The sequence below is a fragment of the Bradyrhizobium sp. UFLA05-112 genome, assembly GCF_053572325.1.
Genome location: NZ_JBANBK010000003.1, coordinates 55,975 through 112,371 on the forward strand (window position 1 = coordinate 55,975; position 56,397 = coordinate 112,371).

55 protein-coding genes, 1 tRNA gene and 2 pseudogenes (2 of these 58 cut by a window edge) are annotated in these 56,397 nt (G+C 62.9%); 17 read left to right on the forward strand and 41 right to left on the reverse strand.

Annotated elements, in window-relative coordinates; all coding sequences use genetic code 11:
- The 9 genes from rpoB to SO180_RS02765 all read right to left on the reverse strand — a co-directional run.
- Positions 1-2,550: the 5' portion of a DNA-directed RNA polymerase subunit beta gene (gene rpoB, locus SO180_RS02725; RefSeq protein WP_449377287.1), read on the reverse strand. The gene continues 1,569 nt to the left of window position 1, outside the view; the window shows 2,550 of its 4,119 coding nt (coding positions 1-2,550); its start codon is at positions 2,548-2,550; the stop codon falls past the left edge of the window.
- A gap of 505 nt (positions 2,551-3,055) precedes the next feature.
- Positions 3,056-3,433, reverse strand: coding sequence for a 50S ribosomal protein L7/L12 (gene rplL, locus SO180_RS02730; protein WP_027520973.1), 378 nt, complete (start codon positions 3,431-3,433; stop codon positions 3,056-3,058).
- A 54-nt stretch (positions 3,434-3,487) separates the two neighbouring features.
- Positions 3,488-4,006 carry a 50S ribosomal protein L10 gene (gene rplJ / locus SO180_RS02735; RefSeq protein WP_283036052.1) on the reverse strand — a complete coding sequence of 173 codons (519 nt, stop codon included), beginning with the start codon at positions 4,004-4,006 and terminating at the stop codon, positions 3,488-3,490.
- A 581-nt stretch (positions 4,007-4,587) separates the two neighbouring features.
- Complete coding sequence (locus tag SO180_RS02740) at positions 4,588-5,541, reverse strand: 2-hydroxyacid dehydrogenase (protein ID WP_449377288.1); 954 nt, start codon at positions 5,539-5,541, stop codon at positions 4,588-4,590.
- Between the two features lie 93 nt (positions 5,542-5,634).
- Positions 5,635-6,327 carry a 50S ribosomal protein L1 gene (gene rplA / locus SO180_RS02745; protein ID WP_449377289.1) on the reverse strand — a complete coding sequence of 231 codons (693 nt, stop codon included), beginning with the start codon at positions 6,325-6,327 and terminating at the stop codon, positions 5,635-5,637.
- A gap of 6 nt (positions 6,328-6,333) precedes the next feature.
- Positions 6,334-6,762 (reverse strand): 50S ribosomal protein L11, encoded by a 429-nt coding sequence (gene rplK / locus SO180_RS02750; protein WP_027554142.1) that lies wholly within the window; start codon positions 6,760-6,762, stop codon positions 6,334-6,336.
- 133 nt (positions 6,763-6,895) lie between these two features.
- Positions 6,896-7,453, reverse strand: a complete 558-nt coding sequence (gene nusG / locus SO180_RS02755; protein ID WP_027520977.1) for a transcription termination/antitermination protein NusG — start codon at positions 7,451-7,453, stop codon at positions 6,896-6,898.
- Positions 7,453-7,644: a preprotein translocase subunit SecE gene (secE, locus tag SO180_RS02760; protein ID WP_027520978.1), complete on the reverse strand. Its 192-nt coding sequence runs from the start codon at positions 7,642-7,644 to the stop codon at positions 7,453-7,455. Before secE ends, nusG begins: the two co-directional genes overlap by 1 nt.
- A 370-nt stretch (positions 7,645-8,014) precedes the next feature.
- Positions 8,015-8,090, reverse strand: a tRNA-Trp gene (locus SO180_RS02765).
- Between the two features lie 147 nt (positions 8,091-8,237).
- Here SO180_RS02765 and SO180_RS02770 point away from each other — a divergent pair.
- Positions 8,238-9,461: a serine hydrolase domain-containing protein gene (locus SO180_RS02770; protein ID WP_449377290.1), complete on the forward strand. Its 1,224-nt coding sequence runs from the start codon at positions 8,238-8,240 to the stop codon at positions 9,459-9,461.
- A gap of 178 nt (positions 9,462-9,639) precedes the next feature.
- Here the strand turns inward: SO180_RS02770 and SO180_RS02775 are convergent, their stop codons facing one another.
- Together SO180_RS02775 and SO180_RS02780 are read right to left on the reverse strand one after the other, a co-directional pair.
- Positions 9,640-10,407 (reverse strand): SDR family NAD(P)-dependent oxidoreductase, encoded by a 768-nt coding sequence (locus SO180_RS02775; RefSeq protein ID WP_449377291.1) that lies wholly within the window; start codon positions 10,405-10,407, stop codon positions 9,640-9,642.
- A 67-nt stretch (positions 10,408-10,474) separates the two neighbouring features.
- Positions 10,475-11,173, reverse strand: a complete 699-nt coding sequence (locus SO180_RS02780) for a histidine phosphatase family protein (RefSeq protein WP_449377416.1) — start codon at positions 11,171-11,173, stop codon at positions 10,475-10,477.
- Between the two features lie 137 nt (positions 11,174-11,310).
- Here SO180_RS02780 and SO180_RS02785 point away from each other — a divergent pair, with 137 nt between their 5' ends.
- Together SO180_RS02785 and argE are read left to right on the forward strand one after the other, a co-directional pair.
- On the forward strand, positions 11,311-12,096 hold the full coding sequence (locus SO180_RS02785) for an SDR family NAD(P)-dependent oxidoreductase (RefSeq protein ID WP_449377292.1): 786 nt from the start codon (positions 11,311-11,313) through the stop codon (positions 12,094-12,096).
- A 337-nt stretch (positions 12,097-12,433) separates the two neighbouring features.
- Positions 12,434-13,612, forward strand: a complete 1,179-nt coding sequence (gene argE / locus SO180_RS02790) for an acetylornithine deacetylase (RefSeq protein WP_449377293.1) — start codon at positions 12,434-12,436, stop codon at positions 13,610-13,612.
- Positions 13,613-13,708: 96 nt separating this feature from the next.
- Here the strand turns inward: argE and SO180_RS02795 are convergent, their stop codons facing one another.
- The 3 genes from SO180_RS02795 to SO180_RS02805 form a co-directional block, all read right to left on the reverse strand.
- Positions 13,709-14,050 carry an NIPSNAP family protein gene (locus tag SO180_RS02795; RefSeq protein ID WP_449377294.1) on the reverse strand — a complete coding sequence of 114 codons (342 nt, stop codon included), beginning with the start codon at positions 14,048-14,050 and terminating at the stop codon, positions 13,709-13,711.
- Positions 14,051-14,485: 435 nt separating this feature from the next.
- Positions 14,486-15,544, reverse strand: a complete 1,059-nt coding sequence (locus tag SO180_RS02800; protein ID WP_449377295.1) for a phosphotransferase family protein — start codon at positions 15,542-15,544, stop codon at positions 14,486-14,488.
- A gap of 59 nt (positions 15,545-15,603) precedes the next feature.
- On the reverse strand, positions 15,604-16,842 hold the full coding sequence (locus SO180_RS02805; protein ID WP_449377296.1) for an acyl-CoA dehydrogenase family protein: 1,239 nt from the start codon (positions 16,840-16,842) through the stop codon (positions 15,604-15,606).
- A gap of 320 nt (positions 16,843-17,162) precedes the next feature.
- On the opposite strand from SO180_RS02805, the gene SO180_RS02810 reads away from it, so the two are divergent.
- Entirely contained in the window at positions 17,163-17,825 is a 663-nt protein-coding gene (locus SO180_RS02810; protein ID WP_449377417.1) for a TetR/AcrR family transcriptional regulator, read from the forward strand.
- Positions 17,826-17,831: 6 nt separating this feature from the next.
- Here SO180_RS02810 and SO180_RS02815 read toward each other — a convergent pair whose 3' ends face one another.
- From SO180_RS02815 to SO180_RS02835, 5 genes are all read right to left on the reverse strand, one after another.
- Positions 17,832-18,224, reverse strand: a complete 393-nt coding sequence (locus tag SO180_RS02815) for a Rid family hydrolase (protein ID WP_449377297.1) — start codon at positions 18,222-18,224, stop codon at positions 17,832-17,834.
- Between the two features lie 103 nt (positions 18,225-18,327).
- Positions 18,328-18,543, reverse strand: a complete 216-nt coding sequence (locus tag SO180_RS02820; protein ID WP_449377298.1) for a hypothetical protein — start codon at positions 18,541-18,543, stop codon at positions 18,328-18,330.
- A gap of 318 nt (positions 18,544-18,861) precedes the next feature.
- Positions 18,862-19,740: a beta-keto acid cleavage family enzyme gene (locus SO180_RS02825; RefSeq protein WP_449377299.1), complete on the reverse strand. Its 879-nt coding sequence runs from the start codon at positions 19,738-19,740 to the stop codon at positions 18,862-18,864.
- Between the two features lie 221 nt (positions 19,741-19,961).
- Entirely contained in the window at positions 19,962-21,191 is a 1,230-nt protein-coding gene (locus tag SO180_RS02830; protein WP_449377300.1) for a CaiB/BaiF CoA transferase family protein, read from the reverse strand.
- Positions 21,192-21,320: 129 nt separating this feature from the next.
- Positions 21,321-22,526, reverse strand: coding sequence for an MFS transporter (locus SO180_RS02835; RefSeq protein WP_449377301.1), 1,206 nt, complete (start codon positions 22,524-22,526; stop codon positions 21,321-21,323).
- A 186-nt stretch (positions 22,527-22,712) separates the two neighbouring features.
- Between SO180_RS02835 and SO180_RS02840 the strand changes: the two genes are divergently transcribed.
- Positions 22,713-23,939: a hypothetical protein gene (locus SO180_RS02840; RefSeq protein ID WP_449377302.1), complete on the forward strand. Its 1,227-nt coding sequence runs from the start codon at positions 22,713-22,715 to the stop codon at positions 23,937-23,939.
- Between the two features lie 6 nt (positions 23,940-23,945).
- On the opposite strand, the gene SO180_RS02845 is transcribed toward SO180_RS02840, so the two are convergent.
- A complete protein-coding gene (locus SO180_RS02845) occupies positions 23,946-24,680 on the reverse strand; it encodes an NUDIX hydrolase (protein WP_449377303.1) in 735 nt (244 codons plus the stop codon).
- 92 nt (positions 24,681-24,772) lie between these two features.
- On the opposite strand from SO180_RS02845, the gene SO180_RS02850 reads away from it, so the two are divergent.
- A complete protein-coding gene (locus SO180_RS02850; protein ID WP_449377304.1) occupies positions 24,773-25,819 on the forward strand; it encodes an SPFH domain-containing protein in 1,047 nt (348 codons plus the stop codon).
- Entirely contained in the window at positions 25,803-26,738 is a 936-nt protein-coding gene (locus SO180_RS02855) for a diacylglycerol kinase catalytic domain-containing protein (RefSeq protein WP_449377305.1), read from the forward strand. The genes SO180_RS02850 and SO180_RS02855 overlap by 17 nt, the downstream gene beginning before the upstream one ends.
- 1 nt (position 26,739) lies before the next feature.
- Here the strand turns inward: SO180_RS02855 and SO180_RS02860 are convergent, their stop codons facing one another.
- The 8 genes and pseudogenes from SO180_RS02860 to SO180_RS02895 form a co-directional block, all read right to left on the reverse strand.
- Positions 26,740-27,567 carry a 3-oxoadipate:acetyl-CoA acetyltransferase gene (locus tag SO180_RS02860; RefSeq protein WP_449377306.1) on the reverse strand — a complete coding sequence of 276 codons (828 nt, stop codon included), beginning with the start codon at positions 27,565-27,567 and terminating at the stop codon, positions 26,740-26,742.
- A gap of 202 nt (positions 27,568-27,769) precedes the next feature.
- Positions 27,770-29,167: an MFS transporter gene (locus SO180_RS02865; RefSeq protein WP_449377307.1), complete on the reverse strand. Its 1,398-nt coding sequence runs from the start codon at positions 29,165-29,167 to the stop codon at positions 27,770-27,772.
- A gap of 409 nt (positions 29,168-29,576) precedes the next feature.
- Entirely contained in the window at positions 29,577-30,038 is a 462-nt protein-coding gene (locus tag SO180_RS02870; RefSeq protein ID WP_449377308.1) for a lipid-binding SYLF domain-containing protein, read from the reverse strand.
- Entirely contained in the window at positions 30,022-30,936 is a 915-nt protein-coding gene (locus tag SO180_RS02875) for a DUF2950 domain-containing protein (protein ID WP_449377309.1), read from the reverse strand. Before SO180_RS02875 ends, SO180_RS02870 begins: the two co-directional genes overlap by 17 nt.
- Positions 30,933-32,560 (reverse strand): annotated as a pseudogene (locus tag SO180_RS02880) (DUF3300 domain-containing protein). Before SO180_RS02880 ends, SO180_RS02875 begins: the two are co-directional and overlap by 4 nt.
- A 126-nt stretch (positions 32,561-32,686) precedes the next feature.
- Positions 32,687-34,579 (reverse strand): sensor histidine kinase, encoded by a 1,893-nt coding sequence (locus SO180_RS02885; protein ID WP_449377310.1) that lies wholly within the window; start codon positions 34,577-34,579, stop codon positions 32,687-32,689.
- Positions 34,580-34,673: 94 nt separating this feature from the next.
- Positions 34,674-35,906, reverse strand: a complete 1,233-nt coding sequence (locus tag SO180_RS02890; RefSeq protein WP_449377311.1) for an HlyD family secretion protein — start codon at positions 35,904-35,906, stop codon at positions 34,674-34,676.
- Positions 35,899-36,303: a hypothetical protein gene (locus tag SO180_RS02895; protein WP_449377418.1), complete on the reverse strand. Its 405-nt coding sequence runs from the start codon at positions 36,301-36,303 to the stop codon at positions 35,899-35,901. Before SO180_RS02895 ends, SO180_RS02890 begins: the two co-directional genes overlap by 8 nt.
- Before the next feature lie 181 nt (positions 36,304-36,484).
- On the opposite strand from SO180_RS02895, the gene SO180_RS02900 reads away from it, so the two are divergent.
- On the forward strand, positions 36,485-36,940 hold the full coding sequence (locus SO180_RS02900) for a hypothetical protein (protein ID WP_449377312.1): 456 nt from the start codon (positions 36,485-36,487) through the stop codon (positions 36,938-36,940).
- A 44-nt stretch (positions 36,941-36,984) separates the two neighbouring features.
- Positions 36,985-37,788: a polyphosphate kinase 2 gene (gene ppk2 / locus SO180_RS02905; protein ID WP_449377313.1), complete on the forward strand. Its 804-nt coding sequence runs from the start codon at positions 36,985-36,987 to the stop codon at positions 37,786-37,788.
- A 42-nt stretch (positions 37,789-37,830) separates the two neighbouring features.
- Here ppk2 and SO180_RS02910 read toward each other — a convergent pair whose 3' ends face one another.
- The 6 genes and pseudogenes from SO180_RS02910 to SO180_RS02935 all read right to left on the reverse strand — a co-directional run bounded on the left by SO180_RS02910 (position 37,831) and on the right by SO180_RS02935 (position 44,056).
- Positions 37,831-38,328: a hypothetical protein gene (locus SO180_RS02910; RefSeq protein ID WP_449377314.1), complete on the reverse strand. Its 498-nt coding sequence runs from the start codon at positions 38,326-38,328 to the stop codon at positions 37,831-37,833.
- 189 nt (positions 38,329-38,517) lie between these two features.
- Positions 38,518-38,952 (reverse strand): hypothetical protein, encoded by a 435-nt coding sequence (locus SO180_RS02915; RefSeq protein ID WP_449377419.1) that lies wholly within the window; start codon positions 38,950-38,952, stop codon positions 38,518-38,520.
- A gap of 109 nt (positions 38,953-39,061) precedes the next feature.
- Entirely contained in the window at positions 39,062-41,815 is a 2,754-nt protein-coding gene (locus tag SO180_RS02920; RefSeq protein WP_449377315.1) for a decarboxylase, read from the reverse strand.
- A gap of 173 nt (positions 41,816-41,988) precedes the next feature.
- Positions 41,989-43,698, reverse strand: coding sequence for a SulP family inorganic anion transporter (locus tag SO180_RS02925; RefSeq protein WP_449377316.1), 1,710 nt, complete (start codon positions 43,696-43,698; stop codon positions 41,989-41,991).
- Positions 43,695-43,811 (reverse strand): annotated as a pseudogene (locus SO180_RS02930) (DUF1275 domain-containing protein); the annotation flags it as partial. The gene SO180_RS02925 and the pseudogene SO180_RS02930, both read right to left, overlap by 4 nt.
- Positions 43,754-44,056, reverse strand: a complete 303-nt coding sequence (locus tag SO180_RS02935; protein ID WP_449377317.1) for a hypothetical protein — start codon at positions 44,054-44,056, stop codon at positions 43,754-43,756. The gene SO180_RS02935 and the pseudogene SO180_RS02930, both read right to left, overlap by 58 nt.
- Between SO180_RS02935 and SO180_RS02940 the strand changes: the two genes are divergently transcribed.
- The gene (locus tag SO180_RS02940) at positions 44,055-44,936 is read left to right on the forward strand and encodes an alpha/beta hydrolase family protein (protein ID WP_449377318.1); all 882 of its coding nucleotides are present in this window, start codon (positions 44,055-44,057) and stop codon (positions 44,934-44,936) included. The genes SO180_RS02935 and SO180_RS02940 overlap by 2 nt on opposite strands.
- 30 nt (positions 44,937-44,966) lie before the next feature.
- The gene (locus SO180_RS02945; RefSeq protein ID WP_449377319.1) at positions 44,967-45,551 is read left to right on the forward strand and encodes an invasion associated locus B family protein; all 585 of its coding nucleotides are present in this window, start codon (positions 44,967-44,969) and stop codon (positions 45,549-45,551) included.
- Positions 45,552-45,696: 145 nt separating this feature from the next.
- Here SO180_RS02945 and SO180_RS02950 read toward each other — a convergent pair whose 3' ends face one another.
- Both SO180_RS02950 and SO180_RS02955 read right to left on the reverse strand, forming a co-directional pair.
- A complete protein-coding gene (locus tag SO180_RS02950; protein ID WP_449377320.1) occupies positions 45,697-46,071 on the reverse strand; it encodes a response regulator in 375 nt (124 codons plus the stop codon).
- Between the two features lie 135 nt (positions 46,072-46,206).
- Positions 46,207-46,839, reverse strand: coding sequence for a response regulator transcription factor (locus tag SO180_RS02955; protein ID WP_449377321.1), 633 nt, complete (start codon positions 46,837-46,839; stop codon positions 46,207-46,209).
- A 335-nt stretch (positions 46,840-47,174) separates the two neighbouring features.
- Between SO180_RS02955 and SO180_RS02960 the strand changes: the two genes are divergently transcribed.
- Complete coding sequence (locus SO180_RS02960; RefSeq protein WP_449377322.1) at positions 47,175-47,858, forward strand: helix-turn-helix domain-containing protein; 684 nt, start codon at positions 47,175-47,177, stop codon at positions 47,856-47,858.
- Here the strand turns inward: SO180_RS02960 and SO180_RS02965 are convergent.
- From SO180_RS02965 to SO180_RS02980, 4 genes are read right to left on the reverse strand one after another with little or no spacing between them, the layout of a single operon-like run.
- Complete coding sequence (locus SO180_RS02965; RefSeq protein WP_449377420.1) at positions 47,836-48,294, reverse strand: potassium channel family protein; 459 nt, start codon at positions 48,292-48,294, stop codon at positions 47,836-47,838. The genes SO180_RS02960 and SO180_RS02965 overlap by 23 nt on opposite strands.
- Before the next feature lie 55 nt (positions 48,295-48,349).
- Positions 48,350-48,700, reverse strand: a complete 351-nt coding sequence (locus SO180_RS02970) for a phasin (RefSeq protein WP_449377323.1) — start codon at positions 48,698-48,700, stop codon at positions 48,350-48,352.
- 18 nt (positions 48,701-48,718) lie between these two features.
- Positions 48,719-49,582 (reverse strand): alpha/beta fold hydrolase, encoded by an 864-nt coding sequence (locus SO180_RS02975; RefSeq protein WP_449377324.1) that lies wholly within the window; start codon positions 49,580-49,582, stop codon positions 48,719-48,721.
- A gap of 8 nt (positions 49,583-49,590) precedes the next feature.
- Positions 49,591-52,098 carry an alpha/beta hydrolase gene (locus tag SO180_RS02980; RefSeq protein WP_449377325.1) on the reverse strand — a complete coding sequence of 836 codons (2,508 nt, stop codon included), beginning with the start codon at positions 52,096-52,098 and terminating at the stop codon, positions 49,591-49,593.
- 132 nt (positions 52,099-52,230) lie between these two features.
- Here SO180_RS02980 and SO180_RS02985 point away from each other — a divergent pair, with 132 nt between their 5' ends.
- The 5 genes from SO180_RS02985 (at position 52,231) to SO180_RS03005 (ending at position 55,619) form a co-directional block, all read left to right on the forward strand.
- Entirely contained in the window at positions 52,231-53,157 is a 927-nt protein-coding gene (locus tag SO180_RS02985) for an alpha/beta fold hydrolase (RefSeq protein WP_449377326.1), read from the forward strand.
- Complete coding sequence (locus SO180_RS02990; RefSeq protein ID WP_449377327.1) at positions 53,154-53,768, forward strand: hypothetical protein; 615 nt, start codon at positions 53,154-53,156, stop codon at positions 53,766-53,768. The genes SO180_RS02985 and SO180_RS02990 overlap by 4 nt, the downstream gene beginning before the upstream one ends.
- 78 nt (positions 53,769-53,846) lie before the next feature.
- Positions 53,847-54,494 carry a CoA transferase subunit A gene (locus SO180_RS02995; protein ID WP_449377328.1) on the forward strand — a complete coding sequence of 216 codons (648 nt, stop codon included), beginning with the start codon at positions 53,847-53,849 and terminating at the stop codon, positions 54,492-54,494.
- A 4-nt stretch (positions 54,495-54,498) separates the two neighbouring features.
- On the forward strand, positions 54,499-55,149 hold the full coding sequence (locus SO180_RS03000; protein ID WP_449377329.1) for a 3-oxoacid CoA-transferase subunit B: 651 nt from the start codon (positions 54,499-54,501) through the stop codon (positions 55,147-55,149).
- 11 nt (positions 55,150-55,160) lie between these two features.
- Positions 55,161-55,619: a MaoC family dehydratase gene (locus SO180_RS03005; RefSeq protein ID WP_449377330.1), complete on the forward strand. Its 459-nt coding sequence runs from the start codon at positions 55,161-55,163 to the stop codon at positions 55,617-55,619.
- 181 nt (positions 55,620-55,800) lie between these two features.
- Here SO180_RS03005 and fabI read toward each other — a convergent pair whose 3' ends face one another.
- Positions 55,801-56,397, reverse strand: partial view of an enoyl-ACP reductase FabI gene (fabI, locus tag SO180_RS03010; RefSeq protein ID WP_449377331.1) — the 3' portion only. 192 nt of this gene lie beyond the right edge of the window; only the last 597 of its 789 coding nucleotides appear in the window; the start codon falls outside the window, past its right edge; the stop codon is at positions 55,801-55,803.

Below are 56,397 nucleotides of genomic sequence, written 5' to 3' on the forward strand. Positions count from 1 at the left end.
GTCGCGGGCCATCACCTCGAATTCCTCGATATGAATCGAGGTAAACACGTCGTCCTTCACGATCCGCTCGGAGAGCAGGATCGAGTCTTCGAAGTTGTAGCCGTTCCACGGCATGAACGCGACCAGCACGTTGCGGCCCAGCGCGAGCTCGCCGAGATCGGTCGACGGACCGTCAGCGATGATGTCGCCCTTCTTGACGATGTCGCCGACCTTCACCAGCGGACGCTGGTTGATGCAGGTCGACTGGTTGGAGCGCTGGTACTTCATCAGACGGTAGATATCGACGCCCGACTTGGTCGGATCGAGATCTTCCGTCGCGCGGATGACGACGCGGGTCGCGTCGATCTGGTCGATCACGCCCGAGCGGCGCGCCGCGATCGCAGCACCCGAGTCACGCGCAACCACGCCTTCCATGCCGGTGCCGACGAACGGCGCCTCGGCACGAACCAGCGGCACCGCCTGGCGCTGCATGTTCGAACCCATCAGCGCGCGGTTGGCGTCGTCGTTCTCGAGGAACGGGATCAGGGCCGCGGCGACCGAAACGAGCTGCTTCGGCGACACGTCCATGTAGTCGACCTTGTCCGGCGTCACCGGCAGAACTTCGCCGGCGTGACGGCAGACCACGAGGTCCTCGGTGAAGCGGCCCTTGGCGTCGAGCGGCACGTTGGCCTGCGCGACCGTGTAGCGGCCCTCCTCCATCGCCGAGAGGTACACGACCTCGTCGGTGACACGACCGTCCTTCACCTTGCGATAAGGCGTCTCGACGAAGCCGTACTTGTTGACGCGCGCGAAGGTCGCGAGCGAGTTGATCAGGCCGATGTTCGGACCTTCCGGCGTCTCGATCGGGCAGATGCGGCCGTAATGCGTCGGATGCACGTCGCGCACCTCGAAGCCGGCGCGCTCGCGGGTCAGACCGCCCGGTCCAAGCGCCGAGAGACGGCGCTTGTGGGTGATCTCCGACAGCGGGTTGGTCTGGTCCATGAACTGCGAGAGCTGCGAGGAGCCGAAGAACTCGCGCACGGCGGCGGCCGCCGGCTTGGCGTTGATCAGGTCCTGCGGCATGACCGTGTCGATGTCGACCGAGGACATGCGCTCCTTGATCGCGCGCTCCATGCGGAGCAGACCGATGCGGTACTGGTTCTCCATGAGCTCGCCGACCGAGCGCACACGGCGGTTGCCGAGGTGGTCGATGTCGTCGATCTCGCCCTTGCCGTCGCGCAGGTCCACCAGCGTCTTGATGACGGAGAGGATGTCTTCCTTGCGCAGCGTGCGCTGGGTGTCGGGCGCATCGAGGTCGAGACGCATGTTCATCTTGACACGGCCGACCGCCGAGAGGTCGTAGCGCTCGGCGTCGAAGAACAACGACTGGAACATGGCCTGCGCCGAATCCAGCGTCGGCGGCTCACCCGGACGCATCACGCGGTAGATGTCGAACAGCGCGTCCTCGCGCGTCATGTTCTTGTCGGCCGAAAGCGTGTTGCGGATGTAGGCGCCAACATTGACGTGGTCGATGTCGAGCAGCGGCAACTCCTTGTAGCCCTGCTCGTTGAGGGCCTTCATCAGCTTGTCGGTGATTTCCTCACCGGCTTCCGCATGGATCTCGCCCGTCTTCGGATTGACGAGGTCCTCGGCAAGGTAATTGCCGACCAGCTCCTCATCGGACATGCGCAGCGCCTTCAGCCCCTTCTCCTGGAGCTGGCGGGCGGCGCGCACGGTGAGCTTCTTGCCGGCCTCGAGCACGACCTTGCCGGTGTCGGCATCGATCAGGTCGGAGGTCGTGGAATAGCCGCGGAAGCGGTTGGCGTCGAACGGAACGCGCCAGCCTTCCTTGGTCCGCTTGTAGAGGATGCGCTTGTAGAAGGTGTTGAGGATCTCCTCGCCGTCGAGCCCGAGCGCGAACATCAGCGACGTCACCGGAATCTTGCGGCGACGGTCGATACGCGCATAGACGATGTCCTTGGCGTCGAACTCGATGTCGAGCCAGGAGCCGCGATACGGGATCACGCGGGCGGCGAACAGCAGCTTGCCCGAGGAGTGGGTCTTGCCCTTGTCGTGGTCGAAGAACACACCGGGCGAACGGTGCATCTGGGAGACGATGACGCGCTCGGTGCCGTTGACGATGAAGGTGCCGTTCATCGTCATGAGCGGGATGTCGCCCATGTAGACGTCCTGCTCCTTGATGTCCTTGACCGACTTCGCGCCGGTTTCCTCGTCGATATCGAACACGATGAGGCGCAGCGTCACCTTGAGAGGTGCAGCGAAGGTCATGCCGCGCTGGCGGCACTCGTCGACGTCATACTTCGGCGGCTCGAACTCGTAGCGGACGAATTCCAGCATCGAGGTACCGGAGAAGTCCGAGATCGGGAACACCGAGCGGAACACCGCCTGCAAGCCCTCATCCGGCCGCCCGCCCGTGGGTTCGTCGACCATCAGGAACTGGTCATACGATGCCTTCTGAACCTCGATGAGGTTCGGCATCTCGGCGACTTCCTTGATGTGTCCGAAAAATTTGCGAACGCGTTTGCGACCGGTGAATGTCTGCTGCGCCATCGTGGCCTCTCATTTCGGCGCCCGCCCTGGGCGCGCCTTCCGGGCCACGGCTGCCACCGCTCCCCGGGTTGAATTTTTCGAACCCGTTTTGAGGATCGGAAACTCAGTCTCGGACCGCCAAAGTCCTGAACCGTTCTTCAGACCTTCAAAACGCAAAACGACGCGCGGGGCGCGGAGGCGCACCCGCCCGTCACAACGATCGTCTTCACGGACTGCAAAAGCCCGAAATAGCCTGCTCTCCCAACGGCTTGCGGGAAACTCCGCCTTCCACGCCCACCGTGCTTTCGTGCTGTCGACCCGATATGGGGCGACAATAGTGGAGATTCGAGGGGTAAGCCCTCAAATCCCCACACTTTTTCGTGTTCGGCCTGCGTCGGAACGTCCCGTCGCACGCCTTTTGCATCCAGCCCGCCTGCCGAGGCCGGAAACCCGACCACCGACCTTGCGGGCCAAGATCCCGGGTCTCGCTGTCGCTCGCCCGGGATCTCGCTCAAATAAGCTTCGCTTACTTGAGCTCGACCTTCGCGCCAGCCTTCTCGAGCTGGGCCTTGATCTTGTCGGCTTCTTCCTTGTTCACGCCCTCCTTGACCGGCTTCGGGGCGCCCTCGACGAGATCCTTCGCCTCCTTCAGGCCCAGGCCGGTGATGGCGCGGACTTCCTTGATGACCTCGATCTTCTTGTCGCCGGAGGCAGCGAGAACGACCGTGAACTCGGTCTTCTCTTCAGCCGGAGCGGCGGCAGCGCCACCGGCAGCCGGGCCAGCCACCGCGACGGCGGCAGCAGCGGACACGCCCCACTTCTCTTCGAGGAGCTTGGCGAGTTCAGCGGCTTCGAGCACGGTGAGGCTCGAGAGGTCGTCAACGATCTTCTGCAAGTCAGCCATTGTATTGTTTCCTTAAGTGTAAGTCTGGTTCGGGTTTGAGTTTTGCGAAGGGCGTCAGGCCGCTTCGCCCTTTGAGGCATGAGCCTGAATGACGCGTGCGAGCTTGCCCGCCGGCGCGTTCGCGAGCTGGGCGAGCTTGGTCGCCGGAGCCACGATGAGGCCGACGATCTTGCCGCGCAGTTCGTCAAGCGACGGCAGCGAGGCAAGCGCCTTCACACCATCGACATTCAGGACGGTCTTACCCATCGAGCCGCCAATGATGACGAACTTTTCGTTCGCCTTGGCGAAATCGATGGCGACCTTCGGCGCCGCTACCGGATCGTTCGAAGTTGCGATCACGGTCGGCCCCTTCAACATGGGGCCGATGGCAACGACGTCAGTGCCTTCAAGAGCAATTTTGGCGAGACGGTTCTTCGAGACCTTCACCGAGGCACCCGCCTGCTTCATCTGCTGGCGCAGCTTCTGCATCTGGGCAACGGTGAGGCCGGAATATTGAGCAACGACCGCGACGCTCGTGGTCTTGAAGACCTCATTGAGCTGTTCGACCGCTTCCTTTTTTGCCGCTCGTTCCACAGCAAGCTCTCTCCGGTTGGCGGTCATCGCGCGAAAGGCGGGACCGCCGGGTTGCACCCGTCGTCCCACCCAAACCTGAACCTCTGGGCCAAAACCCCAAGGACACGCCGGGCAAGACGACAATTCAAAGCCTGCCCTCCCGGAACCCTTGAGGGGCCCACGGGGTGTCGAGGTCCGAACCAAACCCATTTCGAGCCGCCCAGAGGTGGCTGCGAAGTGAAATCCGGTCTTCACCCGTCTATGCAGGCCATGCGATTAAGCCATTGGAAAATCTAGATTTCCCGCTGGCGCCTGCAGTCTTGGACAGGACGAGGCCAGCCGGCATGCCGGTTGACCTCTGCCCGCATTCCACCAACTTGATGAGGTCGCTTCCTTTTCGGACAAATCCTTGCGGACGTCCTGAGAAGGAATGATCTCCTATCGTGTCGGGTTTTCGGAATGCGTGCACAGACACGCCAGCAACTCGCCAGCACGTCCGGAGGCGGTTCTTTAACCGCTCTTGACGGCCTTGCCAAGAGCAAAATTCACACCAGTTCCAATCGATTGGCGCGGACACTTGGCGTGGCAGCGAACTGGCCGATTCAGACCAGTTTGACCGCGTAAGGCAGCGGCCGCCCCTCAAAGAACGCGGTCAGGTTCGCCAGTACGCAGTCCCGCATCGCGATGTGGGAGTCCAGGGTGTGGCCGCCGATATGCGGGGCGAGCACCACATTGGGCAGCACCGTCAGTGCGTCCGGCGCGTGCGGCTCCTTCGTATAGACGTCGAGGCCGGCGCCGGCGATGGTCTTGTCGGAGAGCGCCGCCACGAGTGCTTTCTCATCAATGACCGAGCCGCGGGAGATATTGACGACATAGCCGTCCTCGCCCAACCGCTTGAGGATGTCGCCATTGACGGCGTGATGCGTCTCGGCGCCGGCGCGCACCGCAATCATGAGCACGCTGCACCAATCGGCGAGCGCCTCCAGCGACGAGAAATATTGGTAGGGCACGTCGTGGCAGGAGCGGCTGAAATAACCGACCTCGCTTTCGAACGCCGTGCAGCGCGCTGCGATCTTGCGGCCGATCTCGCCCATGCCGTAGACGCCGATGCGGCGACTGGGCATGCCGGCCTGCGGCCGCATCATCAGTGAAGGTCTTGACGCGGCCCAATCGCCGCTGCGGACGTATTGATCCGCAACCAGGATCCGGCGGGTGGCGGCGAGCATCAAGGTCATCGCGATATCGGCGACCGAGGCCGCATTGGCGCCAGGGCTGTGGCCGACCGCGATGTTGCGCGCGGCAGCCGCCTTCAGGTCGATGCCGTCATAACCGGTGCCGTAGCAGACGATCGCCCCAAGATTCGGCAAGACGTCCATTGCCGCCGCGCCGAGCGGCGTGGCGCCTCCGGCCAGCAGCGCACGGACGCCACCTAGCGCATCGCTTGAAAACACCTCTTGCGCCGGCTTGCCAGCGGTGTCGAGCAATTCAAATCGCTCGGCGAAGGGCGCCGTCATCGTCTTCGGGAAGCGCGAGTAGATCAGGACCTTGTCAGCCATTGTTATCGCTTCCCGCGAACGACGCCTCACAAATGGCAGGGGCGGAATCGGTTGCCCAATTCCGCCCCTGTCCGCATTTCCAGATCTATTGCCTTAGCCGAGGATCGTGCCCGGCTCGACCTTCACACCCGGGCCCATGGTCGAGGACACCGCGACGCGCTGGATGTAGGTGCCCTTGGAGCCGGCCGGCTTCGCCTTGGAGACCGCGTCCGCGAGTGCCTTGACGTTCTCGACCAGCTTCTCCTCGGAGAACGAGGCCTTGCCGACGCCGGCCTGCACGATGCCAGCCTTCTCGACGCGGAACTCGACCGAGCCGCCCTTGGCGCCCTTCACGGCGCTGGTGACGTCCATGGTCACGGTGCCAATCTTCGGGTTCGGCATCAGGCCGCGCGGGCCGAGCACCTTACCGAGGCGGCCGACCAGCGGCATCATGTCGGGAGTCGCAATACAACGGTCGAAGTCGATGGTGCCGTTCTGCACCTTCTCGACCAGGTCCTCGGCGCCGACCACGTCGGCACCGGCGGCCTTGGCTTCGTCCGCCTTGGCGCCGCGGGCGAACACGCCCACGCGCAGGGTGCGGCCTGTGCCGTTCGGCAGGTTCACGACGCCGCGGACCATCTGGTCGGCGTGACGGGGATCAACGCCGAGATTGATCGCGATCTCGATCGTCTCGTCGAACTTCGACTTGGCGCGCTCCCTGACCATCTTGATGGCTTCCGCGAGCGGGTAAAGCTTCTCGCGATCAACGCCCTCACGGGCCTTTTTCAAACGCTTTCCGATTGCCATGGCCCGTTACCCCGCAACTTCCAGACCCATCGAACGGGCGGAGCCCTCGACCATCTTCATGGCCGATTCAATGGTGTCGCAATTCAGGTCCTTCATCTTCTTCTCGGCGATCTCGCGCACCTGCGCCTTGGTCACCTTGCCGGCCTTGTCACGGCCCGGCGCCTTCGAACCGGACTGGATTTTTGCAGCCTGCTTGAGGAAGAAGGACATCGGCGGCGTCTTCATCTCGAAGGTGAAGGAACGGTCCGCATAGATGGTGATGATCACCGGGATCGGGGTGTTCTTCTCTTCCTTCTGGGTCTGGGCGTTGAACGCCTTGCAGAACTCCATGATGTTGAGACCGCGCTGACCAAGCGCGGGACCGATCGGGGGCGAAGGATTCGCCGCACCGGCCGGGACCTGAAGCTTCAGGTATCCGGTCACTTTCTTTGCCATGTATCACTCCTGTTGTGCCGGCCTTTCGGCCAGCGGTTTCAGGTTCGTGGTCGGGATCAGTTGCGGCTGGCGACCGCCCCTCTCCTCCCACGGCCCATTTTCGCGCCAAGCTTTCGCTTCGCGCGTAGTTCGGTCAGACCTTCTCGACCTGACCGAATTCCAGTTCGACCGGCGTTGCGCGGCCGAAGATCGACACCGCGACCTTCACGCGCGAGCGCGCCTCGTCGATTTCCTCGACGACACCTGAGAACGATGCGAACGGACCATCGGCCACGCGCACGTTCTCGCCGATCTCGAACGACACCGACGCCTTCGGCCGCTCCACGCCCTCCTGCACCTGGTGCAGGATGCGCATCGCCTCGGCTTCCGAGATCGGCATCGGCTTGTTTTCCGCGCCAAGGAAGCCCGTGACCTTCGGCGTGTTCTTGATCAGATGAAACGCCTCGTCGGTCAGCTTCATCTTCACCAGCACATAGCCCGGGAAGAACTTGCGCTCGGCGTCGATCTTGCGGCCGCGGCGCACTTCCGTGACCTTCTCGGTCGGCACCAGCACCTGCTCGAAGAGTTCCTCGAGGTTGCGCTGCTTGGCCTGCTCACGGATCGATTCGGCGACCTTCTTCTCGAAGTTCGAGTACGCGTGAACGATGTACCAGCGCTTGTCGGACGATTGAGTTGCTGCGGCTGTTGCCATCAGTGAATGCCCAAAAGAAGGGTGACGAGATAACGGATGATCTGGTCGGCGGCGAAGAAGAAGATCGACGCCAGGGCAACCATGACGAACACCATGATCGTGGTGATCGTCGTCTCGCGACGGGTCGGCCAGGTGACCTTCGCGGTCTCCGAGCGCACTTCCTGCAAGAACTTGAACGGGCTGACTGCCATCGTTGATGTCCAACGTCCGTCGTGAGACGAGAAAAGATTTAAAGGGATCCGAACAGCCGCCGTCTGCCCAACCCTCTTCGCTTGAAGGATGAGCCGGAAACCGGGCTCGATTGTTCGGGGATTTCAAGGCCGCGCCGGAGATCCGCGTCTAACGGGCCGGCTGCAGGTGGCGGGTATCTACTGCGGATGGGGGCAAAGGTCAAGGTGCGGGCAAGCCTTCCCGTCAGGCCCTACTCTCGGGCAGCCATACGAGAGCCGATCAGGATCAAGGACTTATCGGGCCACGATGAAGCTTCGTCGCAGCTTCATGGCTGGGCTTGCCCTGCGTCACCGGTGATCGATGCTGTCGGATTTGGCTGGCTGACTTGGCTGGCAGGAGTGGCAGGGCTCGAACCTGCGACCCCCGGTTTTGGAGACCGGTGCTCTACCAATTGAGCTACACTCCTACGGACCTGCGTCACCACGGGTCAGGCCGCTTTCAAGCACAGGGGGCGGCCGGTTTGCAAGGGAGAAGCGCAAGCGAGGCGCTTGTTCACACCGCGCCTTCCGGGTCACAGTTCATCCTGAACCAGAACAACAACCCGGACGTGACAATGAGCGCTCAAACCGCCTCGAAGCCGAAGATCGCCGTTCAAACCCCGCCTTTGCCGGAGGCGAGGCCCGAAACGCTAGGTCTGTCGCGCCCCCGCCTCCAGGCGATGTCGGATGCCTTCAGGCGCGAGATCGACAAGGGAACCGTTCCCGGCGCGACCGTGCTGGTGGCCCGCCGTGGCCAGGTCGGCTGGTTCGAGGCGCTCGGCCGACAGACTCCTGCCGCCACAGTGCCGATGGCGCGTGATTCGATCTTCCGCATCTTCTCGATGACGAAGCCGATCGTGTCGGTCGGCATCATGACGCTGGTCGAGGACGGCCATGTCCTGCTCGGCGATCCCCTCGCCAAGTACATCCCCGAATTCGCCAACCCGCAGGTCGGCGTCGTCAGCGGTGGCAAGCTCGAGCTGGTTCCGGCCCACCGGCCGATCACGGTCCAGGATCTGCTCCGCCACACCTCCGGCATCACCTACGAGCACCAGGGCGACGGCCCAGTGCACAAGCTCTATCAGGAGTCCCGTGTCCGAAGCCGCAAGATCTCCAACGCCGAGCACGCCGCCCTGGTCGCGAGCTTCCCGCTGGTCTGCCAGCCCGGCGCGGAGTTCAACTACAGCCGCTCGACCGACATTCTTGGTCGCATCATCGAGGTCGTCAGCGGCAAGTCACTTGGCGCCTTCCTGGGCGAACGTATCCTCGGCCCCCTTCAGTTGACCGAGACCGGTTTCTCGACCGGCGAGGCCAACGCAGCCCGCCTCGCCGAGCCCTTCCCCGCTGATCCCTGGACCGGCGACAAGATCGTCCTCTTCAACATGCTGGAGCGGCCGGCGATGGAGTCCGGCGGCGGCGGTCTGGTCTCGACCGCAATGGACTACGCCCGCTTCGCGATGATGCTGCGCAACGGCGGCACACTGGACGGCGCGCGCATCATCGGCCCCAAGACGCTGGAGCTGATGGCCTCCGATCACCTCGGTGCAAGCGTGAAGGTCAATGGTACACTGCTCGCACCCGGTCACGGTTTCGGCCTCGGCTTCGCCGTACGCAGGGACGCCGGCATCGCGCCCTTCCCTGGCAGCGTCGGTCAGTTCTTCTGGAGCGGCATCGCCGGCACCTTGTTCTGGATCGACCCGAAGGAGGATTTGATCGCAGTGTTCATGACGCAGGGCCCGGGCCAGCGCGACTACACGCGGACGTTGGTGCGAAATCTCGTGTATGCGGCGGTGGAGTGAGCCGACGCTGCCGCAACATCCTCGGTGTCATGCCCCGCGAAGGCGGGGCATCCAGTACTCCGCGGCTGGAGTTGGTTTACCCAACCACCGCCGCGGAGTACTGGATCGTCCGCCTTCGCGGACGATGACTGAGTGAGGGCGGCTTGCTTGCCTTTTCCCACTTCCGCACGCGAACGCGTCAACTAATCGTCGCGCCGCCGTCGATGACCATGGTCTGGCCGGTCATGAAGTCGCCGGCCTTCGATCCAAGGAACACGGCAGCGCCCGCGATCTCGTCGGGGATGCCGATGCGCAGGAGCGGCGAGCGCGAGGTCGAGGCCTTCAGGTTCTCCGGATTGTCCCACAGTGCCTTGGCGAAATCGGTCTTGATCAGGCCGGGCGCGATGCAGTTCACGCGGATGTTGTGCTTGCCGTATTCGCAGGCCAGATTGCGCGCGAGCTGCATGTCGGCAGCCTTGGAGATCGCGTAGGCGCCGAGAATGGTCGACCCTTTGAGGCCGCCGATCGAGGAGACGATGATGACCGAACCGTCTTTGCGCTCGATCATCTGCGGCACCACCATCGAGATCAGCCAGTTATTGGCGACGATGTTGTTGTCGAGGATCTTTCGGAACTGATCGTCGGAGATGCCGGCGAGCGGACCGTAATAAGGGTTCGAGGCGGCGTTGCAGACCAGCACGTCGATCTTGCCGAAGGCGCGGTTGCTCTCGTCGACGAGGTTTTGCAGATTTTCCTTCGAGGAGATGTTGGCCGCGATCGCTACCGCGGTCCCCTTGCCGAACCTGTCGTCTATTCCCTTCGCGACCTCCTCGCAGACGTCGGCCTTGCGCGAGGAGATCACGACCTTAGCGCCGTGCTCGGCCATACGCTCCGCGATCGCAAGCCCGATGCCGCGCGTCGATCCCGTGATGACGGCGACTTTTCCCTTCATGTCGAACAAGGTCATGTTTTTCTCCCAGAATTGACGACGTTGGTTTGATGCGTGAGCCGCGGCCGCGCTCGGCGGCAATGGCTCACGCGAGCTTCTTGACTTCCGGCCCTGCAGGCTGGTGCATCGCGTTGTGCCTGTCGTCCGCGATCCACGGCTGCTGGTTCACCATCGGCAGGCGCCAGACGACGCGCTCTGCTGTTGCGAAACGATCGAGCCGCGTCACCGAGACATTATCGATATCGAAGGAGAGCCCCTTCTCAGGCTCGCCGCCGAGCGCAAGCCCCAGCGCCGCCTTGATCGTGCCGCCATGCGTAACCGCGATCACGTCCTGCCCCGCCCGCTCGCGATTGATCCGTTCGATCGTGCGGCAAGTGCGGTTGTAGAGATCCATGAAACTCTCGCCTCCTGGCGCGGGCTCGTTGATGTCGGCGAACCAGCTAGTGCCCGCGGGGCGGCTCGCGACGAAGGCTGCACGATTCATGCCCTGCCAGTCGCCGAGATTCTGCTCGGCGAAATCCGCTTCCCACGTCATGCTGGCTGGCTTCGGAAAGCCGGCCGCCCAGATCGCCTCCGCCGTCTGATGCGTGCGCATCAGATTGCTCGAGTACCAGACTGCATTGCGCGGCAGGATCTTTGCGACCGCCTCGAACACCTCCAGGTCGCTGGTGTCGCAGGCGAGATCCTTCTGACCATAGATGTTGCCGCCGTCATTGCGCACCGGCGCATGACGGACCCACCACCACCGCGTGGTGACGACTTTGGACCTGTCGGAATCGGACATCATCGAAACCCTTCCATCCCGTTTGATGTCGCTGTACGTGAGTAGCGAACGTGTCTCAAGACACTTTGCCGTTTGAAATTCTGTTTGAAATTCCGCCGCGCGGCAAGCGTCGCGTGAAAGCTACAAGGGAGAAACGCATGGGCCGTCTGCAAGGCAAATCCGTCATCATCACCGGCGCGGGCAGCGGCATCGGCCGCGCGGCCTCGCTGCTATTCACGAAAGAAGGCGCAAGACTGATCGCGGTCGATCGCACCGAGGGCGTGAAGGAGACGGTCGAGGAGATCAAGCGCGCCGGCGGCACCGCTGAGGCCGTGATGGCTGATGCGGGTTCCGAGACGGACGTCATGGCCGTCATCGACAAGGCGGTGAGGACGCATGGCCGGCTCGACGTGATCTGGGCCAATGCCGGCGTCTCCGGCGGGCTCGTGCCGCTCGCCGAGCAGACGGTCGAGCATTGGCAGGAGGTTCTGCGCGTCAACCTGATTGGTCCCTTCCTCGCGGTGAAGTATGCGATGCCGCACATGGTGCAGCAGCAGTCGGGCGCGATCGTGCTGACGGCATCGGTCGCGGGTCTCAAGGCTGGTGCGAGCGGTCATCCCTATGCCGCGAGCAAGGCCGGCGTGATCAGCCTGGTGCAGACCACAGCCTATTCGCTCTCCGGCACCGGTGTGCGCATCAACGCGGTGTGCCCCGGACTCATCGAAACCGGAATGACAAAGCCGATCTTTGACCGTGCGAAGGAGCGCGGTACCGCCGACAAGATCGGCCAGCTCAATCCGCTCAAGCGCCCCGGCCAACCGCACGAGCTCGCGGCGATGGGCTTGTTCCTGGCAAGCGACGAGGCGTCGTATGTCAACGGCCAGGCTTTCCCCGTCGACGGTGGCCTCACGGCCTCGATGCCGTATACGGGCAAGCCGGTTTAGCTTTCTCGTGCCCCGGACGCTGCGCGACAGCGATGCGCTGTTGAGCCGGCCCATGCTTCCGACGACACGGCCGGAGCGTGTAGGGTGGGCAAAGGCGCACTTGCGCCGTGCCCACCATTTTTTCCACGAGGAAGTATACGCGGTGGGCACGCTTCGCTTTGTCCACCCTACGATTGCCGAGACCAAGCATCTAAGCGATGTCTTTTTCTCGAAAACAACCCCATGCAAAGTAGGATCGCCCCAGACTACCGGCAGGTGATTTGCCCGACGGGCGCCACCGTTGGTATGGTTCGTGCAGGCGGCAGAGCTGCCATCCTCCCTTCCCAAGAACCCGACAATGACAAGCCAAAGACCCGACCGTATTCGCAAACTGCTCGCCGACCTCGTTGCCTTCGATACCGTCAGCGATCGCTCCAACCTTGCCCTGATCGCCTACATCGAAAGCTACCTCGCATCCCTCGGCATCAGCGGACAGCGGATCGTCGACGAGACCGGGCAGAAGTCCTCGCTCTGGGTCACCATTGGCCCGAACGACCGTCCCGGCTTCGTGCTGTCGGGGCATACCGACGTGGTGCCGGTCGTGGGCCAGACATGGACCCACGATCCGTTCAAGCTGATCGAGCGTGACGGCCGTCTCTACGGACGCGGCACCACCGACATGAAAGGCTTTGTCGCGGTCTGCCTTGCGATGGTGCCAGAGATGGTCGAGGCGAAGCTGACAACGCCGATCCATCTTGCGATCTCCTATGACGAGGAGATCGGCTGCGTCGGCGTGCGGCCGATGCTGCGCGAAGTTGCCAAGAAGCCCGTCACGCCGCTCGGCTGCTTCGTCGGCGAGCCGACCGAGATGAAGGTCATCATCGGCCACAAGGGCAAGCACGGCGTGCGCGCGACCTTCAAGGGTCTCGCCCGCCACTCCTCGATAGCGCCCGACGGCGTCAACGCCATCGAATATGCGGCCGAGCTGATCACCGAGATCCGCCGCCGCGCCGTCGCGCTTGCCGCAAAGGCGGAGCAGGACAGCCTCTACGACGTCCCACACGCGACGCTGCTCACCAGCATCGTGCATGGCGGCGCCGCACTCAACATCGTGCCGGATACGTGCACCGTGGAGTTCGAGTGCCGTGGGCTTGGCATCACTGAGTCGCGAGAGGTGACGGACGCGATCGTCGCCTGGGCCAAGGCGGAGATCGAGCCGGCGATGAAGAAGCGGCATCCCGAGTGCGGCATCGATTTCGCGGAGATTCTCGACTATCCCGCACTCGACATCCGGGCCGACGACACCATCGTCACGCTCGCCAAAAAGCTCGCCGGCCGCAACGACCACGCCAAGGTTGCCTTCGGCACCGAAGCGAGCCTGTTTGCCAGCATGGCCGATATCCCCTCGGTGGTGATCGGCCCAGGTTCGATCGCCCAGGCGCACACGCCGGACGAGTTCGTGGAGATGTCGGAGCTCGAGAAGTGCGGTAAGTTTGTCGAAAAGCTGATCGCGCATTGCGCGAAAATGGGGGCGTAACTGGCGCAGCGTAGCCCGCATAAGCGAAGCGACATGCGGGATCAATTCCCCGGGTATCGCTGCGCTCACCCGGGCTACGATACTTGCGCCGCGCCGCTAACGCAACAAGCTTCGTGACGGTGAATAATCCACCGGCGCAAGCAGCCGATCCTCGATCTGGCCGACCATCAGCCCATGCTCGGCGTGCGTCACGCGCTTGATCTCGGACCACTCGGTGTCCGCCATGAAGGCAGCCCAGGCGGCAGCCTTGGTCGCTTCGTCCGGCCACTCCAGCAGATAGGCGAACTCAGTTCTGTCGCCGAGCCTGGTTTCCCACATCGCCACGATCTGGAAGCCGTATTTACTTCGCATGATGCGCGCGGCGTGATCGCGAAACCGGGCGTGAAACGCAGTCTTGTTCTTCTCAAAAATCTCGTAGATGCGCAGTTGCTGGATCATGACCGTCTTCTGATGAAGGAGATAGGGACGAAGCGCCGACTCGCAACCGGCAAGTCGCAGAGGGCAAAGCGACTTGTCCGCCGTAGCTCGAAGAGCGAAGGCGGAAGCGTGCCCGTCTGCGCCTCGGCTCCGGTCGCGGCCAGTGCGTAGGGTGGGCAAAGCGAAGCGTGCCCACCACTTCTGTGTACGTATAAGCGGTGGGCACGGCGCTGACGCGCCTTTGCCCACCCTACGAGAGCTGGACGGGTTTCAACAAACTCGTCATTGCGAGGAGCGGAGCGACGAAGCAATCCAGACCGTCGCCGCGGATACATTCCTGGATTGCTTCGCTTCGCTCGCAATGACGGAGAATGCCGGAACGTTCGCGAATCACAACAACAAAAGAAAAAAAGCGCGGCTCAATCGAATCGCGCCTCTTATTTCGTCTGGCGTTCCCTAAACCGCGCCCGCCTTCTGCGCGTACTCCCATGATGCCTTCGACAGCGGCACGGTGCGCTTGGCGGATTCGAGCGCTTTTGCATTCGCGGCGGTGCCGTCGCGGATTCGACCCGCGATTCCCTGCGTGATGCCCGCGAGGCGGAAGAGATTGTACGAGAAGTACCAGTTGAGATCAGGCACGCTCATCCCGGTCGCGTTGCAGTAGATCTGCGCCGCTTCTTCCAGGCTCGGAATGTTCAGCGCCTTGATGTCGGCGCCTTCAAGCCCCGGCATGATCCACTGCATCAACAGATAGGTGAAGTCGGCCATGGGATCGCCGAGTGTCGACAACTCCCAGTCCAGCACCGCCTGCACGCGCGGTTCCCTCGCGTGGAAAATCATGTTGTCGAGGCGATAGTCGCCATGGACGATCGAGACGCGCGCCTGCTCCGGCACGGTGCGCGGCAGCCATTCGGCAACCTTCTCGAACTCCGGAATGTGCTGGGTCTCGGAGGCCCGGTACTGCTTGGTCCAGCGATCGATCTGCCGCGCGAAATAATTGCCGGGCTTGCCGAAATCGCCAAGGCCGATCGCGGCGGGATCGAACATGTGCAGCTTCGCCAGCGTCTCGATCTTGCTGGTGAAGATTCGTCGGCGCGCGTCCGGCGTCTGGCTCGGCAGCGTCGGATCCCAGAACACCCGGCCCTCCTCCATCGACATGATGTAGAAGGCAGCGCCGATGATGCCGTCGTCCTGGCAGAGCGCATAGGCTTTCGCGACCGGAAAGCCCTGCTTTCCGAGCGCTGCGATGACGCGATATTCGCGATCGACCGCATGCGCCGACGGCAACAGTTTGCCGAATGGTTTTCGGCGCATCACGTAGGAACGGCCGGGCGTATCGAGCCGGTAGGTCGGGTTGGACTGGCCGCCCTTGAATTGCAGGACGACCAGCGGGCCCTGATAGCCTTCGACGTTCTCGCGCATCCAGGTCTCGAGGCGCAGCTCATCGAAACGATGCCGCTCCTCGACGGGCTTGGTGCCCGAGAACTCCTCATCTTTCCTGACGCCGTCAGCCACGATGACGCTCCCTCACGGTCTTCTCGATCTTATTCGGGAACGCCGCCGGGCACTCCCTTTTAGTGCTTGGGAGAGTTTGCATACTTCCGGATTTCAAGTCTGGCAATGGCGCGATTGTGCACCTCGTCCGGACCATCGGCGAGGCGGAGCGTGCGGATGCCCGCATAGTCCTTGGCAAGACCGGCTTCATCCGAGACGCCCGCGCCGCCAAAGGCCTGGATCGCCTGGTCGATGATCTTCAGCGCCATGTTGGGAGCTGCGACCTTGATCATGGCGATCTCGAGCTGCGCGGTCTTGTTGCCGACCTTGTCCATCATGTCGGCGGCCTTGAGGCACAAGAGGCGGTTCATCTCGATGTCGGTGCGGGCCTCGCCAATGCGCTGCTCCCACACCGAGTGCTCGATGATCTTCTTTCCGAACGCGGTGCGCGACATCAGCCGCTTCACCATCTTCTCCAGCGCCTCCTCGGCCTTGCCGATGGTGCGCATGCAGTGATGGATGCGGCCGGGGCCAAGGCGGCCCTGCGCGATCTCGAAGCCACGACCCTCGCCGAGCAGCAGGTTCGACGCGGGAACGCGGACGTTCTCCAGCAGAACCTGCGCATGGCCGTGCGGCGCGTCGTCGAAGCCGAACACCGGCAGCATCTTCTCGACCTTGATGCCGGGCGTGTCGAGCGGCACCAGGATCTGCGACTGCTGCTGATGCTTGGCGGCGTTGACGTCGGTCTTGCCCATCAGGATCGCGATCTTGCAGCGGGGATCGCCGACACCGGACGACCACCATTTGCGGCCGTTGATGACGTAATGATCACCGTCGCGATCGATGCGGGTCTCGATGTTGGTGGCATCCGACGAGGCAACCGCCGGCTCCGTCATCAGGAAGGCGGAGCGGATCTCGCCGTCCATCAGCGGACGTAGCCATTTGCGCTTCTGCTCCTTGGTGCCGTAGCGGAACAGCACTTCCATGTTGCCGGTGTCGGGAGCCGAGCAGTTGAACACTTCCGAGGCCCAGGAGATGTGGCCCATCTGCTCCGACAGCAACGCGTATTCGAGATTGGTCAATCCCGCGCCGTGAAATTCGTCGTCGTCATGCTCCTTGGACGGCGGCAGGAACATGTTCCAGAGGCCTTCGGCCTTGGCCTTCTTCTTCAGATCCTCCAGCACCGGAATGACCTTCCAGCGCTCGCCGCTGTGATCCTGCTGATTGTAGACGGGAACAGCGGGGCGCACGTGCTTGGTCATGAAGGACTGCACGCGTTCGAGCCATTCCTTCTGCTTGGGGGACATGTCGAAGTCCATGGGACGCTCCTCGTTTCTCTCTTTGAACGATCTTTTTGCCGGACTGTCCTCCCGCCTCGCGCGGCCCGCAAGCACCTTGCGGAGCGCTTGGGAACTCCAGGTCGCAATTGCGAACGGCTCCCGATTGCGGATTGACTTTTCCCGGCCTTCAAACGATAGTTTCATACAACTGTTTGAATTGCAACTCCCTCCGGCGCGCGCCCCTCATCGTCATTCCGGGGCAGCCCGCAGGACTGAACCCGGAATCCGGAAGTTGTGGCGCGAAATTCCGGGTTCGCGACTTCGTCGCGCCCCTGAATGACGAGAAAAGGCTCTCAGCCATGGCCAGTGATCAGACCAGATCTGCCATTCTCGCCGCCGCCGAGCGGCTCTACGCCGACCGTGGCTTCGGCGACGTGACGCTGCGCGACATCGTCGCCGAGGCCAACGTCAACCTGGCTGCCGTGAATTACCATTTCGGCTCGAAGGACGAATTGATCGCCGAGTTGTTCGTGACGCGGAGCATCGCGCTCAATCGCGAGCGGCTGGCGGAACTCAAGGCAGCGGAAGACCAAGGCGGCGGCCGCGCGCCGATCGAAATGATCCTGCGCGCCCTGGTAGGCCCGACCCTGCACGGCTGCCTGGGGCCGGCGAACCAGCGTTCCACCGCGGCGCGGTTCATGATCCGCGCCTCCATTGAATCGGTGCCGCCGATCCGCCGCATCAAGAACCGCGAGATCGACCACTTGCGGAAATTCGCCGCCGCGATGCGCCGCGCGCTGCCCGACCGCAGTGATGAGGAGATCTATTGGGGCCTGCACTTCGCTCTGGCCATGGCGCACCACACCATTCGCGAAAGCGAGCGGCTGACCAAGCTGTCGGACGGCAAATGCGACCTCGACGACGTCGAGGGCATCATCGAGCGCGTGGTGAGCATGGCGGTGATGGGGCTGACCACCGGCAAGGCGGGGAGCAAGGCGCCCGCGAAGGTCGCTGCGCGCTAAGCCCCGTTACATCATCGCGATGCAGTCGATCTCGATGTCGAACGGCCCGGTCCATTCGGGAATGCAGACGAATATCCGCGCCGGCGGTTGCTCCGGGAAGTAGCGGGCGTAGACGCCGTTGAAAGTCGCAAAATGCTTCGCCGACGTGCAATAGACGTTGCACTTCATGACATTGTCGAGGCCGGCGCCGGCGGCCTCGAGGCAGAGCTTCATCTGCTCCATGACGAGCTCGCTCTGCCGCTCGATCGAAGCCGCTGCGATCTCCCCTGTCTGGGGATCGAGCGGCGGCAGCCCCGACACGAATATCATGTTGCCGGCGCGCGTCACCGGTGAGGCCGGCGCCTTCCAGCGGTCGAGAAAGGTCGAGATCGGCTCGACGCGAAGCGTTTCGCGTTTCATGGGCGGTTACCTTCGTCTGTAAACGTAACGGCAGCAGCCTACATCATCTCAAGGCTGCGACGTTTCGCTCAAGATCGAAGCGTGCTCGCGAGCTTCCCCCTGACTACATCCTCTGTGGCATCTCCTCGGCTTCTTCCTTGGCGAGCAGCAGCAGCATTTCGATGCCCATGTCGCCTTCCTGCGGCGAGCGGATGAACTTGATTTCCTCAGCCGACTTTTGCAGCGCTGCGACGATCGCCACGGCCTGGTTGGCCGTCGCCGCCTCGGTCGCCAGGACAGCCTTCTGGTTCTTCACTTGATAGCCGATCGTGTAGGACATTCGAATCCTCCCTGCCGGACATCAGTTCGTCAGATGAAGAGATCGAATACGAGTCCGGATTGCGACGAAAGCCGGGGCAACTACGGATCATCTGTGGACAATGGAACGAAAGGCCCCTCACCCTTCCGTTGTCTCTCAACGGTTCACTGGAATGTTCGGGTTCCGGCATCGCTTTGATTGCCGTCGGCGAACTCGCCGGTGAAGCGCGCCGAGAGTTCCGACTGGCGGCGCGCTCCTTCCTCGCCGTAACGTCGTGGCTAGCAGCACAGAGTTGTCTCGAGATGACATCGACCCGCGCGGCGGGGCTGACGGCGGGCGTCAGGCGAGCCCGAGCATGGCGCGCGCGTCGTCCGAGCTCGCGACTGTCGCACCGAGGCTCTTCAGGATCGCAGCCGCATGCGCGACCAGCTCGGCATTTGTCTTCGCCAGCACACCCTTGGACATGAAGAGATTGTCCTCCATGCCGACTCGGACGTGGCCGCCGAGCAGATAGGCCTGCGCGACCATCGGGAATTCGGCGCGGCCGATGCCGAAGCCGGACCAGATCGCACCCGGCGGCAGCAGACTACGGGCATAAAACATCGTCTCCGACGTGGCGGAGAAGCCGTACTTCACCCCTAACACGAGGGAGAACAGGCCCGGCCCTTTCAACGTGCCGTCGGCAAGGAGGTCGCGCGCGAGGTGACAGTCGCCGGAATCGAACAGCTCGATCTCCGGCAGCACGCCGGCCGCCTTCATCCGCTCGGCCATGATGCGGACGTTGCGCGGGGTGTTGATTACGACCTCGCCGCCGGAGTTCATGGTGTTGAGATCGAGCGTGCAGATGTCGGGCCTGAGCAGCTCGATATGCTCGACGCGCTTTTCCGGCTGGACCAGAGTCGTGCCAGGGCCGGCGATACGGGGATCGTCGTGCGAGGGAACATAACGTCCGCCTGGCCCGGTGGTGAGATTGATGACCAGGCTCTTGTTGCGGGCGCGGATGCGCTCGATGACCTCGCGGTAGAGATCGATCGACATCGACGGACGCCCGGTCGCGGGATCGCGCACGTGGATATGGGCGATCGCTGCGCCGGCTTCTGCCGCTTCCAGCGCGGATGTCGCGATCTGCTCGGGCGTGATCGGAAGATATGGCGATTGCTCGGGCTTCGTGAGATTGCCGGTGATCGCGCAGGTGATGATGGTTTTGCCGGTGGTCATCGATTCTCCTTCACCTCTCCCATCGGGAGAGGTCGGCATAGGCGGCCTCAGGGCGCCGTTCCAAGAAGACGCCGATGCTTGCATCGGCCACGGCGCCCGGTGGGGGTTACGCACTCTGGTGAGACCTGAGCCCCTCACCCGATTTGCACTCGACGATGCTTCGCATCGCGAGGAGCAAATCGACCTCCCCCCGCCGGGGAGAGGTGAAGGGGAGATCGCTGCTAGATCACGCCCTGCTTCTTCAAGGCCTCGATTTTCCCAGGATCATACCCGAGTTGTTCGCCGAGAACCTCCTGCGTGTGCTCCCCAAGCAGCGGCGGCGCGCGATAGTCCGTCACGGGGGTCTCCGAGAACGTCAGCGCGTTGCGGATCAGCGACAGTTCGGGCTCGAACTTATGGTTGACCTTCACCCGCATGCCACGCGACTGGACGTGCGGATCGCTAAACACCTGCTCGAAATTGTTGATCGGACCTGACGGCACGCCGGCCTCCTCCAGCTTTTCAAGCCAGTAGACCACCGGCTTCTTCAGGAACAGACCAGCGAAGATCGCCATGATCTCCTTGCCGTGCACGACGCGGTCGTTGTTCTTGATGAAGCGCTTGTCGCTCGCAAGCTCGGGCTCACCCAGCACGGCGCATGTCCGCTGGAACTGACCGTCATTGCCGACCACCAGCATCAGTTCGCCGTCGGTGCAGCGGAATACGCCGGCCGGCATGCCACCATTGCCCCAGGTGCCGCGGCGCGGCGGTGTCTTGCCGTTGACGAGGTAGATCTGTAGCCAGTGCGACAACGATGCGATGACGGTATCGAACAGGCAGACGTCGATGTGCTGTCCTTCCCCACCATTGACGTCGCGATGGTAGAGCGCCGAGAGAATTCCGATCGAGGTGTTCATGCCGGTCATGTAATCGACGATCGACGGGCCGACCTTCATCGGGCCCTCGCCGGGCTCGCCGTCGATATGGCCGGTGACGCTCATCAGGCCGCCCATCGCCTGCAGGATCGCATCATAGCCGGCGCGCGGGGCGTAGGGTCCGGTCTGGCCGAAACCGGTCACCGAGCAGTAGATGATGCCGGGGTTGATCGCCTTGATCGTCTCGTAATCGAGGCCATAGCGCTTGAGATCGCCGACCTTGTAGTTCTCCATGAAGACGTCGACGTCCTTGGCGAGCTCGCGAATGATCGCCTGCCCTTCCGGCTTGGCGATGTTGACGGTGACCGACTTCTTGTTGCGATTGGCGCAGAGGTAGAAGGAGTTGTTGTTGTTCTGCTTGCCTTCGGGGTCAGCGAGATAAGGCGGGCCGAAGGCGCGCGCGTCGTCGCCGGTGCCGGGCCGCTCGATCTTGATCACCTCCGCGCCGAGATCGCCGAGCATCTGGGCCGACAAGGGCCCGGCGAGCACGCGCGTAAGGTCAAGGATCTTGATGCCTGAGAGCGGCAAGGCCGACATAAGGTTTCCTCCGGGAACTGGTGTTGGCGCGGCGGCCGAGGCCGGGCCGCGCTCCCTGCGGATACACTATTTCGAGCCCGCGAGTCCTGCACTGGCGGCATGCCACCATCGTAGGCTCGTCTTACGACATCACACCGCGGCAGCCGTCGCGGCCCGTGGCCGGCGGCGGCCAAGAGCGATCAGGATCAACACCGTTGCGCATGAGCAGAGCATGGTCAGGCCGAGCAGGCCGCGACTGCCGAAGTGGACCAGCAGGGCTGCGAGAATCGGCGGCGACACGGCGGCGGCGAGGTTGACCGGCATGGCGATCATCGACATCGCCTTGGCGAATTCGGTCTGGTCGTAGAAGACGAGCGGGATCGTCGCCCGCGCCACCGCCATCGCGCCGCTGCCGAGGCCATAGAGCAGGATGAAGAGCGTAACGACCCAATATGCGCCGTTGCCGGCCATCAGAAGCAGCATGGCAAGCGGCAGCGCCGTGCCCGCGACCAGCCCGGTCGTGATGCCGTCCCAGCGTCCGCCGCCGAGGAAATCGATGCCGCGCGCGCTGACCTGGATCACGCCCAGCATGGAGCCGAAGCCGACGGCCTCCGCCGGCGAGAGCCCCTCGGCCTTCAGGAGCTCGATGAAGATGGCGCTCAAGCCGAAGTTCACGAATGCGTTGAGCGCGACCGCTGATACCACGAGATGGAAGGTGCGCCTGGGCACCGGAGACGGCGGCACGTCTCGCGCCTTCGCGGTGACCTCCTCGCTCGCCTTGCGCCGGCGCGGTGCACCGAAGGCAAGGAGCGGCAAGCAGACGACGACCATCATGGCCGCATAGATCAGACACGTTCCGCGCCAGCCGACGAGGCTGCTCAGGAACGACGTCGCGGGCCAGAAGAGGCTGTTGGAAAGGCCGGTCACCAGCATCAGCGCGCCGATCGCGCTCTTTGCGCGCCGGCCGGCAACCTCGTTCAGCATGATGTACGCGCCGGTCGAGAGCGTGGCGCTGCCGGCCACACCGAGAATGATCCACGACGCGAAATAAAGTATCGACTCCTGCGCGAAGGACAGCAGCACAAAGCCCGGCGCGGTCACCAGCGTGCCCACCATCATCACACGGCGCGCGCCATGCCGCGTGAAGGACTTTGCGAGCCAGGGCGCGCACAGCCCCATCGCCACGTACAGAACCGACGTTCCCGCGAATACCGCCGGAAGGCTCATATTGAGATCGGCTGCGAGATCGCGGCCGACGATGGCGGGAAGCCCGATCGTCCCCCATCCGACGAGTTGGGTGACGGCGAGCACCGCCATGACGCCAATCAGCTTCGTATCGAATTTCAAGCGACGCATTCCGCCCCGGGGCCGGATCCGACCGATCCGGTCATTTCCGGATACACCATCTCCACCCCGCTCTGCACTGCGAACGCGGTATGACCCTATCCGCCACAATGCCATTGACATGACGACAACGGCCATCAGCGCGATTTGACAGCCCCGCGCGTCGCGGGCAACTCTTGCTCGTTTCGAGAATCACTGATGTCTCACGCCGAGTATGCTCCCAAACAGCTCCCAGTCCTCACGAGACTGGCGATAGCGCTGCGCCGGATTCCGGCGGTTGAATTTGCGTTGGCGAAATTCAAGTCGCTGCTGCGTGGTCGAACGAACGACGAACCGCTTGTCGTCAGCGAGTTTCAGGCACCGGCTGCGGACCTCACGAAGGACGACGTTGCGCGCGGCGCGATCGAGACGGAAACGGTTGAACCCGACACCGTGCAGGCGGCTCCCGATGGAACCGAGGCCGCGGCGGCCGAGCCCGTCGAGACCGACACGGTCGAAGCTGAGGAAATGGAGGCTCCTGCGACGGATGTCGCAGAGACCGCAACAGCGGAGACTGGCGCTGCCGAGATCGATGCAGATGAGCCGGTCACGACAAGCAACCGCGATGCTGTCTCCTCTGCAATCACGTCCGACGATCTCTCCCGGAGTGAGATCGAGGCCGTTGAAAGCGATGAGCTTCCCGTTGAGGCCGAGATAGCTGAAATCGAATCTGCTCAGGCGCCTTTCGTCGCAATCGAATGCGCCGAGGCCGACGCGGTTGAGGCCGAAACAATCGAACCCGTCGCGCTTTGCGCTGACGACGTTACGGCGCATGTCGCGCCATCAGAGGACTCATGTGAGGCTGTTGCTACCGGGTCCGGCGTTCTCCCGCTCGATGCTGCCGAGGCCGACATTATCGAGGTCGACGCGATTGAGACGGCGCCTTTTGAAACCAAGGCCGAGAGCGACGCCACTCGGCCCGATGTGCTTGAGCCCGAGGCAGTCGAGGCTGCCCCGACGCTGATCGAAACTTTCGAGACCGACGCGGTCAATTCCGATGCCGCAGAGACTTCCGAAGCCATCGCTGTCGAGACGGACGTGGTTCAACGCGACCTCGTCGAGACCGATGCCGCCGAAGCGGCCCCAGTCGAGGCTGTCATCGCCAAAGCCGACATCGCCCCGGCCGCCGTCACGAAATCCGACGATCCCTGTGATCGGGAGACGCTTATTCGCAGGCGCTGGAAGGAAACCGGGATCAGGATGTGGCGTGGCACTGGACAGTCCGTGCTGTGCATTCAAGGTCGCATCGCGCTGCTGCCGCCGAAGCCCGGCGAGACGATGCCGGGCTACGACAGGCTAGAGTTCAGGCTGATCAACGGCCTCATCATCTGCGAAGGGTTCGTCGTCGATCCACCGGAACCGCCGCGACCTAGCCAGTTCGCGTAAGACCGCTCACTCCGGCGGATTGAACGTGCGCACGAAATACACCGGCTCCCTGCCCTTCTTCAGGCGATAGAGCTGCGCCGGGCGGTTCGGGCCACGCCGCATCTTGGCGATCGGCTCGATCATGTCGGCTGCGAGAATCCGCGTGCGGAAGGCGCTCTTCTCCAAGGGACGGTCCAGCACGATCTCATAGACCCGCTGAAGATCAGGTAGTGTGAATTCCGCCGGCATCAGGTAGGCCGGCAGCGAGGTGTATTCGACCTTGTTGCGCAGGCGCTCGACGGCTGCAGTGAGTATCTCGCCGTGGTCGAAGGCGAGCTTCGGCTTGATGCTGCCGGCGACGATCGGAAACCATTGCGCGTCGGGTGCGAGTGCGGCCCGACCCGCCTCCTCCGGCATCAGGGCGAAATAGGCGTGCGTCGCCGACCAGCCACGCGGATCGCGGATCGCGCTGCCCCAGCTTCCGAGCTGCTCGAGATAGGGGCTGGTCACGCCGGTCTTCTCCTTCAGCTTGCGCACCGCGCAGGCCTCCAGATCGCGGTCCTTGGCGATATCGACGAAGCCGCCCGGCAGCGCGAAGGCGAGCGGGAACGGCTCGCCAGCGCTGGCCGGCCGCTGCACCAGAAGGACGTGGAGGCCTTCGTTCCGGATCGCGAAGATCACCACGTCGACCGTGGCCAGCGGTCGCGGGAAATCCAATTGTCCCGAACTTTCAATGTCCTGGGCCTGGTCTTTCGGCGCCATTGTGACCTCCCTCTCCTGCCGCTTGACAGTAGCCAACTTAGTTGTACAGTGCAACTTACTTAGTTGCTCAGAACAACTTACTAGGGAAGACTATGTTCGGCGTCAGGTTCATCAAGGCCCAGCCCACCACTTATCTCATGAAGTACCGCGCCGGCACCGTCGTCGCCGAGGGCGCGGGACTATCCGCGTTCTATTACGCGCCGGCCACCTCGCTCGTCGCCGTCCCCATCGGCAGCCGCGACGCTTCCTTCATCTTCCAGCAGATCGCCCGCGACTTTCAGACCCTCACCGTCCAGGGCCACGTCACATATCGCGTCAGCGAGCCGAAGAAAGCGGCCTCGATGCTCGACTTCACGCTGAAGAGCGACGGCAAGACCTATGAGACCGACGACCCCGAGAAACTGCCGCAGCGCATCCTCGGCACGGTCGAGGTACTGGCCCAGCAGGCGGTGAAGGAGCTGACCTTGAGGGAAGCCCTGCAGGCCTCCGACCGCATCGCCGACATCATCGCGACCGGCTTGCGGGCCCGCGCCGACATCGCCTCGCTCGGCCTCGAAATCCTCGGCGTCTCCATCCGCGGCATCAAGCCAACGCCGGACACGGCCAAGGCGCTGGAGGCCGAAGCGCGCGAGGCAATCCTGAAGAACGCGGACGAAGCGATCTTCGCGCGCCGCAATTTTGCGGTCGAGCAGGAGCGCGCCATCCGCGAGAGCGAGCTCGACACTGAGATCGCGGTCGAGCAGAAGAAACGCTCGATCCGCGAAACGCAGATGGACGCGGAAGCCAGCGTCGCCGCCAAGAAGAACGAGCTGCGCCAGGCCGGCATGGTCGCGGACATCGCCCTCGAAGGCAAGCGCAAGGACTTTGTCGAGCTCAACGCCGAGAACACCCGCACGCTGGCCGACGCCGAGGCCTATCGCGTCGGCGCGCTGATGAAGATTTTTGAGGGCGTCGATACCCGCGTGATCCAGGCGCTTGCCTCTGCCGGAATGCAGCCGGGCCAGCTCATCGCGCAGGCCTTCACCGGCATTGCCGAGAAGGCGGAAAAGATCGGCCAGCTCAACGTCTCGCCGGACCTGCTCAGCCAGTTGATGGAGAAGCCCAGGGCGATGGAGGCCGCCAATGCCCGCCGGCAATGACCGCAAGATCGTGCTGGTGACGCGCAAGACCAGGCTGGAGGACCTGGTCGCGCGTTACCTGACGGCGGCGCAGGCGCGCTTCTATGTCGAGCATCTCGGCGCCGACTTCTCCGACTATGAGCGCGAGCACGAGGTCTATCACGCGCAACAGCGCCTCGCGCTCCAGGCGCTGGAGCAATGGGGTCGCTACCAGGTGATCGAGCGCAGCTTCTTGCCGAACTTCATCTTCGCGCCCTCCGACATCGTGGTCGCACTCGGCCAGGACGGCGTCGTCGCCAACACCATGAAATATCTCGACGACCATCCGCTGATCGGGCTCAACCCGGATCCCGCGCGCTACGACGGCATTCTCCTGCCCTTCGCGCCGCGCGACCTTGCAAAGCTCCTGCCCGAGGTCGCCGCTGAGGAGCGCGACAGCCAGGCGGTGACGATGGCAGAGGCCCGGCTCTCCAATGGTCAGGTGCTCCATGCCGTGAACGACCTCTTCATCGGCGCCCGCACGCACACCTCCGCGATCTACGAGATTGCGACCGGCGAGACGAAGGAGCGGCAGTCTTCGAGCGGGCTCATCGTGTCGACCGGACTCGGCTCGACCGCCTGGTTCAAGAGCATCGTTACCGGCTCGTTCGCGATCGCAGGACAGTTCGGCCAGCCGTCGGAGCCTACCGCCTACGCCGCCCTGCCCTGGGATGCGCCGGAGCTGCGCTTCGCGGTGCGCGAGCCGTTTCCCAGCCGCAACTCGCAAGTGAGTCTCGTCTGCGGCTCCCTCACCTCCTCAGGACAACTACGCATCCGCTCGCTGATGCCCGAAAACGGCGTCATCTTCAGCGACGGCATCGAGGCCGATCGCCTCGAATTCAACGCCGGCGCCGAAGTCGCGATCGGGATCGCGGCGCGACGGGGACGGCTGATCGTGTGATCTACCGCGCGATCCTCAGTGCCGATCTCGCCTCCGCAGGTGTGGCGACGCGTCGGCCGTGACGGGTCACCGCCTCACAGGCGAGGGTCACGAGCTCAGCGTTGCTCTTGGCCAGACGGTTCTTGTCGATCCTGATGTTGTCCTCGAGCCCGGTGCGAACCGCATCGGCAGCGCGCGACAGCGCCCAGCCCATGACCTCGGCTTGATGGCGCCCGATCCCGGCCGCGGTCCAGGTCGCTTTCGGCATCAGCCGCTTGAGCTCGGCCAGAAGAATGTCGAGGACATGCTCGTCCGCCGGCATTGCGTTCTTGACGCCCATTACGAACTGCACGTGGGGATGCTCATCGATCAGGCCCGCCTCGATCAGGCGGCGCGCGCCATGCAGGTGCGACAGATCGAAGATCTCGATTTCAGGACGGATGCCGCCGGCCTTCATCCCGGTGGCCAGTTGCTCGACCAGGGCGGCGCTGTTCTCGTAGACGATGGTCGGAAAGTTCACCGATCCGGTCGAGAGAGACGCCATCTCCGGCTTCAGATAGAGCGACGACCCGCGCGCCGATGGATCGCGGCCGCGCCCACCGGTCGAGAACTGAACGATCATTCCCGGACAATGCTTCCTGATACCCTCCTGCACCTCCGCAAAACGCTGGGGGTCGGAGGACGGTGTTTCGTCGTCGTTGCGAACGTGAATATGCGCAAGCGTTGCGCCCGCCTCGAAGGCCGCGTGCGTCGACTCGATCTGCTCGGACGGCACGATCGGCACCGCCGGATTGTCCTTCTTGCGCGGAACGGAACCGGTGATCGCGACAGCAACAACAACGGGATTCATTTCTCAACTCCTTGGTAGCCGGCGCGCCGCCGGTCGAAGATCGCTATCGCTCCAATGGCTTTGCCGATCAAGCGTCATCCGGTTGGCGGGAGCCCTGCCGCTGCTGGCGGGCTTGGCCGCAGCGGCAGTTCTTCCTTCATTTGCAGCAGGACGGCAACATCCGAGATCATGGCGCCGCCATCACCTCCACTTCCCGGGGCCGTCAGGTCAGAGCCGCGGCAGCCTCACCGGCCGTCTCCGCACGCCTCCGCTCATAGTCCGCCCTTGGCATCGGCACGGCATCCGGATTTCCGAGATCGTCAAGGCTGATCCGGTACGTCTCCCTGGCAGTCACCGCTGCGAGGGCGGCAATCACCGTAATGCCGAAGGCGATGGCGCCCACCGTCAGCGGGATGTTGGCCGAGCCGGGAGGCGCCACGGTCGCAAACAAAGCGGGAAGCAGCGCGGTGATGGTGGTGCCGATGTTTTGCGAGATCGCCATCGCCGAAACCCGGGTGCGCGTCGGAAACAGTTCAGGATAGAAGCTCGGGAAGATCGCGTTGTAGCCCTGATAGACCACACCCCACATCAGGAGTGACAACACGATCGCCAGTGGCACGTTCCTGATGCTGATGGCATAGAGGTATCCGAACGCGAGCAGACCGGAGCAGAGCGCGCCGACGATGATCGGAGGCTTGCGGCCGACCTTGTCCGAGAGGTTGCCGACGAAGGGAATGACGAACACCGCCAGCATGTTTCCGAGGACCGGAATCCAGAGGTAGACGTCCTTCGCAAAACCGATTCCGTAGGCAGACTGGACGGCATAGGCCGCGCCAAAAATCGTCGTGACGACCGGAATGACATTCATCAGCGCCATGCAGATGACCCTGAGCATGTCCTTCCAATTCAGCTTGATGGCCTGAATGATCGGAGCACGCGGGGTTTCGCCGCGCTCATCTTCCCTGGCAAAGGCAGGCGTCTCGTCAACCTCGCGGCGGATGATGTAGCCCGCGACGATGACGAAGAAGCTGAGCAGGAAGGGTATCCGCCAACCCCAACTGTTGAAGGCCTCGGTGGGCATGTAGGCCGCGAGCGGCAGAAAGACCGCCGCCGCAAGGATCTGTCCGGCCTGCACGCCCTGGAGCGTGAAGCTCGCATAGAATCCGCGCCGCCCGAATGGCGCATGCTCCAGGATCATCGAGCTTGCACCGGAGATCTCGCCGGCAACGGCAAAACCCTGCACGAGACGTAAGGTGACGAGCAGGATCGGCGCCCAAATGCCGACCTGCTGGTATGTCGGCAGGATGCCGACGGCCATGGTCGAAATGCCCATCAGGAACATGCAGACGATCAGAACCGTTTTCCGGCCGTGGGTATCGCCCCAGTGCCCGAGAACGAAGGCACCGATCGGCCGGGCCACATATCCGACACCGTACGTTGCGAGCGATGCGACGATGGCAACGGTGGGATTGTCCGACGGGAAGAAGATCTGCGGGAAGATCAGCGACGCTGCGGTCGCGTAGATAAAGAAGTCATAATATTCAAGCGCGGATCCAATCCAGCCGCTCGCAGCAGCCTTCTTGGATTGACCCATGTCGTGGATCGCTCGAGCCGTGGTCATGTGCAAGTTTCCTCCGACCTATTTTGCTGGCGTCCCGTAAGCGGGCTTCATAGATGTGTGTTGGGCAGCATTATCCGATCGCGCGGCGGGCTTTCCGCTTGCGCTTGTCGACTGCCGGGACGTGTCTGGTTCGGTGTGACAATAGGCTTTCGGCGAGCTAACACAATTACCGTGTTATGCGATAAACCTAACATCATGTTATTCGCGGCAGACGCGGGGCCGGGTGGCGAATACGCGAAAGGGGCAGTGCGAGCGACGTCGATCGCGCGCTCGCAATCGGCGGCGCGTGGATGGGCAAATTGCGCTCAAGTGCGATGTGCGGCGGTGTTGCGCCAGCAGAAATTCCCTCAATTTGGAGGCCTGCTTCGCATGCTCAATAGAATCCGGATGGGAAGTCTTCAGGCCGAATTCATCTCATGGAGATCGTGATCGCGCTAAGGTTGGCGGCGACTTCCAGTCCGGCCTTCGGCCCTTGCAGCACGATCGTCACGCCCTTCTCGTTGCGCAAATGGACACCGTTGACACCGCCAACCAGGGCGAAGCCGCCGCCAACCGAGCTATAGGTGCCAGCGAAATCATTGATCTCGCGGATGCCCGAGGCCCAGCCGTCCAGGCGGCTGATCGTGGCGCCAGCCGTGATTCCAAGGCTCAGACCGGAGACGCGAAAGGGATAGTTGCGGCCACGCCAGGTCAGCACGCCGCTGCCGGTGCCGCCGCCGACCAGGAGGCCCGCCTTCACGATCTTGACGCGGACCTGGCCGGCGGCCTGTGCGAACGACGGCGTTGCTGGGACAACGAAGGCAAGCAATGTCATCGCCGTCAGCCAGCCAAGGAAAAAGCGCCGCGCTATTTTCTCATTGTTTTGCGGCATCGACCTTCTTCCAGGTCTGGTCCGGATTGAACAAGATCATGCGGCTGGCAATGCTTTCGGTGCGAGGCCCGAGATCCTTCTGGTAGACGGTGCCGCCGTGATTGACCACGAAGGTCATGACGCCGGAATTGCCGTACTCGGCGGGATAGGCGACGAGCGCATAGCCGCCGATCATCTTGCCCTTGACGACGTAGTCGAGGGTGCCGCCGGGCGCGTTGGGGCCCTGCCCCTTGAGGATCCTGAAGTAGTAACCGTGATAAGGCGCACCCTGCCCTTCCATCTTGTAGCCCTCGCGCGAGGCTTCCGCCGCAAATTCGCCGAGCGGGCTCGGGTCAGTATCGTCGCGCCAGAACAGCCCATCCTTCTTTCCGGGCGTCGAGACGATGCGTTGCGCATAGACACCGACGCCTTCGCCGCGGTCTTTCTCCGCATAGTCGTTCTGGGCATCGACATAGGCGAGCGCGGCCTGGATCGCATCGAGCTCATTGCGGCCGATACGGCGATAGAGCACCTCGATCCGCCCCTCGTCCACGTCGAATTCCCAGCCCGCTTTGGAGTTGACCAAGGGAATCGGGAACGGAAAATCGTCCGCGCCGAGCATCAGCGTGGCCTTCTTGTTGCCCTCCGCCTTGATCGCATGCTTGGCATCGTACATCGACGTGAAGCGTTGACGAATGTCGGCGTCGGCAACTTCGTCACCGGAGGAGACGATGTCGTCTGCGTTCCTGCCGAGCACTTTCAGGATATCGCGCGGTCCGCTCTTCACAGCCGCGGCGAGCGCTGCGGCTGCGTCCTCAGGAGTGGGATACGATTGCTGCGCCTGCGACGGCAAGCTGAACAGCACGACCGCCATGATTGCCGGCAAAGCTGGGCGCCGAAGCGACTTCAGACCGATCATGGCATCACCTCCGCAGGGATTTTTGCGCCGCCGGCAAGCCAATCGCTGTACGTGCGGAATTTCAGACCGAGCTTTTCGTAATAGACCCGCAGATAGCCGTCGCTGCCTCGGGTCACCGCTTCCGGAATCACGCGCTCGACCTCCTGCGCCATGACGCCGACATAGGCCTTGTGGCTGCCAAGATAGCTGAAGCGGTAGTAGCCAAGGCCACTCGCGAGATGACCGAGCAGGACGATGTCGTGCTTCAGCGCGATATCCGAACGCCGGCCACCGCCGCCGCCACCGCGCCCGCCTCCACCAAAGCCGCCTCCTCCACCGCCGCGCATCGCCATTCCGCCACCACCGCCGCGCCCGGCAAAGCCACCGCCACCGCCGCCGCGTGGCATGCTCGCCATGCTCGAGCGCCCGCGTGCTGATGCTGCGGCAGCCGCACGGCCGGAGGAGACGTTCATGGCGCCACCGCGATTGCCGCCACCACGGTTGGCATTGGCAGCGCGATTGCCCGCGCCAGCACCGCCGCGGTTGGCGGCCTTCGCGCGGTCGCCACCGCCCTTCGCGCCAGCTCGATCGCCACCACCCTTGGCACGGTCGCCGCCGCCCTTGGCGCGATCGCCAGCGCCGGCGCGATCTCCGCCACGATCACCTGCACGATCGCCGCCGCGGTCTCCCGCTCGATCGCCCGCGCGGTCCCCTGCACGATCTCCCGCGCGATCACCTGCGCGATCACCTGCACGGTCTCCAGCGCCTGGCCGATCCTGTCCGGACTTCAGGACCTGCTGCCCATCGCGGCCGCGAAAATCCATCCGGTCGGCCGCGCCTGCCTTGATGTTGTTGTTGCCGAAACGCTGCTGCACGTTCACGTTGTTGTAGCGCACGCCCTGGCGATGCGCAGGATTGTGCTGCCAGCCGTTTGCGATGTTGGTGGTTCGGTGATTGACGTAGACGTTGCGGTTGCCCCAGTTGCAGCCGCCGCCCCAGTAGTTGCCCCAGCGTCCAATGGCCCAGGCGGTGCCGAAAGCGAGGCCTGCCGCCACCACGCCTGCGCCGATATAAGAAGGATATCCAAAGTAGTACGGCGGATACTCGGCGTAGGGCCACGCGCCATAAACGGTCGCCGGCTCGTAATAGGGTACGTACATCGTACCTGTCTCTTATACACATCCGCGAGAAAGGCGTCGCCGAGGCTCTTGGTCCATTCGAGCTTGTCGCTCATCATGGCCAGGACGTCGGCCGTGCTGGCGAGTGCCTTGATGCTGTCGTCCCAAGATTGCTTCTCGACCTCGCCCCTCAGCGCATCGCCTTTCAGTTTCTTGCGCTCCTTGAGCCAGCGATCGGCCTGCACGACCTCCAGCGGATAGGTCGATGCCGCCAACACGTTGGCAAGCAACTCGTCCGGATAGAGCGCGATCGGCGCGACCAGCGCCTCGAGCTGCTCCGGCTTCAACAGCTCCGCGGCCGGCAGAGCCTGACTTGCTGGCGGCGCTTGACTTGCTGGCGGGGCCTGGCTTGCTGGCGGCGCCTGGCTTGCCGGCGCGTTCGGCGCGGCCGGGTTCTGCGCCGATACGGCGATGGGCATCGCCATCATCAGCGCAAGCGCGATCAGGGTCTTGCCACAGCGAAACATTGCACACTCTCCGTTGGTATTGCGGCGGGGAGCATCGGGCCGGGACGGATGTGTTCCTTTGACGAAGATCAAAGAAAGGGGATGCCGGGTTGTTGCGGCGCGAAAATTCCGCGGCCGATGCGTTGTCTAACGCGTGATCGGCAGCTTGATCGTAAGCAGCGCACCGCCCGACAGCCTGTTCTCGGCAACGATCTGTCCGCGATGGGCCTCGATGATGGTTCTGGCGATGGCGAGTCCCATGCCCATGCCTTGCGGTTTGGTGGTGAAGAATGGATTGAAGACGTTCTTGAGATCGCCGGCGGCTATGCCGGGTCCGCTATCGCCGATCCTGATTTCTGCGAAGGAGCCGGACAGCGCCGTGGTGACGGTCACCTCCCGCACCTTCGCCTCCGCCTCGGAGATCGCGTCGATCGCATTGATGATCAGGTTGAGAATGACCTGCTGAAGCTGGACCGGATCGCCCCTGACGCGCAGCGCGCTTGCGGCGGCCGTGAACTTCAGGGCGATCTTGTGCCGGTCGGTCACGGCGGTCAGAAATCCGATCGCCTCGCCGACGGTTTCGTTCAGATCGATATCGGCGATCTCAAACGGCGTCTTCTTCAACACGCTGCGTAGCCTGCGGATCACTTCGCTCGCCCGCTGATCGTCGCGCCTGATGTCGGCAAGGATCTCCCTGATCTCGCCGAGATTGGGGGAAGCCCCCTTCAACATGAGCTCGGCCGTCTCGGCATTGGTGAGGATAGAGCCGAGCGGCTGATTCAATTCGTGCGCGATCGACGTCGTCAGCTCGCCGGCCGCCGCGTAGCGGTTGACATGCGCCAGCTCGGCCAGACGCTGGCGGGATTCGACCTCCGCGACACGGCGACGCCAGCGCTCGTGAAGCAGGCCACTGATCAGGCCGGCCTGCACCAGGATCACCGCTGCGATCAGCGCCATCTGCCAGCGATAGACCTCCCAAACACTCGGCTCGCGAAACAGGATCTCGCTGCCAGGAGGCAGATTGCTTTCGCTGATGCCCCAGCGCTGCATCTCACGCCAGTCATATCGCGGTGGCGCAAATTGGAGCGTTTCGATCTTGATGTTGCCCGGCTTCTCGCCACCGAGGATACGGATGGCAACGTCGACGGTTTTCCGGCTGGTTGCGGCCGTAGAATGCATGGGGCCACCGACGGTCTGGCCATCGAAGAAGGCATCCTGATAGGAAAAGATCGGCGCGTTGGCGACAGCTCGCAATTGGCGCAAGGCGATGTCGCCTTCATGCGTGACACCTGCACCGTCGACCGACATCAGGCCCCAGAACAAGACCGTGTGCGGCGCGAGCGATGACGCGCGCTTGAGGATGTCCTGGAACGAAAGCCCCGAATACCAATCAAACGACACTCTGTTTTCGAACGGCTTCGCATCCTTCTTGACCTCCTCAAGCCAGAACTTCTCAACGGGAGAGGCTCCCAGCACGACGGCGATCTTCTGCGTGGCAGGCAGGACCTGAAGGATGCCGGCAAAAGATGCCTGAAAGTCATTGTGGATCGCGATGACCGTGTCGTTGTCGGTCAGTCCCGTGCGATCGACCAGGCGCTGCTCGACCGCGGTCAGGACCATCGGTGTGTCGGGGAAAAGCTGCTTGCGATACTTCTGGGCGAATTTTGCCGCAGGCGCCCCGACGCTGACGACGATATCCGGCGGACAACTCTCGTAGAGCGAGCGCAGATAATCGACGAAGGGCTCTTCAGGACCTGGATTGTTGAACCGCGCCGTCAGGAGCGTGTGCTCCTGAATGTCCAGCGGCCACGGCGCCTGCCGCTCGAGATCGGCCTTGATGGCCCGCGCGAATTCACTCCACGGACGAAATTCCCGTCCGAAGGAATGAAGCAGCAGCACCCGCTTGGGCTGGCCCTGATCGGCAGCGCTCGCCGGTCCGAGCCCGGCTAGGGCCAAGACCAGTACACACAGACAGAGCCGTGCGGCCGCCGCCGGCCAGCCCCGCCTGACCGCAGCAACGATTGGGATGCGCCCGCTCATCCTCTTCCTCAGCAGCTTCGACCGGCTGCACCTTCATCTCATTCTAACGCAAAACGGCCCACGGCCAACGCTTTTGCCGGGGCCCTCCTCGGCGTCAGTGGCCGCTCAGCACGAGCGTCTTGATCGGCAGCAGGAGCGCCTGGATGCGAAGCAGCAGTGCGTGCACAAGACCGACACCGTCGACGACGTGGAGCGCGATCGCTCGCCCGGTGCTAGTGTCCTTTGCGGAAATCTCCTCGTGATTGCTGGTGTAGGCGTTGACGAGGCAGCTACTCCCCGGTGTCACGCCTTCGAGCCCGCCCTTGTAGAGTGGCTCCAAGAAGACGAGGATCGTGCCGGGCTTCGGGCCATTCTGTGCTTCGAGCAGTTGCTGCCCGCCCTGGAACTGTCCTGCCGCAATGTAGTCCTGCACTGTCGTCACCACCATCGGGATGATGACCCAGGGCCTCGATATGCAGGTCGCTTCCGCCACCATGCCTTCCTTCATCACGCCCGCCTCGATCTGGCCGAAGCCGGCCTGAAGCACCTTTCTGCCGGCGCCCTCCGGAATTAGCACGCCCGCCGGCCGCATCAACTGATTGACGACGTCGCCGACACGAAGCAGGAATTGCTCGACCCGGCCGTCGACGCCGGCGCGGACGATGGTCTTGTCGAGGTCGACCTGGGCCTGCTCGAGAGCGGCTTGAGCACTCGCCTTCTGGGCCGGCAGGAGCGTCGACACCTGCAAGGCGGCCGTTTCCCTCACGGCGGTCGCCGCATCGATCCCGGCCTGCCGTTGATCGACCAGCACCTGGAGCTTTTCGATGTCGCGTTGCGGCACGATACCGGGGTTGCGGCGCTGCAATTCGGATTTGGTGTCGAGTTCGTCCTTGGCTTGCTGATAATTGGCCTTGGCTTCCTGGATCTGGGCTTCGGCCTTGACGACATCCGACTGCGCCGAGGTCATTGCCGCATCGACCTCGGCGACCTTCCGCCGGGCGGTCTCGTAGGCGGCCTGTTGCTTGGAGCTGTCCAGCGTGAACAGCACGTCGCCCTTCTTCACCTCCTGGCTGAAGCCGACCTTGACCTCCGCAACCCGCCCCGATCCTTCGGGCAGGATCGGCACGGTGCGGAAATAAAGCGTCGCCGAGTCGGTCGCCGGATGGAAATAGAAGATCATGGTGATCAGCGACACCGTGAGCATCAGACAACCGGTGATGCCCCATCGCAGCTCATACCAGATGGAGAAGAACGTGATCTCCTTGCCGAAGCGCTTGCCCTGGACATAACGGCGATAGAGGTAGTCCGGCACGATGGTCAGGAGCGAGCAGAACATGAGCTCAAACATGGCTGGGCTCCTTCTGCCTGACGGGGCTCGGCTCATCCGCCGGTAGTGGGCTCGCCGAGCCGGCCTCTCCCGGCGTCGCATCGGCAATCTTTTCGACGGAGTCGGCGATGCTGCGCAGCGGCGTGCCGAAATCGGGAATGTCGATCAACGCAAGCAACAGGCCCGCGACCCAGAAGATATGCATATGGGTAAAGAGCGAGATCAGGCCGAGCACCGCGACGAATTCGAATTGCAGTTTCTGTGATTTATGCGCCATCCGCTCGGGCAGGCTGTGCAGCTTCCAATAGAGCGTGCCGACCCAGAGCACGGTGCCAATCAGGAATATTCCCATCACCACCATCAGCGGGTCGACCCCGCTTCCAGGCGCGAGATAGAACGGTAGATGGTGCGGAGCCATCGGATGAAGCTGGTCGTTCAATGGTCTCTCCCCAATCTGGAGCGGAGTTGCGCATTGCGTTGCGGCCAGTCTGACTACCCCGGTGTGGATTTTGCTTGATTTGAATCAAGGGAAGCCTCGCCGCCGGGCCTAGCTTACCTCGAACGCTGAACTGCCAACACCCAATCAGGAGCCGTCAGCCATGCCCGGCCTCGATGATCTCATCCCCAATGCCACGCAGATCCGGAAAGAAGCAGCGCTCAAAGAGGCTCAGAAGGCCGAGGAATATGCCCGTCTCGCCGCCGCCGCCGAGGCCGAGAAGCACGCCCTGATCGACCGGCTGAGCAAGCCGTCCGGCAAGACCGAAGAGGAGAAGATCAAGCTCGCCTCGACCATCATCCAGCGTGCAGTGCGAAACGGCCTGACCGAGGTCCAGGTCTATCGCTTCCCCAACACGCTGTGCACCGACAAGGGCCGCGCCATCAACCAGCGGGAAAAGGGCTGGGAGAACACACTGACCGGAATCCCCAAGGAAATCTTCCAGCTCTGGACCGACCACCTGAAGCCGCGCGGCTATCGCATCGCCTACCAGATCATCGATTTTCCCGGCGGCGTTCCGGGCGATATCGGCGTCACCATCTCCTGGGGAGACGATTGACGGCCATTCGGCCGCGTCGGAGCTGAAACAGCGAAAGGACAGGCATGGCCAAGGATGATGAGTCCGACACACGAATGAAGCGCAAGGAGTACGAGAAGGAGCTCGAAAAGCTCCAGGTCGATCTTTGCCATCTCCAGGATTATGTGAGGGAGAAGAAGCTGCGGGTGATCGTCCTGTTCGAAGGTCGGGATGCCGCCGGCAAAGGCGGCACCATCAAGGCGATCACCGAGAAGGTCAGTCCGCGCGTGTTTCGCGTCGTTGCCCTTCCGGCGCCGTCGGATCGCGAAAAGACCCAGATGTTCTTCCAGCGCTATATGGAGCAGTTTCCCGCCGGCGGCGAGATCGTGATCTTCGACCGGAGCTGGTACAACCGCGCCGGCGTCGAATACGTGATGGGCTTCTGTACGCCCGCCGAGCACGATCGCTTTCTCGCCCTCTGCCCCCAGATGGAAAAATACGTCATCGAGGGCGGCATCATCCTCGTCAAGATCTGGCTCGAGGTCGGGATGGACGAGCAGGAGCGTCGATTCAGGGCCCGCATCGACGATCCGGTGCGGCAGTGGAAGCTGAGCCCGATGGATGTGGAATCCTACCGGCGCTGGTATGACTACTCGCGGGCGCGCGACTTGATGCTCAGGAAGACCAGCACGAAGCACGCGCCCTGGCACATCATCCGCTCCGACGATAAGCGGCGGGCGCGGCTGAACTGCATCGCGCACCTGCTCAAGGCGATCCCCTACAAGCGCGTCAAGAAAGACAAGATCAGGCTGCCGCCGCGCTCGGACAAGGGCCGTTACAACGACCAGGCCAGCCTGCGCGGGCTGAAATTCGTCGAGGAGCGTTATTGAGCGGATCAGGCCGCGTGGTGGCGGCCTGATGCGACCTTTGCCTCAATAATTATAAGGATACTGCTGCGGGCAGACCCAACTGCCGTAGGAGTCCTGATAGCAGCCGTTGTTGTAGTAGTTGTTGTTGTAATAGCCATACGCACCGTACGCACCGGCCGCTGCGGCTCCAAGAGCGGCGGCGCCATAAGCGGGTCCACGCCAGCCATAGCCATAGCCCGGACGATAGCCGGGATAACCGGCGATCGGACGCCCCGGATAACCCGGCCGGCCTGCGATCGGACGGCCCGGACGACCGGCTATCGGATGACTCGGACGCACGCCTCCGGCGACGCGATAGCCGCCACCGCCAACGCGACCGGCATGAACGGCACCGCCGCGGTACCCACCGCCTGCCCGCATACCACCACCGTGGAAGCCACCACCGCCGCCGCGGAAGCCACCACCACCACCGCCGCCCCGGCGAGCGAAGGCATCATCCGGAATGAGGCAGGTCGTGAGAAGAACGAGCGCCGCAAGAGCAGCGAGAAGATAACGAAGCATGGCGTGTCCTCCATTGATTGGGGTGCCGTCGTTCGCTCTTCGATGATGCCACGCGACATGCGATCAGCACCCGACGTTACCGTCGGCCGCCGATCGCGTCAGAACTTGACCTAGATCAACGGAACCGAAGCATTTGAACAAAGCGCAGTGTTCCGTCAGACCGCGCGGGCGCGGCCCGATCACCAGGACCTATTTCAGTTTGATCGTGACGCCGCCGACCGCGGCCGACAATTCGGCACCGACCTTCGGCCCGCTGAGTTGCAGGATCACGCCGTTCGCGTTTTGCAGCTGAACGGCACCGGCGCCCGCGGCAACCGCGCCACCCGCTCCACCCACCGCGTACGATCCTTCGATCGACGCGGGTCCCTTAAGATTGAGAGCTCGTCCGACAAATTTTGTCGTCGAGGCGCCAATTGTGAAGCCGACGCTCATGCCGGACACTGTGAACGGATAGTCCTTGCCCCGGAGTCTGAGCACACCATCGCCGCCGCCGACCCCGACGATCAGCCCGCCTTTGGTGAAGACGACTGCGACCTGGCCGGTCTCGGCCCGTGATGGCGTGCTGAAACCGGCAACGCCTGCGAGCAAGGCGACCAGAGCGGCGCGGATGGCAAGCTTTCTCATGACTTTGGTTTCCCCTTTGGTTTCTACGTCGAACTGTTGAGCCAGAATTATCGCGAAGTAGCCGAACACGGTAAGCAGGACGCCCGAGACGGCACGTCCCCTACCTATCTCAAGAGGCAGCCTTCAGCTTCGGCTGAGCACCGGGCTTTGGCCTGCCGATCTTCGCCAAGGCCTCCGTGCGTACGAGCTTCAGTCCCTCCTTGGCGTCGTAGCCGTGGATTTCCTTCACATCGAGCTTGCGCATGAAGTCGATGGTCTCCTGCGTGATGACCTGCCCCGGCACCATGATCGGGAAGCCCGGCGGATACGGGATCACGAAGTTCGCCGAGACGAGCTCGGGTCCGGCTTTCAGCCGTCGGTCGATCTCGGGATCGTTGAGACGGATGTGTTCGCAACCCGCCGCGTCGTAAGCGGCATAGAAGCCGCCGCGGATATCGCCCTCGTTGGTCTTGGCGCCGGCATCGCCGCGGAAGCTCGGGTGGAAATGCGAGAAGTTCGGCAGGTCGGGCACATCCTTCATCAGGCTATTGACCCGCGCCTCGAACGTCTTTTTCGCGTTGGCCCCGCCCTGAGCCAGGCCGCGATCGACCTCACCCGCGATCTCGGCCAGGACCCGGACGAGATGCGCGACGTCGCTGCGCGTGTTGTTGATGTTGGACTGGAGCAGGACCGAGTTCCGGGAGGTCTTGTTGACCTGAATGTTGTACTCGTTCGCCAGAATGCCCTTGAACTGCGTGCCGTCGTAACCGGCCGTACCGCACACCAGCGTCATGCGGGTCGGATCGAGGCAGAACTCGTCGTCGTCCAGGCTCTTCAGGGTGTTCGCCCAGTTCACGCCGGGTGCGAGATAATCGGTAAAGCCGCTCTGGCGATATTGCGACGGCACCATGGCGTCCGCACCGAGGATGCGGAAATACTTTGAGATCAGCGGGTTGTTGTTGACCGCCTGGCGGATCGCGAGCGCGATTTCCATGGCGTTGGCGACCAGACCATATCCCTCGAGCTCCATCTGCCGCCGCGAGACGTCGAGGCTCGCGATGAGCTGCTGGTTTGGACTGGTCGAGGCATGGGTAAACACGGCCTCCTTGAACTGTTGCTCGACCGTATGGAATTCGACGTCCTTGACCGAGAGCATGGAGCCTTGGCGGATCGCAGACATCGACTTGTGGGTCGAATTGGTCTGGTAGACGCGCAATCGGATCTGGCGCGGATCGGGAATGAGCCGGGTCTTGAGCAGCACCTCGTCCGACGGGTTCTTGCCGAGCTCGGCCTGCTGCTTCTCATAGGCTGCGACCGACTTCGGGTCGTGCATCCAGGCTTCGATCTCGTTGGCCGCGCCCATCGCGGTACGCCGCCGCAGGAACGGCGAGAACCGTGCAAAGCCAAACCAGGCCTCGTCCCAGAGGAAGATCAGGTCCGGCTTGATCGCAAGGCATTCTTCCATCACCCTGCGGGTGTTGTAGATGTGGCCATCGAAGGTGCAGTTGGTGAGGTCGAGCAGCTTGACGCGGTCGAGCCGGCCGTCGGCCTTCGCACCGAGCAGCGCCTGCTTGATCGTTTTCAACGGCACCGCGCCATACATCGAATATTCCGTCATCGGGAAGGCTTCGACATAGAGCGGCTGAGCGCCGGCCAGCACCATGCCGTAGTGGTGCGACTTGTGACAGTTGCGATCGACGATCGCGATGTCGCCGGGCGCGAGCAGCGCCTGCACCGCCATCTTGTTGGACGTCGAGGTGCCGTTGGTCACGAAGAACACGCGATCGGCGCCGAGCGCGCGCGCCGCCTTGTCCTGCGCTTTCTTGATGGTGCCGGTCGGCTCCAGGAGGCTGTCGAGGCCGCCGGTGGTCGCGCTGCTCTCGGCCAGGAACAGGTTCGGCCCGTAGAACTCGCCCATGTCTCGGATCCAGTCCGACTTGAAGACGGATTTGCCGCGGGCGATCGGCAGCGCGTGGAAGGTGCCGATCGGACGCTGTGCGTATTTCTTGAGATTGTCGAAGAACGGCGTGTCGTAGCGATCCTGAATGCCTTCGAGGATCGACAGATGCAGCTCGAGCAGTTCCTCGATGGAGTAGAAGATGCGGCGGACCACGTTGGTTTCGGGGTTACCGGCCATTTCCTCAACGTCGCGGTTGGACATCAGATAGATGTCGAGCTCGGGCCGCACCCGCTTGATGATATGGGCGAGCCGGAGAGCATCCGCGTCGGATTCATCGTTGAGACCGGCCGCGGCCGCGATGGAGCGGAGGATCGGCGCATTGTGGCGTGAGCGCAGGCCAAAACCCTCGTTGATGACGACGGCCGCGATATTGGGGTTGAGCATGGTCGCGCAGAACGCATCTTCCAGGCTGCCGACGATGACCGGCTCATAGACGAAGGAATCGACCGGGCGACGCAGCTTGCGCCATTCGGCGGCCAGCGCAGGCCATTGGCCGGACGACAGACCGGTGACGATCAAGGTCTCGAAATAAGGCCGCCGGGCCGCATGCGAGCCGAAGGTCGGCGGCAGCAGATCGGGCGCCTCGCCATTGCCTTCGTCCTTGAGATTCCAGTCGCCGGCGTACTGGCGGAATGACCGCGTGGTCAGCGCCTGCGTGATCCGCGTCGCAAGGGCCAGTGATGTTGCCGCATCGCCCGCTGAAGCGGCCTCTCGCAATGCCGCCATCAACTGCAGGCCGGGATAGCCGTGAAACTCCTCAGTCACCGACAGATCGGCCAGCGCCGCATCGTATTTCGCGCGATCACCGCCGCGGGCCCATGCCTTCGCGGCCTCCACCAGATCCCGCCAGTCGTCTGCCCGCCCTCCGGGCCCGGAAAAGAACTGATCGATGCGCTTTTGCGCGGACTTCGTGTCCTTGGACATGGTTGTCTCCCGATCCCTGAGGCAGGTGATGCGGGATCGTGAGTGCAGCGCGGCGGGGTCCATTGATCCAAGTCAACGGTCGCGCACGACGCAATGAAGCCGTTGAGCCCATGAGCGACCTTCCTTCGCAATGCAACACCGCGCCGGCGAACGATGACGAGCCAGTCCGGAGATCAGGGCGTTCTTTGGCCAGTGTCAGGCTGTCCCTCACCGAGAACGCTGTCGAGCGAGCGCAACCATTGGCCGCTGTCGGTCTTCTCCGCCAGCCCTTCGGCCCGCAGCAGGTCGCGCAGCTGCGCATGCGCGCCGACGATGCAGAAGGTGACCCGACGCGTTGCGAGCTCGTCGTAGAGATCGTGCAACATGCGCGCACCGGCGAGGTCGATATAGGGCGATGCCGAGAGATCGCATGCGACCAGTCGGATGTCCGCCGACCTCTTGAGCGCGATCAGGACCGTATCGAGGATCGTCTCGGCATTGATGTAAAGCAGCGAAGCTTCGGGCCGGAACGCGATGACGCCAACGAGGGGCTCGACACCCTGGTGTCTTGCGCTGTCGGAGTAACGACCACTGCCGGGCAACCGGCCGAGGAATGCCACGTTCGGCTGCGAGGCGCGCGCCAGCAGCAGGAAGATCGAGGCAATCGACGCCAGCAGGACGCCTTGCAGGATGCCGAGCAGCAGCACGGACACGAGCGCAATCGCCGCGGCGTAGAAGTCGATCCGGCTGACCTGCCACATTCGCAGCAGCGCTCGAACGTCCACCAGCTTGTAGACGGCGGCAAACACGATGGCCGCGAGCACGGCCTTGGGCAGGTTGGTCAACAGCCCCGTGAAGAACAGCAGACACAGGCCAAGCGTCACCGAGCAGATGACCAGCGCCAGCGGCGTCCGCGCGCCCGCGTTGTCATTGACGGCGGATTGCGACAGGCCGCCGGCGACGGGATAGGCGTGGCCGAAAGATGCGGCCAGGTTCGCCGCCCCCAGCCCCAGAAACTCCTGCCGCACGTCGAGGGGATAACCGTGCTTGGCGGCAAAGCTGCGCGCCGCAGAGACACCTTCGATGTAGGCCAGCAGCACGCATCCCGCCGCGAGCGGAAAGAGATCGTCGAATTCCAGAAGACCAAATGTCGGCAACCCAATCGCAGGCAGCCCCTCGGGAATCTTGCCGGTCACGGGGACGCCATGGGACGCAAAGCCGAGGAGCGTCGCTACCGCGATCGACAATGCCACGATGGTGATACCGACCGGCCGTCCCGGCAGAAAGCGTTCGCCAAGCAGGAGAAGCACGAGCGCGACAGCGCCAATCGCCAGGATCAGGAGATTGATCTCGCTAAGCTGGCTGGCGAGTTTGAAGACGCGATCGAAGAAGTTGTGACCGCCGCCGGGGACGCCGAACAGGCTCGGCAACTGGCTCATGATGATGGTGAGCCCGGCGCCGGCCTTGAAGCCGACCAGGATGCTGTCGCTGACCAGGCGAACGAGAACACTGAGCCTGAACAGCCAGGCGATGAAGCACAACACCGCCACCGCGAAGGCTGCGAGGCTTGCAATCTGCGCGTATCGCACGACGTCGCCGCCGGCGAGTGTGCCCACGGTGCCGGCGATCATCAGCGAGATCGCCGAGGTCGGGCCGACCGCGAGTTGCCGCGAGGAGCCGAGCAGCGCATAGCCAATGCCGCCGAGCAGATAGCCGTAGACGCCGACCTGCGGCGCCAGGCCAGCCAGTGCGGCATAGGCCAGCGAGACCGGAATGGCGTACGCGGCGAGCGTGACGCCAGCGATTGCGTCCGGCCGCAGCCAGGCCGCTTGATAATTGGCGAGCCATCGCACCGGAGGGAAGAACCTGAGCCAATCGTCAGGCTGTCCGAAGGGCCCCGTCACGGCCGCCCTCCACCACGATGAACCTCGCAGCGCAACAGCACGATCAAGAGAGCGATCACCGGAATGCCAAGCGCAAGTTGCGGGATTTGTTTGTTCGCAAAGGCGCCAACGGCCGGGATTGATCTGGATCAAGCATTTCGCCGCTTTTGGGGACTGACTTGCCGCAAACGCGCCCCCGGGGAAATGCGATCATGGATACCGCCAGATGGATCATCTCCGCCGCTCCGGAATCTTTCTGCCGTTGGCGGTCGCGCTCGGGACCATTCTCGGTCGGATCAAGATTTGCGGATTTGCCGTTCTTGGCCCGATCATCGTCGCCTGCACGTTCATGGGCTGAAGGAATGGAGAGCTGAGCCATGCGTCAGCAAACCCTGCGAAACCTAACGGCCCTGCTGTTGCTTGTGTGCGTCGGTCTGTTCGCGCCAGCGCACGTCGTGGCGGCGGAGGATCGCTCCATTCAAGAGGAGGTCTGGGCGCTGCCGCTGCCGCTTCCGATGTTCGCGTACGTGGTGCGCCCGGTGGGAGACGGCCCCTTTCCTCTCGTGATCATGAACCACGGCGTGTCACTCAACCCGACCGACCGCAGCTTCTTCCCGCTCGTGGAGTTCCGCGACGCCGCCAAGTGGTTCGCCAGGCGCGGCAACTTCGTGGTGGCCCCTGTCGGCACCGGATATGGCGCCACCGCCGTCGATATTCCCGAACGCGGCGGGCCGTTCTTCTCAAAGGTCGGAAAATGCACCCATCCAAACTTCCGTGATCCCGGGCTCGCAGTCGCCCAAGTCGACCTCTGGATCATTGACTACCTGGCCGCCGAAAAGCGCATCGTGCCGAAGGACGTCATCGTCGTCGGACAATCGGCCGGCGGCTGGGCGTCAATCGCGCTCTCAAGCTTCAATCCCCCGCAAGTGAAGGCCATTATCGTCCTTGCGGGAGGGCGTGGCGGCCGTGTCGGCGGCTTGCCGAACCACAATTGTGCGTCCGACAAGCTCGTCGCGCAGACCGGCGAATTCGGCCGCACCTCGCGGGTGCCGATGCTGTGGATCTATATCCAGAACGACACGTATTTCGGTCCGGTCCTGACGAAGCGCATGCACGAGGCCTTCACTGCCGCCGGCGGCAACGCCGAATACCACCTGATGCCGCCATTCGGCAACGAAGGACACTTCTTCATCGGCTCGCCCGATGTGGTACCAATCTGGTCGCCGCTGGTGACGAAGTTTCTCGACGCACAAAATTGACCGGAATGGCCAGAGACTTGGAGGCGAACCATGGTCCACGCTCGTTATTGTCTCGCGGGAGTTCTGATCGTCGCTATCGCCGGCGTCCCTACTACTCCTGACGCCGCCACGCGCAAGAATGCGCAAAACGAAAAACCAGCGGAAGTCGCAACGCGCGGCCAGCGCGAGGCCAAGGACATCACCTACGGAGATTGGCAAAAGCTCTGCTTCAAGGCAGGCGGCGCGCCGACGCTGTGCCGGACCTCGATCACCGGCAAGTTTCCGACCGGGCAAATGGCAATGCGGGTGGACCTGATCGAGCGAGAAGGCGACCGGGCAGCGCGGCTGCAATTGTTCGTGCCCGTCGGCATGTACCTGCAGCACCCTGCCAAGCTGACCGTCGACCAGGGCACTCCCTACCAGGTGCCCTATAGCTGGTGCCTCGCGAACGCCTGCATCGCAGCCGATGTTGCGGATCCAAAGATCGTCAAGGAGATGGAAGCAGGAAAGACGCTGGTTCTCGAGGTTGTTGATTCCAACCTTCTGGCGCTCACGACATCAATGCCGCTCGCACAATTCGCTTCCGTTCACAAGGGCCCGCCCACGAAGACGCTGGAGCAGGACATCGAGGAATGAACCGGCGCGAAACCGCCTCTGGAGCACGATCCGGAAACGTATGCAGCGGTATTCCCTTGCGGCAAACTCGGAACGCGTTTGCGCGGAAATCCTGCTCAAGCAATAACCTAAAGCGCGATGACGGTTCATCCCAATCCCATCGCGCTTAGATCCTGTTTTCGCGGGCGCGTTCGATCAGATCGACCAGTGATTTCGCGGTAAAGGGCTTGGTCAGGTAAGCCACGCATCCCGATGCGACCGCGGCCGATCGATTCCGCTCGCAGTCATTTCCGGTGATATAGATCACGGGGGCCGAGATGCCCTTGTCTGCGATCCGCCGACGCAGGTCGATGCCGGATTGATCGGTCAGATCAATGTCGATGATGATGCACATGGCGCTCTCGAACTCGGCATGATCGAGCAGCGCGGCCGCGGAGTCGAACAGCAGCGTCGTAAAGCCGTGCTCGCGCAGAAGCCGTTTTATGCTGATGCGCACCGACACATCGTCGTCGACGACGAACACGGATCTGCGGGTCGGCACGAGGGGCAGCCTTCTGTTGAACGAGGATCTAACAAACCAGGTAGAGCTACACCCTCCATAGAACACGTCGTCATTCACATTTCATATTGTCCCTGGGTATAGGTATGCGGCACGACCCCGACGAACGGGTCCGGATTAGCCGCTTTGCTCGTTTTTGGGATCAAGCATGCCAAGGCGCTCCGCGATCGACACCAGTTCCGCGAGTGAATGAACCTGCATCTTTTCCATCACCTGGTGGCGATGCGCCTTTACGGTGCGCTCCGTGGTTCCGAGCTCGTGAGCAACCTGCTTGTTGATCTTGCCGCGCACGATCAGATCGAACACCTGCCGCTCGCGCGGGGTCAGTGCGGCCACCAGCGCCTTGAGCGAGTCGAGCTTGCTGCGCTGGCTGCGCGCGGCTTCGTGCCGGACCAAGGCGCGCTCGATCGCGTCGATCAACTGCTCCGACGAGACCGGCTTGGTCAGAAAATCCTCGGCGCCTGCCTTGATGGCCCGCACGGTCGTTGCCGTGTCGGCGTGCCCGGTGAGGAAGACGATCGGCAGCGTCGAACCGAGCTCGATGAGACGGCGTTGCAACTCCGGACCGCTCAGTCCCGGTATCTGCACGTCTAGCAGAATGCATCCCAGCCTGTCGGGATCAGGCAATCGATCGAGCAACTCCTGCGCCGCTGCGTACGTCGCAACATCGTAGCCGGCAAGCTTCAGCCGGCGTTCAATCGCCGTCCGAAACGAAGCGTCGTCGTCGACCACGTGCACCAGCCCTGGCAAGTTCACCTCTTAGCCGCGACGACCATTGGAGTTTCCGCCGCACTGAAACGCAGAATCAATCGGCGATCGAGTAGCCCATATGGATGATAGCGGGCATAGCGGACAATTCGTAAGTAGTAGTACCAAGAGCATCAAAATGCATTTTACAAAGACCGCTTTTTCTCACTCCGCGCAAGATATTGCAGCGCCTGTCCTTTGGTACAATGGCCCTCGAGACAATGGCTGGAAATGCCGCCTTCGTCGTAAAGCAACCCAAGCGGGAGTGGGGTAGCGCGGCACATTCCTCGCCATGAATAGCCTGAGACCAATTCAGCAATGGATTGAGGAGTTGGCCCATGTTCGTACGCATCATCAGCGATCCCCTGCCCCGTCCCAATTCGCTGCACGATCTTGGAATGAGCAGTGACTCAAATCCGATCGTGAGTTTAAGCGAATTTACCTACAAGAAGGGCAATGAGATCTACGGCGAGAAGGAGCCTGCCGAGTACATCTATCAGGTCAAGACCGGCGCGGTGCGAAGCTACAAGCTGCTGTCTGACGGACGCCGTCAGATCGGCGCGTTTCACCTCGCCGGCGATATCTTCGGGCTCGAGAACGGCCGCACGCATCGCTTCACTGCAGAAGCTGTCGTCGATACCACCGTGCGCCTCATCAGGCGGCAGAGCCTGGAGACCGTGGCCGAAAGTGACGCCGTGGTGGCCAAGAACCTGCTCCGCATGACCACGACCAATTTGCAGCACGCGGAAGATCACATGCTGCTGCTCGGCCGCAAGACATCGCTGGAACGGGTCGCGGCCTTTCTGATCGAGATGGATACGCGGCTAACTGCCGCAGGCGTCCTGGCGCTGCCGATGTCGCGGCGCGACATCGCCGACTATCTCGGCCTCACCCTTGAGACGGTCTCGCGGGCGATATCGCACCTGCATGAGCTCGGCATCCTCGGCTTCGTCGGCAACACCCAGCGTCAAATCGTGCTCTTGGACCGCCGACAGCTCGCTAGTCTCGATCTCCAGAACTGAAATCTTTGGCGCTGACGGCCGCAAGGTGCCCCAGCGTCTTGCGTAGCACCTCGAACAGCACCGCAGTCGACCAGCCGAAGAGCAGGATGCCATTCATCGCGGTCATCGGACCGACCAGCCGCCAGTCCGGCACCGGCGTGATATCGCCGTAGCCGAGCGTGGTATAGTTGACGAAGGCGAAATAGAGCAGATCGCTTCCGGCGGGCGCTGCACCGACCACTCGATATGCAAGCGCCCATACGAGAATTTCGAGCGTGTGAGCCACCATCAGGGCAGCCGCAGTCGCCACCATCACGGCCATCAGATGCACTCGCGGCCACGCAGCGTCACGTAACCCCGCCGCACGCGCAATGCCGATGGCGCCGACGGTCACCAGCGCGTGAATCATGATGTTGGCGAGGCTGATGACGGTGCCGACCAAGAATTGAAGCGCCATCATCCTGTCTCGTTTCGCCAAGTGGCGGAGCCGTTCTCCTCGAAGGAGATTTCGTCTATGATGCCTTCGGCGTGAACATGCCGCTAGCCGCCTTCATCGCGGACTCGCCCATGTTTCTGGCCTGATCGGTCAACGAGCGCATCTGGTCCTGGAAGAACTCGGACTGGATCCTGAGCGCTTCCTGCATGTCTTTGGCCTGGACGAGCTTGTCACCGAGATCGAAGGTCGCGGAGATGTTGCGCTGCATATGGCTGCAGAACTCCTTGGCTTGATTCGCGATCGGCAGCGGTGAGGAGCTCAGGCCTTTCTCCAGCAGATCAAAATATTCAGTGTTGGCCTTGCGCAGGCGGCCAAGCGCTTCGCTCATCATCGTACGCATATTCTCGGTCGATGGGATTTCCGCCATGATGTTGCTCCTCAAGGGTTACGCTGCAAGCCCGCCGAACCAAGCCCCAAAATAGCCAGCATACAGAGCTGGCAGTTCAAGATTCATCGAATGCCCAATGCGGGGCACCACCACCAGCCGGCAGTCCGGCATCGCCTCGGCCATGGCGCGCAAGTCAGAAGGCGGAATCCAGCCGTCCCATTCGCCCCACAGCACCAGGTGCGGGTGCCGGATCTCCGCCATGCGGCGCTCCAGCTCCCGGCTCTCTTTTTCCCGCGTGAGGTTGACGGGCGTCCCGATCCAGATGCCTTCAGAGACGCCAAAGGTCTGCTCGATGATGCGGTCGAACAGCGCCGGGATATCACCCAGCCCATCACGGAATCGAGGAACTTCGCCCGGCGCCATGCTCTCCGGCACGAACAGCGAGGAAGCCGCTGTCGCCATCACGGTTCGTGTCAGCTCCCTGCTGGCCATCATCGCACGGAAAAGCCCGATCTGATCGGCATTGAAGGCCATGCCGAGCGGCGTCACCGGATCGAGCGCGAACACGCGGCCGAAGCGCTGCGGCTGCATCAAGAGCATCCGGGCGGCAATGATGCCGCCGGTCGAATGCGTGGCGAGATGGCAATAGCTGACGCCCAGCGCATCGAGCGCCGCGAGCATATCCTGCGCATGCTGCTGCATCGAGTAGTTCGCATAGTCGGCCTTGGGCTTCGGCCGGTCGCTGTCACCGCAGCCGCGCCAATCGATGCCGATCACGCGGAGGCCTGAGGGAAACATCGGCGCGGCGAGCTCGATCCAGTCCTTGCTGGCGAGATTGCCGTGGATAAAGACGACGGTGACGTCGCCTCCTCCCCACTCTCGCCAGCTCAACTGAACCTCGCCCGCCTGCACCCTTGGCATGAGCAGCCCTATTTGTTCAGGCCGGCCGTCGGCGCAGCACCCGCCGGGGTCGGCGCCACCGGCAAGGCCGATACCACGGCCCCCTTGATCATGCGGTCGATACCCTGCGGCGACGACGTGTCGACGCTGCCCTTGGTCACGAAGTCCACGACGTCAACCGAGAACTCGACGGGATTGTCCGTGTGGATGAAATGTCCGGTTTCCGGATAGATCTTCAGGATCGGCCGGTTGCCGGCATTCGTCATCCGCGTCATGAACGGCGAGATGACGTCGCGCCCCAGATCCGTCAGCCCGTTGAACGCGGGCGTCGGGATGAAGGGCTCCTTGTCGCCGAACGCGAGGAAGATCGGCGCCTTGATCTGGGTGAGCCGCTCGTAGAGATTCTTCGGGTCATCCTGCTGCAGCTCAGAGCCGATAGTGTAGATGTCGTAGATGAAGACGTTGCACCATTGCTCGAGCTCCTTCGGATTTCCCTTGGTCAGCCCGACGCGCTGCTCAGTATGGAAGCGGGCGTATTCGCTGTCGTTGAAGAAGTAGCCGCTCTTGGCCGCCGACACAGCGCCGGTGTTCGGATCACGCTTCTTGAAGTAGAAGAAGTCGCGGATGTTCTGCTCATCGCGTGCCATCTCCGCGGCCAGAATGCCGGTCTGGTCCCAGGTCGCCTTCCACTTGTCGAAGTCATGGTCGAAGGCCTGGTCGAACAGGCGGGCCTTCTTGTCCTTGGCGATGGTGATGTCGCGCGGATATTCCTCGAGGCCGGACGGCGCTTCCAGCGCAAGGCCCTGCACCGCGTCGGGCCAGGTCAGGGCGTAGCCCATCACGAACTGCCCGCCGAGCGAATGGCCGTGATAGTAGGCCTTCTTGACGCCGAGTTGATTGACGACGAGGTCGTAGATGACCTCGCGCATGTCTTGCATGGTGCGGGCCGGGCTCTTGTCGAGATTGCCGGGCCCCGACATGCCGTAATGTGGCAGGTCGGGCACGATCACGCGCAAGCCGCTGCGCAGGGCGTATTGCATGATATTGCCGTAGTGCCCGCCGAACGCACCCTTGCCATGGATGATGACGAGCACCTTCGGATCCTTGGCCGTGCCGGCATATTCATCCATGTAGCCGATCTGCCAGGCATTGCCGCTCTTGTCCTTGGCGTTGGCGAACTTGACCGGATATGGATAGGTCACGAAATCCTTCCAGAAGGATTTTTTGGGATCGATGTTCTCGGCGACGCCCGGCACGCGATAGTTCTTGTCGACGAACTGTTGCGCGCGGTCGAGGCTTGCGACGTCGTCCATGAACGCGACGAACTTGGGATCGTTCTTGCGGTTGTTGATGAGTGGGAAGACGCCATAGTGGGCAACCGGGCTTTCCTCGGCGATGAGGTCCGCACCGGGCACACGATCGACGGCCTGCTGCGCGAGCTTGAAGTTCAACCAGAGGTCATTGGTGATGTGCATCACCAGCGTGCGCGCCTGGATACGGCCGAGATAGGCATTGATGTTGTGCGTTTCGCCGACCCGGTTGCGCCAAACGAGATCCACGGCATCGTAGAGTTTGGCACGGTTGGTGACGCTCAACCCAGCCTTCTCATTTGGCGGATCCCAGTAGAAGATCTCGGGCTGGACTGCGGTGAAATTCTGGGTCGTGCGATAACCAAAGTCATACCCGGTCATTCCAAGGATGGACCAGCCGAACGCAACGCCCGGCACCGGATGCTTTTCCTTGGGAAGCTTGTAGTAATCGCCGTTCGTGGCCTGCCATACGGGGTCGGACTCGATCGCGGCCGTCATCATCTGGAACGTCCAGTTGCCGACGGGATCGCCCGCGTCTGACTGCGTGGTGCCGCCGATCGGCATCAGCGCGCCGATGAACTCCGGATGCATCACGCCCCAGACATAGGTCTGCGTGCCGCCCATGGAGACGCCGGTCACCAGTGCCACGCGCGCGACCTTCAGATGATCGCGCAGCAGGCGGTAATTCGCCTGCACCATGTCGAAGTAGCTGTACTGCGGGAATTTCACGCCTAACCCGTCGGACGGCTTGCTGTCGCCCCAGGTGCCGAGCGGATCGACCATGATGACGAAATAGCGATCGGTGTCGATTGGCCGCCCCGGCCCGATGATGGGCACGCCGCCTGACAAAGCAGCGCCCTTGACCCACTGCTCGAACATGTCGGTGGAGTCGCCGGAATAGTAGGAGTTGATGACCACGGCGTTCGTGATCTCGTCATTGGCATTGCGCCGGGCCTTGCCGATCGCGATGTAGGAGGCGCGCAGCTTGCCGGCACCGAGCGATTCCAGCGTCACGCCGCCCTCGCCGCCATTCTCCCATTTCGAAGGATCGGACAGATCGTACTTGCCGCCGAGGCGGAAGTTGGCGATCTCGTATGTCTTCTTCAGCCCATCATGCTGCATCTGCGACGAACGGCGGGTGAAGGGTTGCGCGACAGCGAGCGCCGTGCCGACCAGCAACACGATCAGGCTCACGAAGCAACGTTTGAGCATGTCTCTCCCGGTCATGGCAGATTCCTCCTAGCGGTGTTTTGCGAAAACGCTAGGGATGTCACCCGGGAGAGCTTTGATTTAGCTCAATGGAATCCCCGACCGGAGATTGAAGATCGCAGCGATCAGACACTGCAGCCGGTCGTCGCAATGCCCTTCCTCAATCACGGCTCATATCGGATACGCTATGAGCTCGAAGGGCCGCCCGATGCCCCTGCCTATGTTCTGGTTAACGGGCTCACGCAATATGCCGAGCTCTGGGCTGCCTATCGCGAAGCGCTTGTCGCCCGGCATTTCCGCGTGGCGACCTTCGATCTGCTCGGCCAGGGCGGCTCAGACAAGCCGGCCCTGTTCATCAACCAGGACGACCAGGTTACCGCGCTTCATCGCCTGATCGGCGAGCTCTGCGATGGACCCATCTTCCTCAGTGGCATCAGCTTTGGCGGACTCATTGCACTGCGCTACGCGATTGAGCACGGCGAGCGACTGTCCGGCCTGGTGCCGATGAGCTGCTTTGCGGAGCTCTCCCCACAGCTGCTCCTGATCGGCAACGCCTTGCGCACCGGCCTGATCCTGGGCGGCACCGGCTATCTCCAGGACCTGTTGCTGCCGATGAACCTGTCCGACCAGTGGCTGAAGCCGCTCCTGGACAAGCTCGACAGCGTCAAGCGACAGGGCTGGCTCGTCAACGACCTCTACGCGCTCCAGAACCTGATGGAGTCCTTTCTCGACTTTCGGCCGTTGACGCCGCAGCTTTCGTCGATCACGCTCCCGACCATGATCCTGAACGGCGAGTTCGACTTCCTGACGCCACGTGCGCTGCACGAGACCCTGCGGCTTGAAATCCCCAACAGCTCGCTGGTGATCATCCCGAAGGCCTATCACGCCTTCACGCTCGAAAAGGGGGCACTGACGGCCGATCTGCTGGCGCGCTTCGCCAAGGACGTGCTCGCCGGACGCTGGCGGGGCAACAAGGCGGTCTGGGTCGCGCCGGAACAGCCCGGCGGCGAACTCACTCCCTTTCCCGAAGGCTATGATCATCTCCGCGCGATCCCCGTCCAGAGAGGCGCGACATGAGCGACTTCTTCGGACCGCTCGATTCTGAGGGTCGCGTGCCGCCCCACCAGCAAACGCGTGTCGCCGCATTCCTTATCTCCGCCCACGGCGCGCTGGCACGACAGTCCGCGTTCACCTTGCCCACAAAGCTCGAGTCCGCTTGGCAGACCGAGCTGAACACACAGCTCTTCCGCGAGACCGAGATCGTCTCGCTTCTGATGCGCGCGACGAGTTGGGCGCCTGATCCTGGCCTGGGCTATATGACCGTGGCCTGGGAAAGCGCCTGGTTTCCGGCGCCCGTCTACGAGATTTCGGACTGGCCGCTGGCAGTGGCAGCCGGTCTTGCGACGCTCGCCCACGCTGTTCACGCGGCCATCCGGCCGGCAGCACTGTTGCCGGCCGAAGCAAATCCCGAGGATCCATTCGCAATGGCGCTGCGCCGCATCGAGTTCGAAAGCGGCCGTCTGCTGCAGGCACAAATCCTGTCGCTGAAGGGGCCCGACCTTGTGCCTCATCGCGAGGCCGTCAACTCCGCCCTCGAACGGCGTCACACCGAGGTGCGCAAGCTCTGGCGCGACATGCTGCAAAGCGTCGGCATCGCCATGGCCGATTCAAATGACGATAAGCCTTGATGCAAATCAAAGCACCGCGGTGACAGCCGGCAAACATCCGCTCGCTGCTGTCCTCAGCGTCTGATCGGAGTTGCCGCCATGAAGGCCGTTTCCGTCGAAGAAGCCGTTGCGATGATCCCGGCAGGCGCAAGCGTCATGGTCGGCGGGTTCATGGGTGTCGGGACACCGGAGCGCCTGCTCGATGAGGTCGTCCGGCAGCAGAAGACCGGCCTGACGCTGATCTGCAATGACGCAGCCATCCCCGGCAAGGGCGTCGGCAAGCTGTTCGATGCGACGCTGGTCTCGCGGCTGACCGCGACCCATATCGGCCTCAATCCGAAGGCGCAGCAGCAAATGCTCGCTAACCAGATCGCGGTCGATCTCGTTCCGCAGGGCACATTCGTCGAACGCATTCGCGCGGGCGGGTGTGGCCTTGGCGGCGTTCTGACCCCGACCGGCGTCGGCACGCTGGTCGCCGAAGGCAAGCGACAGATCGAAGTCGACGGCAAGCCGTTCCTGCTCGAGACTGCGCTGCGGGCGCAGTTCGCGCTGGTGCATGCCTTTCTCGCCGACTATCTCGGCAACCTCTCCTACGCCCTCACCTCGCGCAACTTCAATCCCGTCATGGCGATGGCCGCCGACACCGTCATCGTCACGGCTGACAACATCGTGCCGGTCGGCGTCATCGCGCCCGACCACGTCGTGACGCCGGCGCCGCTCGTCGATTTCCTCATTACCAACGGGTGAGATCATGGATGCACAGACCATCATCGCCCGGCGCGTCGCCAAGGAACTGAAGAGCGGCAACCTCGTCAACCTCGGCATCGGCATTCCGACGCTGGTCGCGAACTACGTCCCGCCCGATCTAAAGGTGTTCTTTCAATCGGAGAACGGTCTCATCGGCACCGGCCCGATCCCGGAGCAAGGCATGGCTCATCCGACTCTGACGGACGCCGGTGGGCGCCCGATCAGCGCCCTGCCCGGCGCCTGCACATTCGACAGCGCGATGTCGTTCGGGCTGATCCGCGGCGGCCATGTCGACGTCACCGTGCTCGGCGGCCTCCAGGTCGACGCACACGGCCACCTCGCCAACTGGATGATCCCCGGCAAGATGGTGCCGGGAATGGGCGGGGCGATGGATCTCGTCAGCGGCGCCAAGCGCGTTATCGTTGCGATGCAGCACGCGGCCAAGGGCAAGTCGAAGATCGTCGCAAAGTGCACGCTGCCGCTGACGTCGGCGCGGCCGGTGAGCCTGGTGGTCACCGACATGGCCGTGATCGCCTTTCCCGACGGCAGGGCGACGCTCCTGGAAACCGCGCCGGGTATCAGCGTCGGCGAGGTGATGGCCGTGACGGACGCCGAGCTCACGGTTCCCGATACCGTACCGGAAATGAAAATCTGACGGGCACGACCATGCGGATATTCAGCGATTTCGCAGAGATCAAATCCGCTGTGGGCACCGAGATCGGCGCCAGCGACTGGATCGAGATCAGCCAGGACCGCATCAACCAGTTCGCCGAGGCGACCTGCGACGAGCAGTGGATCCATGTCGACCAGGTGCGCGCGAGCAAGGAGATGCCGGGCGGCAAGACCATCGCGCACGGGCTGTTGTCGCTTGCACTCGCTCCGCTCTTCATCCGTTCCGTGATCGGCCTGAAGGGCCTGCGCAACACGCTCAACTACGGCGCGGACCGCATACGCTACCTGGCTCCGGTCCCGGCCGGTTCGAAGCTGCGGGGCCGCGTCACGGTCGCCGAGGCCGAGGACGTGCCGCCCGATGGCCTGCGCGTGAACTATCATCTCGTGATCGAGATCGAAGGCGGCAAGAAACCCGCCTGCGTCGCCGAGTTGATCGCCCTGCACTACCGCTGAATACAAAAACTGAAAAACAACCCCATGCAAAGTAGATTCAGAGGCGGCACGACAAACTGCTGAATAACCGAAATTGCTTGACACGTCGGGCAAATCACCGGCATGGTGCCATGATCAGCCAGAAGCGTCCCAACCGGATGTCCCAGATTGGCTCCTGCGGCGCGCGTCGCGCCACCTCTCCTCAATCGATGATGTGATAGCCGCCGTCGATGTAGATGACGCTACCGGTCATCAGCTTGGCGCCGTCGAGCGCCAGGAACGCCGTGGCATGACCGACGTCGTCGATGCTGACGAGGCTCCGTGCCGGAGCCTTCGACTGCGCCTTGTCCATGAGCTCGTCGAACTCCGGAATGCCCGACGCCGCGCGCGTCGCCAACGGTCCCGGTGAAATCGCGTGCACCCGGATGCCCTTCGGCCCGAGCTCCGAGGCGACGTAGCGGACGGCCGATTCCAGCGCCGCCTTCGCCACGCCCATGATGTTGTAGTTCTCCACGACCATCTGGCTGCCGTAATAGGTCATGGTGAACATGGTGCCACCATTCTTCATCAGCGGCTCCGCCAGATGGGCCATGCGCAGGAACGACCAGCAGGAGACCTCCATGGTCTTGAGAAAACCCTCGCGCCCGACATCGACCACGCGTCCGTGCAGCGCTTCCTTTGGCGAGAAGGCGATGGAATGCAGCAGGAAATCGAGCTGGCCCCACTCTTTCGCGATGCGCTCGAACACCTGCTCGGTCTGGCCTTCGACCATCACGTCCAGCGGCATGAAGATCGGTGC

Coding starts and splice junctions, on each gene's coding strand:
- rplL (WP_027520973.1), bottom strand. CDS start 3,433: ATGGCTGACTTGCAGAAGATCGTTGACGACCTCTCGAGCCTCACCGTG.
- SO180_RS02740 (WP_449377288.1), bottom strand. CDS start 5,541: ATGGCTGACAAGGTCCTGATCTACTCGCGCTTCCCGAAGACGATGACG.
- rplA (WP_449377289.1), bottom strand. CDS start 6,327: ATGGCAATCGGAAAGCGTTTGAAAAAGGCCCGTGAGGGCGTTGATCGC.
- rplK (WP_027554142.1), bottom strand. CDS start 6,762: ATGGCAAAGAAAGTGACCGGATACCTGAAGCTTCAGGTCCCGGCCGGT.
- nusG (WP_027520977.1), bottom strand. CDS start 7,453: ATGGCAACAGCCGCAGCAACTCAATCGTCCGACAAGCGCTGGTACATC.
- secE (WP_027520978.1), bottom strand. CDS start 7,644: ATGGCAGTCAGCCCGTTCAAGTTCTTGCAGGAAGTGCGCTCGGAGACC.
- SO180_RS02770 (WP_449377290.1), top strand. CDS start 8,238: ATGAGCGCTCAAACCGCCTCGAAGCCGAAGATCGCCGTTCAAACCCCG.
- SO180_RS02775 (WP_449377291.1), bottom strand. CDS start 10,407: ATGACCTTGTTCGACATGAAGGGAAAAGTCGCCGTCATCACGGGATCG.
- SO180_RS02780 (WP_449377416.1), bottom strand. CDS start 11,173: ATGTCCGATTCCGACAGGTCCAAAGTCGTCACCACGCGGTGGTGGTGG.
- SO180_RS02785 (WP_449377292.1), top strand. CDS start 11,311: ATGGGCCGTCTGCAAGGCAAATCCGTCATCATCACCGGCGCGGGCAGC.
- argE (WP_449377293.1), top strand. CDS start 12,434: ATGACAAGCCAAAGACCCGACCGTATTCGCAAACTGCTCGCCGACCTC.
- SO180_RS02795 (WP_449377294.1), bottom strand. CDS start 14,050: ATGATCCAGCAACTGCGCATCTACGAGATTTTTGAGAAGAACAAGACT.
- SO180_RS02805 (WP_449377296.1), bottom strand. CDS start 16,842: ATGGACTTCGACATGTCCCCCAAGCAGAAGGAATGGCTCGAACGCGTG.
- SO180_RS02810 (WP_449377417.1), top strand. CDS start 17,163: ATGGCCAGTGATCAGACCAGATCTGCCATTCTCGCCGCCGCCGAGCGG.
- SO180_RS02815 (WP_449377297.1), bottom strand. CDS start 18,224: ATGAAACGCGAAACGCTTCGCGTCGAGCCGATCTCGACCTTTCTCGAC.
- SO180_RS02820 (WP_449377298.1), bottom strand. CDS start 18,543: ATGTCCTACACGATCGGCTATCAAGTGAAGAACCAGAAGGCTGTCCTG.
- SO180_RS02825 (WP_449377299.1), bottom strand. CDS start 19,740: ATGACCACCGGCAAAACCATCATCACCTGCGCGATCACCGGCAATCTC.
- SO180_RS02830 (WP_449377300.1), bottom strand. CDS start 21,191: ATGTCGGCCTTGCCGCTCTCAGGCATCAAGATCCTTGACCTTACGCGC.
- SO180_RS02835 (WP_449377301.1), bottom strand. CDS start 22,526: ATGCGTCGCTTGAAATTCGATACGAAGCTGATTGGCGTCATGGCGGTG.
- SO180_RS02840 (WP_449377302.1), top strand. CDS start 22,713: ATGTCTCACGCCGAGTATGCTCCCAAACAGCTCCCAGTCCTCACGAGA.
- SO180_RS02845 (WP_449377303.1), bottom strand. CDS start 24,680: ATGGCGCCGAAAGACCAGGCCCAGGACATTGAAAGTTCGGGACAATTG.
- SO180_RS02850 (WP_449377304.1), top strand. CDS start 24,773: ATGTTCGGCGTCAGGTTCATCAAGGCCCAGCCCACCACTTATCTCATG.
- SO180_RS02855 (WP_449377305.1), top strand. CDS start 25,803: ATGCCCGCCGGCAATGACCGCAAGATCGTGCTGGTGACGCGCAAGACC.
- SO180_RS02860 (WP_449377306.1), bottom strand. CDS start 27,567: ATGAATCCCGTTGTTGTTGCTGTCGCGATCACCGGTTCCGTTCCGCGC.
- SO180_RS02865 (WP_449377307.1), bottom strand. CDS start 29,167: ATGACCACGGCTCGAGCGATCCACGACATGGGTCAATCCAAGAAGGCT.
- SO180_RS02870 (WP_449377308.1), bottom strand. CDS start 30,038: ATGCCGCAAAACAATGAGAAAATAGCGCGGCGCTTTTTCCTTGGCTGG.
- SO180_RS02875 (WP_449377309.1), bottom strand. CDS start 30,936: ATGATCGGTCTGAAGTCGCTTCGGCGCCCAGCTTTGCCGGCAATCATG.
- SO180_RS02885 (WP_449377310.1), bottom strand. CDS start 34,579: ATGAGCGGGCGCATCCCAATCGTTGCTGCGGTCAGGCGGGGCTGGCCG.
- SO180_RS02890 (WP_449377311.1), bottom strand. CDS start 35,906: ATGTTTGAGCTCATGTTCTGCTCGCTCCTGACCATCGTGCCGGACTAC.
- SO180_RS02895 (WP_449377418.1), bottom strand. CDS start 36,303: ATGGCTCCGCACCATCTACCGTTCTATCTCGCGCCTGGAAGCGGGGTC.
- SO180_RS02900 (WP_449377312.1), top strand. CDS start 36,485: ATGCCCGGCCTCGATGATCTCATCCCCAATGCCACGCAGATCCGGAAA.
- ppk2 (WP_449377313.1), top strand. CDS start 36,985: ATGGCCAAGGATGATGAGTCCGACACACGAATGAAGCGCAAGGAGTAC.
- SO180_RS02910 (WP_449377314.1), bottom strand. CDS start 38,328: ATGCTTCGTTATCTTCTCGCTGCTCTTGCGGCGCTCGTTCTTCTCACG.
- SO180_RS02915 (WP_449377419.1), bottom strand. CDS start 38,952: ATGAGAAAGCTTGCCATCCGCGCCGCTCTGGTCGCCTTGCTCGCAGGC.
- SO180_RS02920 (WP_449377315.1), bottom strand. CDS start 41,815: ATGTCCAAGGACACGAAGTCCGCGCAAAAGCGCATCGATCAGTTCTTT.
- SO180_RS02940 (WP_449377318.1), top strand. CDS start 44,055: ATGCGTCAGCAAACCCTGCGAAACCTAACGGCCCTGCTGTTGCTTGTG.
- SO180_RS02935 (WP_449377317.1), bottom strand. CDS start 44,056: ATGGCTCAGCTCTCCATTCCTTCAGCCCATGAACGTGCAGGCGACGAT.
- SO180_RS02945 (WP_449377319.1), top strand. CDS start 44,967: ATGGTCCACGCTCGTTATTGTCTCGCGGGAGTTCTGATCGTCGCTATC.
- SO180_RS02960 (WP_449377322.1), top strand. CDS start 47,175: ATGTTCGTACGCATCATCAGCGATCCCCTGCCCCGTCCCAATTCGCTG.
- SO180_RS02965 (WP_449377420.1), bottom strand. CDS start 48,294: ATGGCGCTTCAATTCTTGGTCGGCACCGTCATCAGCCTCGCCAACATC.
- SO180_RS02970 (WP_449377323.1), bottom strand. CDS start 48,700: ATGGCGGAAATCCCATCGACCGAGAATATGCGTACGATGATGAGCGAA.
- SO180_RS02975 (WP_449377324.1), bottom strand. CDS start 49,582: ATGCCAAGGGTGCAGGCGGGCGAGGTTCAGTTGAGCTGGCGAGAGTGG.
- SO180_RS02980 (WP_449377325.1), bottom strand. CDS start 52,098: ATGACCGGGAGAGACATGCTCAAACGTTGCTTCGTGAGCCTGATCGTG.
- SO180_RS02985 (WP_449377326.1), top strand. CDS start 52,231: ATGCCCTTCCTCAATCACGGCTCATATCGGATACGCTATGAGCTCGAA.
- SO180_RS02990 (WP_449377327.1), top strand. CDS start 53,154: ATGAGCGACTTCTTCGGACCGCTCGATTCTGAGGGTCGCGTGCCGCCC.
- SO180_RS02995 (WP_449377328.1), top strand. CDS start 53,847: ATGAAGGCCGTTTCCGTCGAAGAAGCCGTTGCGATGATCCCGGCAGGC.
- SO180_RS03000 (WP_449377329.1), top strand. CDS start 54,499: ATGGATGCACAGACCATCATCGCCCGGCGCGTCGCCAAGGAACTGAAG.
- SO180_RS03005 (WP_449377330.1), top strand. CDS start 55,161: ATGCGGATATTCAGCGATTTCGCAGAGATCAAATCCGCTGTGGGCACC.